General features: G+C 70.6%; 38 protein-coding genes and 1 tRNA gene. 19 read left to right on the top strand and 20 right to left on the bottom strand.

Going from position 1 to position 45,588, the window contains the following annotated elements:
* Positions 1–68: 68 nt before the first annotated feature.
* Positions 69–1,460 carry an NAD(P)/FAD-dependent oxidoreductase gene (locus HV826_RS28000; protein WP_176420025.1) on the bottom strand — a complete coding sequence of 464 codons (1,392 nt, stop codon included), beginning with the start codon at positions 1,458–1,460 and terminating at the stop codon, positions 69–71.
* Positions 1,461–1,960: 500 nt separating this feature from the next.
* Between HV826_RS28000 and HV826_RS27995 the strand changes: the two genes are divergently transcribed.
* From HV826_RS27995 to HV826_RS27965, 7 genes are all read left to right on the top strand, one after another.
* On the top strand, positions 1,961–2,323 hold the full coding sequence (locus tag HV826_RS27995; protein ID WP_176420024.1) for a ribosome-binding factor A: 363 nt from the start codon (positions 1,961–1,963) through the stop codon (positions 2,321–2,323).
* Complete coding sequence (locus HV826_RS27990; protein WP_176420023.1) at positions 2,320–3,477, top strand: RtcB family protein; 1,158 nt, start codon at positions 2,320–2,322, stop codon at positions 3,475–3,477. The genes HV826_RS27995 and HV826_RS27990 overlap by 4 nt, the downstream gene beginning before the upstream one ends.
* A gap of 206 nt (positions 3,478–3,683) precedes the next feature.
* A tRNA-Gln gene (locus tag HV826_RS27985) sits at positions 3,684–3,757 on the top strand.
* Positions 3,758–3,818: 61 nt separating this feature from the next.
* The gene (locus HV826_RS27980) at positions 3,819–4,346 is read left to right on the top strand and encodes a non-proteolytic archaemetzincin-like protein (RefSeq protein ID WP_176420022.1); all 528 of its coding nucleotides are present in this window, start codon (positions 3,819–3,821) and stop codon (positions 4,344–4,346) included.
* Positions 4,347–4,436: 90 nt separating this feature from the next.
* Positions 4,437–5,402, top strand: a complete 966-nt coding sequence (locus tag HV826_RS27975; RefSeq protein ID WP_176420021.1) for a PD40 domain-containing protein — start codon at positions 4,437–4,439, stop codon at positions 5,400–5,402.
* Positions 5,403–5,511: 109 nt separating this feature from the next.
* Positions 5,512–6,036, top strand: coding sequence for a DUF6484 domain-containing protein (locus tag HV826_RS27970; protein ID WP_176420020.1), 525 nt, complete (start codon positions 5,512–5,514; stop codon positions 6,034–6,036).
* An 84-nt stretch (positions 6,037–6,120) separates the two neighbouring features.
* Positions 6,121–6,591, top strand: a complete 471-nt coding sequence (locus HV826_RS27965) for an ankyrin repeat domain-containing protein (RefSeq protein ID WP_176420019.1) — start codon at positions 6,121–6,123, stop codon at positions 6,589–6,591.
* Between the two features lie 93 nt (positions 6,592–6,684).
* On the opposite strand, the gene HV826_RS27960 is transcribed toward HV826_RS27965, so the two are convergent.
* Complete coding sequence (locus HV826_RS27960) at positions 6,685–8,892, bottom strand: (Fe-S)-binding protein (RefSeq protein WP_176420018.1); 2,208 nt, start codon at positions 8,890–8,892, stop codon at positions 6,685–6,687.
* A gap of 517 nt (positions 8,893–9,409) precedes the next feature.
* On the opposite strand from HV826_RS27960, the gene HV826_RS27955 reads away from it, so the two are divergent.
* The 4 genes from HV826_RS27955 (at position 9,410) to HV826_RS27940 (ending at position 14,246) form a co-directional block, all read left to right on the top strand.
* Positions 9,410–9,571 carry a hypothetical protein gene (locus tag HV826_RS27955; protein WP_176420017.1) on the top strand — a complete coding sequence of 54 codons (162 nt, stop codon included), beginning with the start codon at positions 9,410–9,412 and terminating at the stop codon, positions 9,569–9,571.
* Between the two features lie 265 nt (positions 9,572–9,836).
* A complete protein-coding gene (locus tag HV826_RS27950) occupies positions 9,837–11,090 on the top strand; it encodes a VWA domain-containing protein (protein WP_176420016.1) in 1,254 nt (417 codons plus the stop codon).
* A 200-nt stretch (positions 11,091–11,290) separates the two neighbouring features.
* The gene (locus tag HV826_RS27945) at positions 11,291–13,618 is read left to right on the top strand and encodes a protein-disulfide reductase DsbD (protein ID WP_176420015.1); all 2,328 of its coding nucleotides are present in this window, start codon (positions 11,291–11,293) and stop codon (positions 13,616–13,618) included.
* Between the two features lie 46 nt (positions 13,619–13,664).
* Positions 13,665–14,246 carry a thioredoxin family protein gene (locus tag HV826_RS27940; RefSeq protein WP_176420014.1) on the top strand — a complete coding sequence of 194 codons (582 nt, stop codon included), beginning with the start codon at positions 13,665–13,667 and terminating at the stop codon, positions 14,244–14,246.
* Positions 14,247–14,311: 65 nt separating this feature from the next.
* Here the strand turns inward: HV826_RS27940 and HV826_RS27935 are convergent, their stop codons facing one another.
* Entirely contained in the window at positions 14,312–15,751 is a 1,440-nt protein-coding gene (locus tag HV826_RS27935) for an MFS transporter (RefSeq protein ID WP_176420013.1), read from the bottom strand.
* Between the two features lie 166 nt (positions 15,752–15,917).
* Here HV826_RS27935 and HV826_RS27930 point away from each other — a divergent pair, with 166 nt between their 5' ends.
* Entirely contained in the window at positions 15,918–16,211 is a 294-nt protein-coding gene (locus HV826_RS27930) for a UBP-type zinc finger domain-containing protein (protein ID WP_176420012.1), read from the top strand.
* Positions 16,212–16,282: 71 nt separating this feature from the next.
* A complete protein-coding gene (locus HV826_RS27925) occupies positions 16,283–16,585 on the top strand; it encodes a hypothetical protein (RefSeq protein ID WP_255208116.1) in 303 nt (100 codons plus the stop codon).
* Positions 16,586–16,628: 43 nt separating this feature from the next.
* Here the strand turns inward: HV826_RS27925 and HV826_RS27920 are convergent, their stop codons facing one another.
* Complete coding sequence (locus tag HV826_RS27920; RefSeq protein WP_176420011.1) at positions 16,629–17,633, bottom strand: HNH endonuclease; 1,005 nt, start codon at positions 17,631–17,633, stop codon at positions 16,629–16,631.
* Between the two features lie 345 nt (positions 17,634–17,978).
* Here HV826_RS27920 and HV826_RS27915 point away from each other — a divergent pair, with 345 nt between their 5' ends.
* Positions 17,979–18,515, top strand: a complete 537-nt coding sequence (locus tag HV826_RS27915) for a pyridoxamine 5'-phosphate oxidase family protein (RefSeq protein ID WP_176420010.1) — start codon at positions 17,979–17,981, stop codon at positions 18,513–18,515.
* A gap of 18 nt (positions 18,516–18,533) precedes the next feature.
* Here HV826_RS27915 and HV826_RS27910 read toward each other — a convergent pair whose 3' ends face one another.
* Genes HV826_RS27910 through HV826_RS27900 form a run of 3 tightly spaced genes read right to left on the bottom strand, consistent with a single transcriptional unit; the run spans position 18,534 to position 21,867 of the window.
* On the bottom strand, positions 18,534–19,382 hold the full coding sequence (locus HV826_RS27910; protein WP_217918809.1) for an ROK family protein: 849 nt from the start codon (positions 19,380–19,382) through the stop codon (positions 18,534–18,536).
* Positions 19,383–19,390: 8 nt separating this feature from the next.
* Entirely contained in the window at positions 19,391–20,584 is a 1,194-nt protein-coding gene (locus tag HV826_RS27905) for a glycosyltransferase (protein ID WP_176420008.1), read from the bottom strand.
* A complete protein-coding gene (locus HV826_RS27900) occupies positions 20,569–21,867 on the bottom strand; it encodes an asparagine synthase C-terminal domain-containing protein (RefSeq protein ID WP_217917492.1) in 1,299 nt (432 codons plus the stop codon). The genes HV826_RS27905 and HV826_RS27900 overlap by 16 nt, the downstream gene beginning before the upstream one ends.
* A gap of 74 nt (positions 21,868–21,941) precedes the next feature.
* Here HV826_RS27900 and HV826_RS27895 point away from each other — a divergent pair, with 74 nt between their 5' ends.
* Positions 21,942–22,730 carry a radical SAM protein gene (locus HV826_RS27895; RefSeq protein WP_176420006.1) on the top strand — a complete coding sequence of 263 codons (789 nt, stop codon included), beginning with the start codon at positions 21,942–21,944 and terminating at the stop codon, positions 22,728–22,730.
* 8 nt (positions 22,731–22,738) lie between these two features.
* Here HV826_RS27895 and HV826_RS27890 read toward each other — a convergent pair whose 3' ends face one another.
* The 8 genes from HV826_RS27890 to HV826_RS27855 form a co-directional block, all read right to left on the bottom strand.
* Positions 22,739–23,749 carry an aldo/keto reductase gene (locus HV826_RS27890; RefSeq protein WP_176420005.1) on the bottom strand — a complete coding sequence of 337 codons (1,011 nt, stop codon included), beginning with the start codon at positions 23,747–23,749 and terminating at the stop codon, positions 22,739–22,741.
* Positions 23,750–23,781: 32 nt separating this feature from the next.
* On the bottom strand, positions 23,782–25,812 hold the full coding sequence (locus HV826_RS27885; protein ID WP_368671006.1) for an ATP-binding protein: 2,031 nt from the start codon (positions 25,810–25,812) through the stop codon (positions 23,782–23,784).
* Positions 25,813–26,040: 228 nt separating this feature from the next.
* Positions 26,041–27,360, bottom strand: coding sequence for an AMP-binding protein (locus tag HV826_RS27880; protein ID WP_176420003.1), 1,320 nt, complete (start codon positions 27,358–27,360; stop codon positions 26,041–26,043).
* Positions 27,348–27,911, bottom strand: coding sequence for a hypothetical protein (locus HV826_RS27875; protein WP_176420002.1), 564 nt, complete (start codon positions 27,909–27,911; stop codon positions 27,348–27,350). The genes HV826_RS27880 and HV826_RS27875 overlap by 13 nt, the downstream gene beginning before the upstream one ends.
* Before the next feature lie 5 nt (positions 27,912–27,916).
* On the bottom strand, positions 27,917–29,581 hold the full coding sequence (locus tag HV826_RS27870; protein ID WP_176420001.1) for a VWA domain-containing protein: 1,665 nt from the start codon (positions 29,579–29,581) through the stop codon (positions 27,917–27,919).
* The gene (locus HV826_RS27865; protein WP_176420000.1) at positions 29,578–30,405 is read right to left on the bottom strand and encodes a hypothetical protein; all 828 of its coding nucleotides are present in this window, start codon (positions 30,403–30,405) and stop codon (positions 29,578–29,580) included. The genes HV826_RS27870 and HV826_RS27865 overlap by 4 nt, the downstream gene beginning before the upstream one ends.
* On the bottom strand, positions 30,402–31,937 hold the full coding sequence (locus tag HV826_RS27860; RefSeq protein ID WP_176419999.1) for an AAA family ATPase: 1,536 nt from the start codon (positions 31,935–31,937) through the stop codon (positions 30,402–30,404). The genes HV826_RS27865 and HV826_RS27860 overlap by 4 nt, the downstream gene beginning before the upstream one ends.
* A gap of 73 nt (positions 31,938–32,010) precedes the next feature.
* Entirely contained in the window at positions 32,011–32,379 is a 369-nt protein-coding gene (locus HV826_RS27855) for a hypothetical protein (RefSeq protein ID WP_176419998.1), read from the bottom strand.
* 289 nt (positions 32,380–32,668) lie between these two features.
* Between HV826_RS27855 and HV826_RS27850 the strand changes: the two genes are divergently transcribed.
* Both HV826_RS27850 and HV826_RS27845 read left to right on the top strand, forming a co-directional pair.
* A complete protein-coding gene (locus tag HV826_RS27850) occupies positions 32,669–33,418 on the top strand; it encodes a hypothetical protein (RefSeq protein ID WP_255217445.1) in 750 nt (249 codons plus the stop codon).
* 34 nt (positions 33,419–33,452) lie between these two features.
* On the top strand, positions 33,453–34,151 hold the full coding sequence (locus HV826_RS27845) for a hypothetical protein (protein ID WP_176419997.1): 699 nt from the start codon (positions 33,453–33,455) through the stop codon (positions 34,149–34,151).
* A gap of 11 nt (positions 34,152–34,162) precedes the next feature.
* Here HV826_RS27845 and HV826_RS38140 read toward each other — a convergent pair whose 3' ends face one another.
* Both HV826_RS38140 and HV826_RS27835 read right to left on the bottom strand, forming a co-directional pair.
* The gene (locus HV826_RS38140; protein WP_176419996.1) at positions 34,163–36,991 is read right to left on the bottom strand and encodes a sigma-54 dependent transcriptional regulator; all 2,829 of its coding nucleotides are present in this window, start codon (positions 36,989–36,991) and stop codon (positions 34,163–34,165) included.
* Positions 36,992–37,137: 146 nt separating this feature from the next.
* Entirely contained in the window at positions 37,138–38,214 is a 1,077-nt protein-coding gene (locus HV826_RS27835) for a dipeptide epimerase (RefSeq protein ID WP_176419995.1), read from the bottom strand.
* 123 nt (positions 38,215–38,337) lie between these two features.
* Between HV826_RS27835 and HV826_RS27830 the strand changes: the two genes are divergently transcribed.
* Entirely contained in the window at positions 38,338–40,302 is a 1,965-nt protein-coding gene (locus tag HV826_RS27830; protein ID WP_255217444.1) for an ATP-binding protein, read from the top strand.
* A 34-nt stretch (positions 40,303–40,336) separates the two neighbouring features.
* Here the strand turns inward: HV826_RS27830 and HV826_RS27825 are convergent, their stop codons facing one another.
* From HV826_RS27825 to HV826_RS27815, 3 genes are all read right to left on the bottom strand, one after another.
* Positions 40,337–41,023, bottom strand: a complete 687-nt coding sequence (locus HV826_RS27825; protein ID WP_176419993.1) for a suppressor of fused domain protein — start codon at positions 41,021–41,023, stop codon at positions 40,337–40,339.
* Between the two features lie 84 nt (positions 41,024–41,107).
* The gene (locus tag HV826_RS27820) at positions 41,108–42,307 is read right to left on the bottom strand and encodes a GNAT family N-acetyltransferase (RefSeq protein ID WP_176419992.1); all 1,200 of its coding nucleotides are present in this window, start codon (positions 42,305–42,307) and stop codon (positions 41,108–41,110) included.
* 55 nt (positions 42,308–42,362) lie between these two features.
* On the bottom strand, positions 42,363–43,157 hold the full coding sequence (locus HV826_RS27815; protein ID WP_176419991.1) for an acyl-CoA desaturase: 795 nt from the start codon (positions 43,155–43,157) through the stop codon (positions 42,363–42,365).
* A 227-nt stretch (positions 43,158–43,384) separates the two neighbouring features.
* Here HV826_RS27815 and bioA point away from each other — a divergent pair, with 227 nt between their 5' ends.
* Entirely contained in the window at positions 43,385–44,716 is a 1,332-nt protein-coding gene (bioA, locus tag HV826_RS27810) for an adenosylmethionine--8-amino-7-oxononanoate transaminase (protein ID WP_176419990.1), read from the top strand.
* Positions 44,717–45,588: the final 872 nt, after the last annotated feature.

Genomic DNA, 45,588 nt, shown 5'->3' with positions numbered 1-45,588 from the left:
GAGGGGTGGGGTGGGCAGCGGCACCATTCCACGCCCGCCCCCGCACACGCAACGGAGGGACCCGCGCGCTACAGGCCGTACGCCTCCAGCAGCTTCAACCACACCTCGCTCATGGTGGGGAACGACGGCACCGCGTGCCACAACGTATCGAGCGGCACCTCCCCCGCCACGGCGATGGTGGCCGCGTGGAGCATCTCCCCCACCTCAGGCCCGGTGAACGTGGCGCCCACCAGCACGCGGCGCTGCTCGTCCACCACCCACTTCACGGTGCCGGTGAGGCCCTTGCCCACCAGCGACGTGCCGGACACGTCCTGGAGCTGCTTCTCCACCGTGCGCACCGGCAGCCCGGCCTCGCGCGCCTTGGCCTCGGTGAGGCCCACGCTGGCCACCTGCGGGTGGGTGAAGACGACCTGCGGGGTGGCCTTCGCGTCCGCCCAGGCCCTCGCCTGCTTGCCCGCGATGACGTCGCCCACCATGCGGGCCTGGTACTTGCCCATGTGGGTGAGGAGGTTGCGGCCATTGGTGTCGCCGCACGCGTAGAGCCAGCCGCCGTCCACGCCCTTCGCGCGGAGCTGGTCGTCCACCTCCACCGGCTTGCCGCCCTCGAGCCCCACCGTCTCCAGCCCGATTCCCTCCGTGCGCGGCACGCGGCCCATGGCCACCAGGAGTTCGTCCGCGACGACCTGCTCGCCATTGGACAGCGTCACCGTCACCTCGCCCTTGCCGCCGGGCCGCTGGACGCTCTTCGCGGTCATCCCCAGCAGCACGCGCGCGCCGGAGTCCCGCAGCGCCTGGGCCACCTGCGCTCCGGCGAAGGGCTCCGCGCGGGACAGCAAGCCCTTTCCGCGCTGCACCAGCGTCACCTCGGAGCCTAGGGAGCGCCACGCCTGGGCCAGCTCCACCGCGACGGCGCCGCCGCCCAGCACCACCAGCCGCTTGGGCACCTGCCTGGCCGCGGTGCCCTGGCGGTTGTCCCAGGGCTGGGCGTCATTCAGCCCCGGGAGGTCCGGGATGCGCGGCCGGCTCCCGGTGGCCAGCACCACGGCCTTTCGCGCCTCCAGCTCCCGCGCGGCGCCGTCCTTGCGCTCCACGCGCACCTTGCGCGGGCCGGTGAGCCTGCCGGTGCCCCGCACCACCTTCAGCTTCGCGTCCTCGGCCCACTTCACCTGGGAGTCATCGTGGTAGTGGCTGACCATCGAATCCCGGTGGTCCAGCACCGCGCGCGCGTCGATGCCCGCCTGGAGCTTCTCGCGGACGCCGGCGGCATGCTCCGCCAGCCACCGGACCTCCCCCGGGCGCAGCAAGGCCTTGCTGGGGATGCAGGCCCAGTACGAGCACTCGCCGCCGAGCAGCTCGTGCTCCACCAGCGCCACCGACAGCCCCGCCGCCGCGGCGCGCGCACCGGCGACCTCCCCCGCGGGGCCCGCCCCAATCACCACCACGTCGAACGCTTCCGCCATGTGCCTTCACCTCGTGCCCACTGCGTAGCGCGACGGCGGGCCAGGCCCACGGCCGCGTTGAGACGCACGTCCGCTGCTGGAAAGTGAGGGTGGTCACCCGTCGACACCGGACACAGGGCCTGGGCCCGAGGGGTGGCTGGCTGTCAGGTCTGCCCGCGTCCTGCCGTCCCGGGCTGTCGCTTGACGTGGGCGGGAGGGCGGTCACACCTTGCCTGCGCAGCATCACGGTCCGCGCGGGAGTCACGCACGCGGTGGGAGGTGTGCCATGGGACGTGTCTTGAATGGAGTCTCGGGTCGCTCCGCGCTGAACGTGCTGAACCGGGTGGGCCGCCTCCCTCGCTGAGCGGGACGGAGCGCGCTTCCAGAGCCTTGGATTCGGCGGGTGCGCGGGGCCTTTGCCTCCGTGCAATGGGCCGGCGTGTGTCTCGTGCGTCGCTGACGGCTTGAAGCCGGGCGCGCACGAGGGCACGCGCGGCCTTCTGGGAACCGTTCGTCCGCTCATGTCCTCTTCCAGGAATCGCCGTACCTCGTCCTCGCGCCATCTGCGCGTGCAGTCCCACCTGTCCCAAGAAGTCTCCCGCACCTTCCGGGGTGAGCTGTCCGACCCGAGGCTCGAAGGCGTCGCGCTGACGTCCTTCGAGCTGTCGCCAGACGGCCGCCTCGTTCGCATCGGTTACACCGTCACGCCCGAAGCCGCGGCTGGCGGCCTTCGTCCCCTGCAGGCGGCGCTCGAAGGCGCCAGCGGCTACTTGCGCTCACAGCTCGCGGAGCACCTGGACCTCAAGCGCGTGCCGCAGCTTCGCTTCATCTACATCGGCGTCTCGGAGCACACGCCCGGGGCGGCGGAGGAGGGCGCGCCATGATGCCCCGTCTCCTTCCGCCCGCGCCGGGCTGCAGGCCCATCCTCGTCTGGGCACGCGCGCTGCCTCCCGGCGCGGAGAAGCAGCTGCGGCACCTCGCATCCCAGCCCTATGTCGTGGAGCACGTGGCCGCCATGCCGGACCTCCACGTCGCTTCCGGCATCGCCGTGGGCACCGTCTTCGCCACCGAGCACCACGTCGTGCCCGGGGCGCTGGGCGGAGACCTGGGTTGCGGCGTGAGCGCCTGGCGTTTCCCACGCACCTCGGGCCTCCCCGGACGGGACGTGCTGGAGCGCGTGCTGTCCTGGTTGGCCGAGCGCATCCCCGTGGGTGACGCCGTCCACCGGGGCCGAGGGCAGCCCTTGCCCTTGGCGCTGGCGTCACCACCCCTGTCCACCCAGAAGCTTCGCCATGCCTGGGTGCGGCTGGCGCCCAGACACCTGGGGACGCTCGGAGGCGGCAACCACTTCCTCGAACTGGACCGGGACGCGGACGGGGACCTCTGGCTGCTGCTGCACACCGGCTCGCGGGGCGTCGGCGCGGCCATCGCGGACCACCACGGGCGGGTGGCGCGGGCGCTCGGGGACGGCGGCCTTCCGGGCCTGAGCATCCACACCGCCGAGGGCGCCGCCTGCCTCGCCGACACGCAGTGGGCCTGCCGCTTCGCGCTCGCCAACCGGGAGGCCATCGCCGCGCGCGCGTTGGGCGTCCTGGAGGAGGCCCTGGGCGTGGCCGTCGACACCCCGTCGGTCGTGGACGTGCACCACAACCACGTCGCTCAAGAGGCGCACGGGGGCCGCGTGCTGCTGGTCCACCGCAAGGGCGCGGTAGGGCTCCATGCGGGCCGGCGCGGGCTCATCCCCGGCTCCATGGGCACGGCGTCCTACGTCGTGGAGGGGCTGGGCGAGCCGCGCGCCTTCCGCTCCTGCTCACACGGCGCGGGCCGCGTCCTCACCCGCTCGGAGGCCCGGGCGCGCATCCGTCCGGCGGCGCTGGAGCACGTGCTGCGGCGCGTGGTGTACGACAAGGGGCGCACCGCCACGCTGGTGGAGGAGGCCCCCGCCGCCTACCGCGACATCACCGAGGTGCTGGAGGACGAGGCCGACCTCGTCCGGCCGCTCCTGCGCCTCACGCCGCTCGCCGTCCTCAAGGGCTGACCGAGGAGTGGCCGCCCCTGGCGAGAGTCCGGGGCGGCTTTACTCCAGGTGTAAAGAGAGAGCGACAATGCGCCCGGCTCCGGCCGCCCTCGGGGCCCGGGCGAGGGGTCCAGTGGCTGACATTGCAGGGAACCGCTTCAGGGGAGTTCCCCGCACCCGTCGGGATGCCGTACACTCGGACACCAGAAGTACACGAGAGAACCTGCTGGGGCGTCGTCTAATGGCAGGACATCAGACTTTGACTCTGAGTATCAAGGTTCGAATCCTTGCGCCCCAGCCACTCCGCTCCGGGGGGACGCGGTAGCCATGCGTCCGCCACGTGCATGAAGGACGGTGGGCCGATGCCGCAGAAGACACTCCTTCTGGTCTCCGTGGGTAGCCCGCCTGTCTCACTGTTGAGGGACTTGCAGGACCCGCTGGCGGCGCAAATGGGTGTCACGGCGGTGGTGTCGAAGACGATGTTGACGACGCCCGCCTACGCCTTCAACAAGGACCGCGGTCAGTACCACTGCAACGCCATCATGCGGCGGCTGACGCCCATGCTGGAGCCCGGCCAGTTCGCCGTGTTGGGCATCTCCGACGTGGACCTCTTCGTCCCGGACTCGCCCTTCGTCTTCGGGGAAGCGGACCGTGAATCGAAGACGGCGGTGATGAGCCTCCACCGCCTGGCCCAGGGCGCCGCCAGCGACACGCTGCGGCGCCGCGCGCAGGTGGAGGTGGTGCACCAGGCGGGGCACCTGCTCGGGTTGTCCTACTGCGAGGACCCGCGGTGCGTGATGTTCTTCGCGCAGACGCCGCAGGACTGCGACCGCAAGCAGCTGACGCTCTGCAACCTCTGCCGCAACGAGCTCCAGAAGCTCAACCGCTGACCTTGACGGTGCGTTGAATCACCCGCGGCGCGTTGACGTCAGTCCCGGTGCGCTCTGTAGTACGGGGCTCTCTATCGGCCGGGAAGCGGAGTGACGACGATGACGGGCAAGCGGAGATTCCTCGGAGCGGTATTGGCGGTGGGGATGCTGGGGGGCTGCGAGCCCCTGGATGACGGCGGTGGCGGCGGCATCGGGGACGTCCTCTTCACCCGTGGCTTCGCCTTCGTGCGCGAGGACGACCGCAACGTCTTCGTGGTGGACGACAGCGGCGACGCCAACAGCCCGCAGCGGCTGACCAGCGTGGGCGGCGCCTACTGGCCTTCGGTGTCGCGTGACGGCCGCGGCGTGGTGTTCGTCCAGCGCAGCGGAGGCTCCACCTCGCTCCTGACGGTGCCCACCTCGGGCGGCACGCCGTCCACGCTGTTCCGGGCGAATGACTCGGCGTGCGCGCGCGGCTGCTCCAACTTCCGCACGCCCACCTTCAGCCCGGACGGGCGCAGCGTCGTCTTCGTCTTCTCGCCCGGCAACAGCTCCCAGACGGCGCTGGCGCGCATCAACACGGACGGCAGCGGCTTCCAGGAGCTCACGCCCAACAACGTCATCGCCTACGGCGCGCCGTCCTTCGTGCCCAACGGGAGCGCGGTGCTGGCGGGCGCGGGCAGCGGGCTGAACCAGCTCGACCAGCTCGCGCACGTGCCGCTCAACGGGAGCACCATCACCTATTCGTCCCTGAGCGCGGGCGTGCAGTTCGTGGAGAACCGCGTGGCGGTGTCTCCGAACGGCTCCCAGGTGGCGCTGGATGGGCGCCTGTCCTCCGGTGGCACGCGCATCTTCGTGGGACAGCTGTCGGGCTCGAACGTGGGGGCGCTCCAGCGCGTCACCAGCGGCGGCGCGGGCTCGGAGGAGTCGTGGCCGAGCTGGACGGGCGCCAGCCAACTGGGCTTCCTCATCAGCGCCGGCGGGAGCGACCCGGGCATCTACCGCGCGAACCTGAGCTCGGGCGCGGTGTCGCTGGCGGTGCCCAGCGCCACGGAGCCGTCCTACGGGCCGATTTGACCCGGAGCGGCTGACCTCGGGCCCGGTGGCGTGGCGTCAGGGCCGCCCGCCGGGCCTGATTCGCGCCGTGGGGGGCGCCTGCGGTAGCCTGACGCATGGAGATGCCGGCATGAGCGTGTCACCCGACAGCAAGTCCCTTGCCTCTGGCGCGCCGTCCCAGGAGCCCATCCTGGGGAGCCGGGCCGGCAACCTGGTGGGCGTTGATGCCAGCGGCGCGGTGCTCGTGGACTTCCCGGGGAGCACCTCGGGGCCGGTGGCCGCGCGGCTCGCCGTCGTCGTGGAGCCGAAGGCGCTCCAGGCCGCCGTCGCCCAGCGGCAGAAGGTGGTGCTCCTCTTCGAGAACGGAGACCCGCGGCTGCCCTTCGTCATGGGGCTCATCCAGGAGCCCAGCGCGACGCCGCTGCTGGATGCGTTGCTGGAGTCGCCACCCCCGGAGGCCACGCCGCGGCCCATGGAGGCCCATGTCGACGGCAAGCGCGTCGTCATCGAGGGCCAGGACGAAGTCGTCCTCAAGTGCGGCGAGGCCAGCATCACCTTGCGCCGCAACGGCAAGGTCATCGTGAAGGGCACCCAACTGGAGTCGCGCGCCTCCGGCACCCACCGCATCAAGGGCGGCACGGTCGAAATCAACTGACCCTCCAGGCGTAAGGCGACGTGCGTCTGGGGCAACTGGCGCCCCAGCGCGCGAGGCGCGATGCTGCCGCGCGGAGGTCTGACAATGTCCCTCTTCAATGCCGTGCTGGCGGGCGACCGTGACGCCGTGGAGTCCCACCTGTCCGCCGGAGCGGACCCCAACCCCTTCGACGAGGAGGGCCGCACACCGCTGATGGCCGCGGCCCGGGTGGGACGGGCGGACCTGGTGCACCTCCTCCTGGAGGCGGGGGCCGACCCCGAGCTGACGGACCGCATCGGCGAGTCCGCGCTCATCATGGCCGCCGCGCACGGGCACACCGAGGTCTGCCAGTGGCTGATGCCCCACGCGCGCGCGGATGACCAGGACCTGGCCCGCACGCTGCTCTCCGGCCTGGGCATCACCGACTTGCGCCTGGACGCGCCGCCTCCGCCGGACAACGGCTTCCGCCGCAAGCTCGCCTCGGCCGGGGCCTACGTCTCCGGCAAGCTGGGCGACGACGGCGCCACCCAGCGGCTGGCGCGCGTCCTGCGCTCGGAGAAGCAGCGCAAGCCCTGAAACGGCGAAGGCCCGGGGCTTCACGGTGGAAGCCTCCGGGCCCTCGGGTGAAGCGAAGCGGGCGGGCCCTTCAGCGGGCCCGCCGCTTTGGCGCTACTCCGGCTTGGCGCTCACCGTGGCGCTGGGGGCCACGGTGCCCACCGCGCCGCTCTTCGTCTCCAGCGCGTCGGCCACCAGCTCGGTGATGTCCTTGATTTTGATGTTCCCCTCGCGGCCGGTGTCGTTCACTGCGTCGGAGAGCATCGTGGAGCAGAACGGGCACGCCACCGCGACGATGCCGCTGCCGCCTTGCTCCTTGTAGTCGCCCACCTGGCCCGGCTTCTTCTTGTCCGCGGCGTTGGGGTAGGGCGTGCTCGGGTCCTCGGCGTGCTTCAGCGTCAGCGCGGCCTCGTTCAACCGGTTGTGGTTGATGCGCGTGCCAATGTGCTCCTCCATCCACATCCGGCCGCCGCCGGCGCCGCAGCAGAAGCCCTCGCGCTTGCTGCGCTGCATCTCCACCACCTCGAGCCCGGGGATGGCGTTGAGCACCTCGCGGGGGGCGTCGTAGACGCCGTTGTGGCGGCCCAGGTAGCAGGGGTCGTGGTAGGTGAGCTTGCTGTTCATCACCGCGGAGAGCCGGATGCGCTTCTCCTTCAGCAGCTCGTTGATGAGCTGCGTGTGGTTGATGACGCGGTACTCGCCGCCGAACTCCGGGTACTCATTCTTGATGGTGTTGAAGCAGTGCGGGCACTGGGTGATGACGGCCTTCACGCCCATCGAGTTCCACGACTCGATGTTCGTCTTCGCCATCGTCTGGAACAGGTACTCGTTGCCCATGCGGCGCGCGGAGTCGCCGTTGCACATCTCCTGCTTCGACAGCGTGGCGAAGCTCACGCCCGCCTCGCGCAGAATCTTCACCAGCGCGCGGCTGACCTTCTTCTGCTTGTCGTCGTAGCTGCCCGCGCAGCCCACGAAGAAGAGGTACTCGTAGGGGCCGCCGTCGTCACCCCACGTGGGCAGCGCCAGGTCCTCCGCCCACTCGTCGCGCCGGTCCTGGCCCAGGCCCCAGGGGTTGCCCTGGCGCTCGATGCCCTCGAACACGCGCTGGATTTCGGGGGGGAACTCCGCCTTCACCTGCACCTGGTAGCGGCGCATGTCGATGAGGCGCGGCACGTTCTCGATGAACACCGGGCAGGCCTGCTCGCACCAGCCGCAGCTCGTGCACGCCCACACCGTCTCCGCGGACAGCGCGCTGCCGACGATTTCGGGCAGCGGCTCCTTCACCTTGTTGGGGCCGTAGCCTTCCTCCACCCACTGCTCGTTGTCCCAGATCCAATGCTTCAGGTCCTGGTTGACGCCCTTGTGGGTCAGCGGCTTGCCGGTGATGTACGTCGGACAGTGCGTCTGGCAGCGGCCACACTCCGTACAGGAGTAGAGGTCCATGCCCTGCTTCCACGTCAGGTCCTTCACCGTGGCCGCGCCGAACTCTTCCTTCTCCAGGTCCGGCGTGGGCAGCTTGCCGGTGGAGTGCGTGCGCTGGAAGAAGACGGTGGGCAGGCCGGTGATGATGTGGAAGTGCTTGCCGATGGGCAGGAAGTTCAGGAACGCCAGGATGATGACCAGGTGCGTCCAGAAGCCGGCCACGCCCAGCACGTGCGCGGCGGTGGCGCCCAGCGGCATCATCGCCAGGCCCGTCAGGCTGGTGAACGGCTCCCACCACACCAGCGCGGCGGCGGACTGTGGCACCTGCGTGGCGCCCAGCTGCGTCTGCGCGGCGTGCGCGGCCACCATGTGGCTGCCGCCGAACAGGAACTCGGAAATCATCAGCCCGCCGATGAAGCACAGGATGAGGTACGCCTCCCACGACGGCGTCAGGCGGTCCGGCTTCACCTTCCAGCGGACCCAGACGTAGTAGGCCACGCCCAGCAGGGCCAGCGCGGCGACCACGTCCTTGGCCAGCAGGTAGACCTTGTAGAGGAAGAGCAGCGCGGACTGCTCCGCCCAGAACGGGTGGCCCAGGTCCGTCAGCACGTCCAGCGCCGTGGTCGAAAACCCCATGGCGAAGAGCATGACGGTGCGCAGGGCCAGCACCATGAAGGCCGCGTAGATGAACACGTGGAACAGGCCCGGCGTGAACTCCTCCGGATCCACCAGTCGCTTCTGGCCAAGGCCGAAGCGCACCAGCTGCGCCACGCGGAAGGGGATGTTGTCGAGCCGGTTCTCCTTCTTCATCGCGAGCAGGACGCCCACGCGACCGGACATGGTCATCACGAAGATGGGAACGGCGAGGGCTAGCAACAGGCCGGTGATGATGGGACTCATGGGACTCTGAGGACCTCTGGGGCGCGGCGGATGGGCCCGGGCTGCCGCGTCGCGGCAATTCTTGAGTGCACTTCAACCCTAACAGGGGTGATTCGCGAATCAAGCGCGCTGCTGTCCCAGGTGTCCTTCACTGGAGAACGCGGCCTGGGTCCGCCGGGGAGTGAGCGGCCATCGTACGGATTTACCAGGGACGGGCGGCGGCCAGGGCCTCCTTGAAAATACCTGGGTGTCAACCGTTGTGGGATTCCCTCGCTCGGACCCAGGGCTTACCTTGTGCGATTGCCACGGGCACTGTCAGACGCTTGACTGTTCGTAACCGGCTGTAAATACGAACACGCCTTGCTGGAGGGCAGGCAGGTAGGCAGACGGTCTACACGGGCTCCAGAACTTTGAGACCCCAAGGGCTTTACAACGCGGAGCGACATCCCCAACATGGTTGGTAAATCGGTCAACGCTTGTTGGAGCGGGTTTCGCATGGGGTGAGCCCGGGTCGACCGAAGCGGCAGAGGAGCCGACAATGGTTCACGACGACACCACGTACATGGACGATGAAGGTTTGCCTTATGTGGATCCGCGGCAGGACGGTGACGCGGAGTCTTCGGGGGCCGACGAGGGCGCGCCCGGCCGCCGCTGGGGCTACTCCGAGGAGTCGTGGGGCGGCTGGACTGCGGCCGAGTAATACGCGGCCCCCGCGGCCGGTGGACGCGCGGGGGCACCAGCGGTAACCGGGGCAATGGATGCCCGCGTGGCGGCTCCCTCAGGGTGAGCCCCCGGGCCCCCTTGCTCCAAAGCACGACTCCCGACATTCTCGGACCCCGCAGCCTGCTCGTGAGCGTCCCCTGCTCCCGTGCGTTGTGGCCCATGAGACTTCCGGCATCGGGGGCAGTCCGCTCCCGCAGATTGATTCGCGGCACAATGCCTCGTGCGACCACGGGGGAGTACGTATGAAGCAGACGGCCTGGGCAGTGGAGCGTGACGCCGAGCAGGGCCGCGAGGTGCTCCTCCTCGTCACCCTGGAAGCCGACGCCGATGCCCCCCGCGCGCCCGTGGCCATCAACCTGGCCTTGGACCGCAGCGCCTCCATGCGGGGCGTGCCGCTGCTCGCCGCCGTGCAGGCCGCCCAGGCGCTCGTCGAGCGCGCCAGCCCGCGTGACTACCTGGGCCTGCTCACCTTCGACGCCGAGCCCGAGCAGGTCCTCCCCATGCGCGCCATGGACGCCAACGCCCGGGCGCAGCTCCTCAAGGTGCTCGCGCGCCTGGAGTCCGGCGAGGGGACCGCCCTGCACGAGGCCGTGGAGCGCGCCTCGGAGTCCGCCCGCCGCGTGCTCGTGCCCGGCGCCCGGCCCCAGGTGCTGATGCTCACCGACGGCGAGCCCTCCGTGGGCCCGTCGCAGCTCGCCGAGTTCAAGACCCAGGGCGCCCGCATCGCCGAGTCCGGCGTCATGCTCCACGCGCTGGGGCTGGGCCGCCACTACCTGCCCGACGTCCTGGAGGCCCTCACCAGCCCCTCCGGCACCGGCTTCGTGCACGTGGATGACCCCGAAGGATTGCCCATGGCCGTGGGCCAACTGGGCGCCGAGCTCTTCGGTGAAGTCGTCTCCGACGCGCGCGTGCACGTGCTGCCCACGGGCTTCGCCGACGTCCGCTGCCGCCACCGCTACCCCTCGCGCGTGGAGGGCGACGCCATGAGCGCCACCCTGGGCGCCATCTCCCAGGCCTTCCCGCGCCGGGTCCTCTTCTCGGGCATGTTGGGGGAGGCGGAGTGGAACCTGGGCGTGTCCACGTCCTACTCCGAGCGCGGCGATACGCGGCGCATCAGCGTGCCCGTGACACGCGTGCTGCCCGACAGCGACGCGGGCCGCTTCGTGCGCGCCGTGTCCGCCGAGCTGGACCTGGTCGCCGGTGAAGCCGCCGCGTGGAAGGCCCTGGGCCGCCGTCACCAGGACGCCGCGGAGCGGGCGCTGGAGGCCGCCGACGTGGCCCTCTACAAGCTCGCGCGGCTTGGCTCCGCGGAGGTGCCCGCGCAGCGCCACGTGGAGCGGCTGGCGGACCTGCGCCGGGTGATGGAGCGCCGGGCCAACAAGCTCCCCGCGCTGGTGCTGCGCCGCGCGCACTCCGAGGTCTCCCGCATCACCATGAGCCGCGTGGGCCCCACGGCGCCCGAGCCCGCGCTGCTGCCCTGGAAGACCGAGGACTGACGTCCGCCGCTCGGCTGCTCCCTGTGGGTTGATGACGTTGCCTCTGTGACGCTGTAACCCCCTCCGCCCGAGCGGTCCGCCTGGGAGTGGGCGTGGCGCGTCATGCGAGGGGAATGCCCGCCTGCCCAGATGGTTCACTGTGCTCGGAGGCATGTGACTGCCGCTGGCGGGCCAGCCTCCTCTAGGTTAACGGGAATCGCATGACGCATCGGCAGTCCAAGAGGCTCGGCAGTGTTGGCGGAATCGGACTGCTGCTGGTGGCGGCCGTCGCGTGGGCGGACCTGCCCGCGTCGGCGGTGGCCTCCAGCGCGCCGGACGAAGGTGACCCTCGCATCGAGGGCGCCCTCCTGGTGGACGCCACCCAGGTGAAGCCGGGAGACACCTTCCGCGTGGGCGTGCGCTTCCGGTTGGACCCGGGCTGGCACGTCTACTGGAAGAACCCGGGCGACTCCGGCCTGGAGACGGAAGTCGCGTGGGACACGCCCGGCGTCACCGTGGGGCCGTTGCAGTGGCCCTTCCCTCAGACGTTCCGCACGCCCGACGGCTTCATCACCACCCATGGCTATGACGGTGAGGCCATCCTCGTCGCCGACGCCAAGGCCGTGGATGGGGCCGCCACGGGCATGGTGACGGTGTCCGCCGCCGTGGAAGCGCTGGTGTGCGAGGTGCATTGCATCCCCGCGGAGCTGATGCTGACGCGCTCCATTCCCCTGGGGCCCCAGACGGTGCGCGACGCCGAGACGGCGGCCGTCCTCGACGCCGAGCTGGCCAAGGTGCCCCGCCCCGCCAAGGACAGCGGCCACGCGGCGACGCTGGCGTTGGATGCGCCCCAGCTCACCGCGGGCCAGGATTTCACGGGCACCCTCACCCTGACGGCCTCGGGCGGCGCGGCGGTGCCCGCGGTGGAGGGTGACTTCTTCGTCGCCGACCGCATCCCCGGCGTCGCGCGCGTGGGGTTGGCCTCGGACGGTCCGGGCCGCTTCAAGCTCAAGGGCAAGGCGGAGCCGGACGTGCAGGCGACGGCGCTGGGCCTGACGGGCGTGCTGCGCCTGGGCACGGCGGCCACGGGCTACCAGTACCTCGAGGTGACGGCGCCGCTGGCCCCCATGGTGGCGGCCGGTGGCGCGGCGGGGACGCCGGCCGCGGTGAAGCCGCCGTCGGTGAAGGACAGCATCGCGGCGGTGAAGCCGGTGGGCGCCGCCATCGCCACGCCGCCCGCGGCCGGGTCGTCCATGAGCCTGGGGCTGGCGCTGGTGTTCGCCTTCTTCGGCGGCGCGCTGCTCAACCTGATGCCGTGTGTGTTCCCCGTGCTGGCGCTCAAGGCCTACGGCTTCACGCGCATGGTGCAGCAGGAGCAGGGCCGCGTCGGCGCGCATGCGGCGGCCTACGCGGCGGGCATCATCGGCACGATGCTGCTGCTGGCCGGCGGCGTGCTGGCCGTGCGCGCGGGCGGGGCGAGCGTGGGCTGGGGCTTCCAGTTCCAGGAGCCGCTCTTCGTCGCGGGGGTGTGCGCGGTGCTGGTGGCCTTCGCGCTCAACCTCTTCGGTGTCTTCAACGTGGGCCTGGACGGCACGGCGCTGGCGGGCAAGGTGGACCAGAGCCACGGCCTGATGCACAGCGCCGGCGAGGGCGTGCTGGCGGTGGTGCTTGCCACGCCGTGCTCGGCGCCGCTGCTGGGCACCGCGGTGGGCTTCGCCTTCGCGGCGGGCCCCCTGACGGTGCTGGCCGTCTTCACCGCGCTGGGCCTGGGGCTCGCGCTGCCCTTCTGCGTGCTGGTGCTGGTGCCTGGACTGGCGAAGAGGCTGCCCAAGCCGGGCGCGTGGATGGAGCGCTTCAAGCAGGTGCTGGGCTTCGCGCTGCTGGCCACCACCGTCTGGCTGGTGTGGGTGATGGGCGGGCTGGCCGGCGTGGACGGCATGGCGCGGCTTTTGGCGTTCCTGGTCGCGGTGGGGCTCGTGACCTGGCTGTACGGCCAGGGACAGGCGCAGGACGGCGTGCGCAAGCTGGCCACCGTGGCGGTGGCCGCGGGCGTGCTGGTGGCGTCCGGGCTGCTGACGTTGCGCTTCGAGGACCAGGACGCGGCGGCGGCGCCGCCGCGGCTCGGGTCCGCGGTGGTGCAGGCGCAGCCGTGGAGCTCGGACGCGGTGAACGCGGCGCTGGCGGCGGGGCAGCCGGTGTTCATCGACTTCACGGCGGACTGGTGCCTCACCTGCAAGTTCAACGAGCGCACCGTGCTGGCCACCGACGAGGTGCGCGACGCCTTCACGAAGCACCAGGTGGCCTTCTTCATCGCGGACTGGACGCGCCGGGACGCGAGCATCACCACCAAGCTGGCCGAGCACGGCCGGGCCGGTGTGCCCATGTATCTGGTGCTGAGCCCGGGCGTCCCCGACAAGCCGGAGGTGCTGCCGGAGTTGCTCACGCCGGGCGTGGTGGCGGACGCCGTGAAGCGCGCGGCGGAGTGCGCACCTTCGAAGCTGGGCAGCGGCGCGAACGTCCTCTGCGCCGCGGGTTTCCCAAGTCACTGAAGTCGTGCTGTCTTCCCCGCAGTCCCCCAAACGCTGGAGCAACGCCATGAAGCAGGTCTTCACCGCACTCGCGCTGGGCACGTTGTTCACGGGGGCGCCTGCCCTCGCCGACGCGGAAGTCGGCAAGCCCGCGCCGACCTTCACGCTGAAGGACGAGTCCGGCAAGGAGCACACGCTGGCGCAGTACAAGGGCAAGGTCGTGGTCCTGGAGTGGACCAACCCCGAGTGCCCCTTCGTTCAGCGGCACTACAAGAACGACACGATGGCCACCACGCTGAAGGGCTTCGACGCGAAGAAGGTGGTGTGGCTGGCGGTGGACTCCACCTCGCACAACACGCCGGAGAAGTCCGCGGCGTGGAAGAAGGATGAGGGCTTCCCCTACCCGGTCCTCCAGGACGCGAGCGGCACGGTGGGCAGGTCCTACGGCGCGAAGACGACGCCGCACATGTACGTCATCGATGAGAAGGGCGTTGTCCGCTACGCGGGCGCCATCGACGATGACCCGCGCGGCAAGAACGCCAAGCCGGCCAACCACGTGAAGACGGCGGTGGACGCGGTGGTGGGTGGCCAGCAGGTCCCAGCCAGCACCACCACGCCCTACGGCTGCTCGGTGAAGTACAAGAGCTAGCGCCCGCTCGGCTGGGGGCCTTCTGCTTGAGCGGCGGGCGGCGGCGCCATGGCCCGATGCGGGCGCTAAGGCCCCGCCGTCCCGCGCTCCTGTCGCGTGGAGGCCGTGCGCCCGGCCTCGCGCGGAATCGTGAGCAGCGAGCACAGCGCTCCCACGGCGCACAGGCCCGCGGACACCCAGAGCGCGCGCCGTGTGCCCACCAGGAAGTCCACGTTGGCGTCGCCGGCGAGCCCGCCCAGCAGCGGCAGCAGCGCCACCGCCAGCAAGCCGGCGATGCGGGCCACGGCGTTGTTCACGCCGGAGGCGATACCCGCGTGGCGGTCCTCGACGGCACCGAGCACCACCGCCGTGAGCGGACCGACGGTGAGCGCCAGTCCCAGCCCCAGCACCACGATGCCGGGGAGCACCGTGCTCGCGTAGTCGCCTCCGCGCTGGATGCGCGTCAGGAGCGCCAGCCCCACGCCCGCGAGCAGCGGCCCCGCCGTCATCAACGGACGCGCGCCGATGTGCCCCGCGAGCCGCCCCACCGAAGGCGAGAAGAGAAGCAGCATCAGCGTGATGGGGAGCAGCGCCGCGCCCGCGCCGAGCGCCGAATAGCCGAGCTGCTGCTGGAGGGCGAGCACCACCAGGAAGGTGGCGCCTCCGAGCGCGAAGTACACGACGAGCGTGGTGAGGTTCGCGCCGGAGAACGTGCGCGATTGGAAGAGAGTGAGTGGGAGCATCGGCTCCCGCTGCCGCGCCTCCAGGACGAAGAACGCGGCCAGCAGGACGGCGCCTCCGGCCGCGGCGACGATGGCCGCCAGGGGCCATCCATGGGCGGGGCCTTCGATGAGCGCGTAGATGAGGCCACCCAACCCGAGCGCCGCCGTCACCGAGCCCGCGACATCCAGCCCGCGCGCCCCTGTCTTCGGCGCGATGTCTGGCACGTACCGCAGCGCCGCCCAGGCGGTGAGCGCGGCCAGGGGCACGTTGAGGAAGAAGACGAAGCGCCATGAGCCCGCGTCCACGAGCCACCCACCCAGCAGCGGCCCCACGGCCGTGGTGACGCCGGACAGCCCGGCCCAGGCGGACACGGCGCGCTGCCGGTCCTGAGGCGGGAACGACGTGCGCAGCAAGGCGAGGCTCGCGGGCACCAGCAGCGCGGCGCCCACGCCCTGCGCCGCGCGGAAGGCGGCCAGCGTCCAGGTGTTGGGCGCCAGCCCGCACAACACCGATGTGGCGGTGAAGACGAGCATGCCCAGCAGGAAGACGCGGCGCTGCCCCTTCGCGTCGCCGAGCGCGCCCCCTGTGAGCACCAGGGCGCCGAGCGTGAGCAGATACGCGTCCACGGCCCATTGGAGGCCGGACAGGCCCGTGTGGAGTTCGCGGCCGATGGCGGGCAGGGCGACATTGACGGCGGTGGAGTCGAGGAACGCCATGCCGCTGCCCAGCACGCTGGCGAGCAGCACGCCCCGGCCGCGAGGACTGTCATAGGCGACGGGGGTGTCGGGGGCGGTGGTGGCCATGTGGCTCTACCGTGCACCCGGGGCTCCGCGCACGCCATCCGCCACGGCGGGGTGGGGACGTGCCGCCGGTGGCTCGCCATCCTGGCTGGTGCGCACTGAAGGACCCCGCACCCAGTGCCTACGCTGTGGAGGGCACTGGGTCGCCCCAGTCACAGGGAGGTGTCACATGGAGCCGATTTGCGAGCACATCCAGCAGGCCGGAGACCCGCCTCCGCGCTCGCGAGGCTGCGAGGAATGTCTGGCCATGGGAGCGAGCTGGGTGCACCTGCGTCGCTGCCTGAGCTGTGGCCATGTGGGATGTTGTGATTCTTCGCCCAACCGGCACGCGACGAAGCACTTCCAGCAGGCGGCGCATCCCGTCGTCCAGTCCTTCGAGCCGGGTGAGGAGTGGGCCTGGTGCTACGAGGACGAACTCTTCACCGAGCACCGTCCGGCGCCATCGCAAGACGCGCGGCCCTGATGTGGGTCGTCATCCGCTATCATCCTCCGGGCCCGTTTCAGCTCGTGGGAAGAAAGGCGCGGCACCGCACCATGGACGCGTGGACTCTCGAAGGCTCGCGCATCACCGACCCGGAGACGTTGAGCCGCCTGCGGGAGATGCTGGCGAACGAAAGCCCGCTCATCATCGAGCACCGCTTCTACCGGGAGACGCGCGCCCCGCACCGCTTCATCTGTGACGACGCCGACGTGCTGGACGAGTATCTCCAGGAGTCACGTCCTGGAGACTCGTTCTGGGTGTGGTCCTACAAGAGCCTCTGCCGGGGCGACAACCTGCTGCTCCAGGGGAAGATGCCGGACGCGCAGGGGCGGACGCCGGGCGGTGGCGTAGCCTGAGTCAGGCGGCCACGGGCGCGTCCGTGCCGTGCCCGTCCTGGGTTCAGCCTGCCTCGCGGAAGCGCTCGTAGCGCGCTTTCAGGTACTCACGGCGCGGCCGGTGGACGGGCGCCTCCGGCAGGATGCTCAGCGCCTTTCCGGCGAAGCCCTTGAGCCCGTACTCCAACGTGGGCCCGTCGCGCTCGGCGAGCAGCCGTGGCGCGATTTCGATGATGCCGTCGGGGCGGATGCCCAGCAGGTCCGCGTCGAAGGCCCCGTGGTGGAGTTTGCAGAGCGAGAGGCCGTTGGAGACCTCCGGCCTGCCGCGCTCGTCCCGGTCTGGGAGGATGTGCGCCGCGTCCAGCAACTCCGGCCGGGGGAACCGGCATACCGCGCACCGCCGCGAATAGGCGCGCAGCACGTGCTGACGGAAGGCGGCTTGATGCAGCCGCTTCTTCATCTGGACCGTGGCGTAGCGGCGCTCCAGGCTCAAGAGCTTCGGGTCCGCCGTGTGGAGCCCCGGTGTCAGCACCTCCGCGTCTGGCGCGGCGGAGACGACGGTGAAGCTCAGCTCGGCTGGGTTGGCCTCGGAGATGTAGACAGGCCAGATGGGCCGATAGGCGCCCGGCTCGATGCCGTAGAAGTAGATGAGCGGGACATCCCATTCCATGCCCCGCACGAGGCGCCGGTTGTCGCGAGATGCCACGTCCGTTCCCTGGAACCGGTACTGGAAGCCCTCGTTCGAGCGGAGGTCGTCGTAGCGCGCCTCTCGGCCCTGGCGAGGCACGGTTGTCTTGATGGACAGCGCCGTCTCGCGCATGTGGCGAGGCCAGAAGATGCCGCGTGCGCGGTTGGCGAAGTTCAGCGTCTCGCCCTGGTACGTGAAGCCTCGGTCGATGACGTCCCAGGACAGCACCTCGCCGTGCTGGCGCACCAGGTGTTGCAGCGCGTTCATGGCGGCGACCCGGATGGGCCAGTCGATGTCCTGGTTCGTCAACCCCGCCAGGCTACCAGGTCCAGGCCGGAGGCGAGGCCGTTGGGGCCGCTCCGCCGCTTCGACAGTCGCCACGTTGGTGTCCTCGTCAAGGTTTCAAACCGCGGTGTCCGGGCTGCCCTCGGGGGGGGGCCGGACCCCACGGACCCCGGCCGGGAGCTCGCTGTTCGGAAATGTCGGGGGTTTTGGCGTCACAAAAGTCCCGACATTTCCGAACAGCGAGGTGCAAGGCCGCTCCGGAGGGGCAGGGCGGAAGACCTGATTCGCTCGTCTTCCGCCTGGATGTAGGGACTGCCTGCGCCGCGGCGACCAGTTCACCAGGGGAGCGGTCAGCGCGACTCCAGCCCTGCTGCTTCCCCACGGCCCGCGCGTCCCTACGTTCTCCAGGAACTTCACGATGGCGAACGAAAGGTCATCCCCATGGAAGAGACAGGCGAGCGCACGATGAATCAGCCGCGGGGGGCCATCCAGGGAGACCGCCGGGAGTTCGAGGAGCTGCTGAAGGGCCATGACACCGCCCTCCTCACCACCCGTGGCGCGGACGGACACTTCCACACGCGGCCCATGGCGGTGGCGAAGAAGCACAAGTCCGGTACCGTGCTCTGGTTCGCCACCTGGACGGACACGCAGAAGGTGCAGGACCTGGAGTCAGACCCGCACTGCTCGCTGGCCTTCCACGCGACGGAGGACAGCGCCACGTATCTCTCCGTATCGGGCGTGGTGGAAATCGTCCGCGACAGGAGGGCCATCCATGACCTGTGGGAGCCCGGCTGGAAGCCCTGGTTTCCCCAGGGCCCGGATGAGGGCGACATCGCCCTGCTGCGCTTCACGCCTGAGCACGCCGAGTACGTCCACCCGGCAGGCGGAAAGCTCAAGGTGCTCTTCAGCACCGCGAAGGCGCTGGTGACGAAGCAGCGCCCCGACATCGCGCCCAAGAAGGAGCTGGACCTGCACTGAGCCTGGGCGAGCGCCCGCTTACCGCCGCTCCAGCAACGCGCCACCCGGCCCGAAGCCCAGCGTGAGGCACAACACGCGTGAGTGGTTCGCCAGCCGCGAATCCCTCCGCGCGGCCTCCGTGGCCAGCTCCGCGTCATTGAGCACCAGCGCCGTCCCGCCGCGGCCCTCGTTCCCCATGGCCGCCTGGAGGATGTCCGCCACCAGCGACGCGTGGCCCTCCCAGCCATAGGTGCAGCCCCCAGGGATGAGCGAAGCGTCCAGCGGACACGGCAGGGCGAGGCACAAGGCATCGGGAGCCTGCGCGGAGAACACGCGCAGGGCGCTGGCGATGAACGCCACCGCCGCCTGCACATGACGCCTGTCCGGAGGCCGCGCCATGCCGATGAAGTACCGGGGCAGCAGCGCCGTATCGCGCTCGAAGATGCGCGGTGCCGCGGTGTGACTCACGCACTTGATGCCCGTCTGGCCCACGTCGAGCGCCACCGGCTGCGCGGGCGCGAGCGGCGCCAGCAGGCGCAGGCCCGCCTGGGCCGGAGCGAAGAGGGGACGCTCCGCCACGTACACAGGGCAGGGGAGCGCGGTGGCGACGTGCGAGAGCATGGCGCCAAAGCCCTCCAGGCACACCAGGCCGCCACTGAGCCACACGGCCTCCACCGCGTGCCGCTTCACCAGCGTGGACAACGCCCCCGCGAGCGCCGGGCCCAGCCGGCCCGCGAGCGCTGACTCAGGAACCCCCGCGCGACGGTCCGCGTCCACGCGAGGCGCCCCGAGCAGCTCCCACAGCTCGCGCCCCATCACGGGCAGGTTCCACACCTCCAGCGGTGACACGCCCGGCAGCACCAGTCGCCACACGTCCCAGTCACGCATGCAATCACTCACGCCACGAGTCGGAGGATGCGTTCAGCGGCGTCCTTCGCGCCGTCGCGCGCCTGATAGGACGCTGCGATGCCGGCCACCCGCTGTCGCAGCAGCGTGCCCGGCTCCAGCAGCTGTCGCAGCGCCTCGCGGCAGTCTTCCACGGAGAGCGAGCGCGGCGCCCGCACGAGCCCCGCGCCCGACTTCGCCAGGAAGTGCGCCTGGATGGGCTGGTCGTTGCAGACGGGCAGGAGCAGCATCGGAACGCCCTCGGTCAGCGCCTCCATGACGGAGTTGGCGCCGCCGTGAGACACGAGCACGGAGACTCGCGATAACAGTTGTCGCTGCGGTGTGTATGACACAGCGACCACGTCCCCAGGAAGGTCGTGAACAAAATCTGTATCAGCCAGCTCACCCGCGCTGAGCACCACGGTGACGCCCAGGGGCGCGGCGGCCTCGGCAATCGTCTGAAACAAACCCGGCTGCCACGAAATCTGGCTGCCGAAGGACACGTACACCACGGGCCTGGTCCCCAGCCGCTCCCACGGGAAGTCCACCTCGTCACCGCGCGCCTCGGGAGGCCGTGACGGTCCGACCAGGTGGGTGGCGGGAGGCAGCCCCGCATCGGAGCCCAGGAAGGCCTCGGTGGCGAAGACGACGTTGAGGTCCGGTGACAGGCACTCACAGTTGCGGAAGCGGGCCTCGAAGCCGTGGCGGGCGAACAGGGCCTGCCGCTCGTCGGCCAGCGCGCGCACGTTGCGGCGTAGGCCGTAGTCGATGGGCGGCTCCAGCAGCGACAGCGCGGAGGACACGCCCGCCCAGGGGATTCGCAACGCATGGGCGGCCAGCACGGCGGCGTACTGCATGCCGTCCAGGGCCATGACGTCCGGACGAAAGCGCTCGACGGCCTCTCGCACCGGCGCCAGCAGCGAGGGCACGGCGTCAATCAACAGGCCGCGAATCCACTGCCCCAGCGCCGCTTCATCGAGCACCAACCGCGCGAGCGCCTCGCCTCCTGTCTCGATGGCGGGCACGGGCGCCTCGACGTGGGGCAGCGCCAGCACCTCCACGCCCAGCCGTTCAAGCTGTGGCGCGGGCTCGGGGATGCACAGCCAGCCCACGTGGTGGCCCATGCGGCGCAGCCACTGCGCGACGCCGGCCATGGGGTTGAGGTGGCCCTTCTCGGGGGAGGTGGCAATCAGGATTCGGGACATGGGGGATGGCCGCTGGCGTGGGCGTGGGCGTGGGCGTGGAGCATGGCGAGGGAGCACAACCGCATCAACAGCCGGTCCAGGACGCTCGCCTCGGGAGCGTCGGCGGCCAGACGTGCGGAGCGCTCCAGCAGGGCCCGGGTCGCGCCCGGGTCGACGACCTCCAACGGCGCCAGCCGGGCCGGTGTGAGCCATTCCCGGTACAGCTCCAGCCAGCGCGCGCGGACGGGGCTGGAGAGCGCGGTGTGCGCATAGCGCGGCGTCTTCCGGGCCCACCGGACCTCGTCCGGCACCAGCGTGCGCACCGCCTGCCGGAAGAGCCACTTGCCGGCCCCATGCCGCGCCAGCACGTCCAAGGGGAGCCCCAGCGCCGCGTCCGTGAAGTCCGCGTCCAGGTAGGGCGTGCACACGTTCACGCTGTGTGCGCGCGCGCTCCGGAGCTCGGGAGGCAGCACCAGCTCCCACAGCACCCAGGCCGCGTAGCGGACCTCCTCGGGGTGATCCTCGTCATGGGAGGCCAGCCCCGCGTCCCAGGGGCGGCGGAGGGCCCGCTGATCCACCCCCAAGTTGTCCACAGGCCCTGCGCGCAGCACCTCATGCGCGAGGCGCCGGTCCTCCATCACACGGGCCGCCGCACCCGCGAGCGCCGCCGGGTTGCCCATGAGCACCTCATCCGCGCCCGCGCCGCTCAGCAACGTGGAGGCGCCCTGCCGTCGGGCCTCCGCGTAGAAGGCATGACTGGCCACGGCGCGGGCGTTGAGGATGGCCGTCTCCTGGCTCAGGACGGCGGGCTCGAACAGCTCCGGGAGCACGGCGTCTGGGATGGACACGTCCACCAGCTCGACTCCAGCCGTACTCGCCACCATCCGGGCATTCCGCCGCTCCGTGGCATCCGCGAAGTGGACATCCATGGTCCAGGCGCGCACGCGTCCGGGGGCTTGCCGCGCGGCCAGGGCGCACAACGCGGCGCTGTCCACGCCGCCGCTCAGGCTCACGTCCACCGCGCCCGCCGCCAGGTGCTTGCCTACGCAGCCCGCCAGCGCGGCCACGAGCCGCTCCGCCAGCCGGTCCTCATCCTCGCGCGTCTCCGGAGTCCCCACGCTCCGCCGCACGCGCGGCAAGGCGCTCGGAACCCGGCGCACGCCCTGGAACACGCTGCTGTCGGCAGGCAGCGCATGGCGCAGGAAGGCGGCGACGGCCTCCGGTGACAGGCCCGGGGGATGGAGCCGCCACACGGACGGCGCCTGGCGCGCCGATGACTGGTAGCGGGGCAGGGTGGCGAGCATTCCGCCGGAAGCGTGAGACACGCGGGCACTGTGACAAGCGCCAGGGGCCGCGGGCAACCTCGTATAGTCCCGCCGTGCGCTACGAACTCCAAGACGGACGCATCCTCACCTGGTCCCTGGAGACGCATGTCGCCACGCACTGCAACCTGCGCTGCGTGCAGTGCTGCCCGCTGTCGCCGCACCTGTCTGCCTGGACCGTGGACCCCGCTGCCCTGGGCAAGGACTTGCGCCAGCTGGCCCGGGCCCTCCGGCCCAACGTCTTCAAGCTCACCGGCGGCGAGCCCTTCCTCCACCCCGACCTGCCAGCGGTGCTGGACGCCGTGCGCGCCTCGGGCATCTCCCCGCAGGTGTCCGTCACCACCAACGGCTTCCTCGCCCAGAGCGCCCCTGACGCCGTCTACGAGCGCTTGGACCGGATGACCCTGTCCGTCTACACCTCCGCGCCGCTGCCGGAGCGCTCCATCGCCCGCATCACCGAGCGCTGCGAGCAGCACGGCGTCTTCCTCACGGTGAAGCGCATCGACGCCTTCCAGCAGCTCACGCCGGAGGCGCCGCACGACTCCGAGGACGCCGTGCGCGGCATCCACGCGCGCTGCTGGCTGAAGGTCCGCTGTCACCTGGTCCACGCGGGCCGCTTCTACGCCTGCACGCGCCCGCCGCATGTGGCGACGGTGCTCGGTGGCACGTACCCGGAGATGCCCGCGCTGGGCGAGGTCGACGGCGTGCCGCTGAACACGCCGGACCTGGTGGGCCAACTGCTCGGCTTCCTCGAACGGGAGACGCCGCTGGCCACCTGCCGTTACTGCCTGGGCGGCGACGGCGCGTGGCAGCCGCACGCCCAGCTCCCTCGCGTCCGAAGCTGAGGGTCACCTCACCGGGCGCGCGGCTGGGACGCCTTGGGGAGCGAGGACTGCATGGACGGCGGATAGCGCCCACCCGCGGCGACGCCCGGAGGCGCGACGGCGTTGATGGCGGCCACGTCCTGGTCCGTGAGCGTCACCTCCAGCGCGCCCAGGTTCTCATCCAGGTACTTGCGGCGCTTGGTGCCGGGGATGGGCACCAGGTCCTTCCCCTGGGCAAGCACCCACGCGAGCGCGAGCTGCGCTGGCGTGCAGCCCTTCTCCCGTGCCAGCCGCTCGATGTGGCCGACCAGCTCCAGGTTGCGCGTGAAGTTCTCCCCCTGGAAGCGAGGCGAGAAGCGGCGGTAGTCGTCCTGCGCCAGGTCCTCGAAGCGCTTGATTTGCCCCGTGAGGAAGCCGCGTCCCAGCGGGCTGTACGGGACGAAGCCCACGCCCAGCTCGCGGCACGCCTGGAGCACGCCGTCCTCCGGCTCACGGCTCCACAGCGAGTACTCGCTCTGGAGCGCGCTGATGGGATGCACCTTCGCCGCACGGCGCAGCGTGTCCGCGTCCACCTCCGACAGGCCGAGGAAGCGCACCTTGCCCTCGCGCACCAGCTCCGCCATGGCGCCCACCGTGTCCTCGATGGGCGTCTGCGCGTCCAGCCGGTGCAGGTAGTACAGGTCGATGACGTCCACGCCCAGCCGGCGCAGGCTGGCCTCGCACGCCTGCTTCACGTACTCCGGCCGCCCGTTGATGCCGCGCTTCTGCGGGTCCGCCGGGTCGCGGACGATGCCGAACTTCGTCGCCAGCACGACGTTCGCCCGGTGCGGCTTGAGCACCCGGCCCACCAGTTCTTCATTGGCGCCCGACCCGTACATGTCCGCGGTGTCGAAGAACGTGATGCCCCGCTCCAGCGCGTGGAGCAGCGTGGCCTCCGACTCCGCGTCATCCCTGCCCGCGTAGAAATCGGACATCCCCATGCAGCCCAGGCCCAGCGCCGAAACGGTGGGGCCCTGCCTTCCCAGCTTCCGAGTCTCCATGTCCCTCACTCCTTCCTCGTGGTGACGCCCCTCTAACTGGTGCCTCCCGGCCTCGCATGACCTTCGAGTCCGGAATCGCCCAAGGGGGCCCGGAGGGCCTGCTCCGCGCCCAGGTTGCCGGGCAGCTCCACGGTGAAGGTGGAGCCCCTCCCCAGCGTGCTCTCCACGTGGACCCGGCCGCCCATGGCCTCCACCAGCGTGCGGGTGATGTACAGACCCAGGCCCAGGCCGCCGTAGTTGCGCTCCGACACGGCGCGCTCGAAGCGGCCGAAGAGGCGAGGCAGGTGCTGGGGCGCGATGCCGATGCCCTCGTCCCGCACCGTCAGCCGCGCTCCGTCGTCATGCGGCGCCAGGCGCACGTGGATGGGCTTGCCGTCGCCGTACTTCACGGCGTTGTCCACCAGGTTGGTGATGACCTGCTCCAGGCGCAGCCGGTCCCACCGGCCCACGATGTAGAAGTCCCCCGCCTCCAGCAGCAAGGAGGAGCCGGTTCGCGCCGCTTGGGGCTCATACCGCGTGACGACGTCCCGGACGAGCGACCCCAGCTCCAGCTCCTCCATCTCCAGCGAGAGCCGCCCAGCGGAGATGCGCGACACGTCGAGCAGGTCGCCCACCAGCTCCGCCAGCTTCTGCACCTGCCGTGCGCCCACCACCACGTAGCGCTCCACCAGGTCGCGCGGAACCGGGCCCGGGTTGCGGGCCAGCTCGCGCGCGAGCGCCTGGAGCTTCAGGCTCAGCGGGGTGAGCGGCGTCTTCAGCTCGTGGCTGGCAATGGACATGAACTCGTCGCGCAGGCGGATGGCCTCCCGAGCCTCCGCATAGAGCCGGGCATTCTCCAGGGAGAGCGCGGCCCGGTGTGCCAACTCCCTGGCGAACGCCAGGTCCGACGTCGAGTAATGCCGGCCGGAGTAGGAGTGGATGAAGCTGAGCACCCCCAACACCTGTCCGCGCGCAATCACGGGCACGGAGATGAGGGAGACGGGCCCCATCGCCTCCATCACCCGGGCATGCTCCGCGTTGTGCGTGAGCGCGTGAATGCGCTCCCGGGTCAACCGCTCGATGTGAACGGTCTCCGCCTTCAGCAAGGCGCCCGTGGGGGGATGCCCTGGGTTGCCGCTGGGGCGCATTCCGAAGCGGAGGACATCCTCCGCCAGCGCGTCGTCCTCGGGCCGGAAGTGCGCCGCCTCCAGGCGCCGGAACGTCCCGCCTGGCTCCGCCATGTCGACGAGGCACCAGTCCGCGAAGGTGGGCACCACCAGCTTCGCCATGTTCCGCAGCGTCGTCTCGTCGTCGAGCGACGACGTCAACACCGCGCCCGACTCCGCGAGGAGCCAGTCACGCGCCTCGGCCTGCTGAAGTTCGTGCGTCAGGGCCTCGGCGCGCTGTCGGGCCCGGACCAGGTCCGTCACGTCGAACCCGAAGCCGACGACGCCGTCGACCTCCCCCTGCTCGTTCCGGGTGGGCTGATACACGATGTTGAGATACGTCTCCTGTCTCTCCCCAGTGGGGAGCTCGCGAGGGAACGCCACCGCATTGCCCGCGTAAGGGACGCCGGTGCGGTAGACCTCGTCCAGCAGGGCGATGAAGCCGCGTTCCTCCGCCCAGGGAACCGCTTCGCGAGCCTCCCTGCCCTCCAGTGGGTCCGTCCCCATCAGCGTGTCGTTCATCGTGTTGGAGAAGGAATAGACGTGCCGGGGGCCACGCATGAGGATGATGCCCGCGGGCGCGTCCTGGAAGAGCGTGTGGAGCCGTGCCCGTCCGGCCTCCGCCTCGCTTCGGGCCGCCCGCTCCCGCTCCAGCAGCCGCGCCCGCTCCGCGTTGGCCTTGCGCAGCATGACATTCAGCTTCGTCATCAGCAGCGAGAGCACCGCGAAGGCCGCCAACGAGACAGCCCTTCCCGCGCCAGGCGACTGGTCGAGCAGTGGCTTCAGGAAGTAGAAATCCGCCACCACCGTCGACAGGAGCGTCGTCGCCATGGCGGGGCCCCAGCCGCCCCACCAGCCGGCCACCATCACCGCGCCGAAGAAGAACAGGAAGGGGGTGGCGGGGAGGAACGGTGCCACGCTCGCCTGGATGAGCCACGCCGCGCCGAAGGCGAGCAGCGCGACGCCATAACGTCCGGCGCTTGAAGCCCAGCGTAAGCGTAGGTGATGTCGTTCCAGACGAGCGTGCATGGTCAGGGGCCGGCTCCGGACGGCTGCCTACCGCTGGCAAGGAACCGCGCACTTCTCAGGTAAGCACCGGAGCCCAATGCATGACATCTTGCTCGCCGCTCTGCCATGCAAGGCTGCTCAGCGCAGCCGGCGGAACGGCTGTGGCTTGGTGCCCATGGCCAGCGCGGATTCCTCTACGTGACACACGTCCAGGCTCGGCTGCGTCCAACCCAGGTTCCGCAAGGCGCCGGCAAGCCGCTCGCGCAGTGGCACGACGTCCGAAGGGCTCGCGCCCGCCAACTCCAACCGGAAGTGCGCGACGCCCGCCTGTGTCAGTCGGAAGCCACGCAGCGCATGGTGCTTGAACACCCAGGCCAGCGCCCAGGCGTCCACCTCCCGGCCCGAAGGCGTGACGAAGTGGCAGGCCCCGCGTCCGCCGAAGTGCTCCAGCGTCCACCCGTGAAAGCCACAGGCGCAGGCGTCACGCCGCACGCTGCCCGCGTCGCCCGGGAGGTAGCGCAAGAGCGGCAGCACGCTGGGACGCAGCCGTGTCACCACCACCTCGTCCAGCCCAGGCTCCAGCCAGACATCCGGGGCCAGGACGTGGAAGCGGCCCGGCGCCTCGGGCCGCGAGCACTCCCAGGCCAGCGGGCCCGTCTCCGTTGTTGCATAGTAGTTGAGGACAGGCGTGGGCACCGCGTTCGCCAGCTCCGCGCGCAGGCCGGCGGGCAGGTGCTGCGCGGAGGTGAGCACCAATTGGGGCGTGGGCACGTCGCGCTGTGCCGCCAGCCACCGCAGGCCCTCCGGGTCGGAGAAGAGCACGGCGGGACGCACGCGGCGCAGGCGCTGGAGCGCGTCCTCGCGCAGGACGGAGATTCGGTGCAGCGCGCCGTCGTGGAGGATGGGCAGGCGCACCGAATACTCCAGCCCGCCCGGCAGCGCGTCCAGCAGCACCACCCTCGGATGCGGAGGCAGCGCCGCTCCCACGCGCGTCACGAGGAAGCGCAGCACGGCCCACATGTGCAGGCAGTCGCGCCGGTCCCTCACCACGTTCACCGGCGCGCCGGTGGACCCGGAGCTCTTCACCACCACGCAATCATCGGCGTCCGACGGCAGCGTGGGCACCGCGTCCCAGTTCGCGGCGAGGGCCTCACGGTCCAGGAAGGGCAGGTGGCGCAGGTCGTCCAGCGTCTGGAGGTCACCCGGGTGGAGGCCCGCCGCGTGGAGCCTCCGGGCGTGGTACGGCGAGTCCCGCAGCGCGTCGCGCAGGCCGGACAGCCGAGCGTCCAGGTCCGCGCGCGCCGCGTCCTCGTCGGCCAGGGAGGCGAAGCGGGCCAGGCCCTCGGCGATGGATTCGGCCCAGGGGATGTGGGGGCGCTGCGAGGAGGTGTCCCGGCGGATGTTCGCGCGAGGCGCGACGCGCAGGTGCGCCGACAAGACTTCCGTCACTCCCGCCACCCACGCGCCTCCGTGGCGCGCTGCTCCGCCTCGCGGAGGGCCTGCTGGCGTTTGTCCGCCTCCTTCTTCCGGGCCTCCTCCGCGCGCCGCATCTCCGCTTCCGCCTTGCGGTAGTCCAGTTGCTCGATTCGCGCGACGGAGCCCTTCGGCGACTCGCCCGTGCACTGCCCGCCCACGACGCGCACCCACTTGCGAAGGAACTCCTCGCGGCGGAAGGTGTTGGAGCGAATCATCTCCGCCGTCAGCGGGGCCACGTCCTGGAAGAAGCGCTGCAAAAGCGTCGTCGCGTCGTCGTTCTGCTGCAGCGCCTGCACCGTCTCCTGCCGCAGCGCCGAGGACACCAGCACGTGCGCGAGCATCACCACCTGCTCCCGCCACAGCGGGGAGCGGGCCCGGTCCTCCAGGGCGCCCCAGTCCGCGCGGGACGGGGGGCGGACCTTCGCGAGCCGGAAGGTGTCGCAGATGATGGCCAGCGCCAGGTCATGCGAATACGGCGACACGATGGGGGCTGCTTCGAGCTGCGTCTGAATCTCGCGGATGTCGAAAGCCATGGGACTCAATTCTCCAGCAATGCCTGGGCGAGGTCGGCGGCGGCCTTCGCGAAGTCGGAGGGCCAGCGCACCACCACCAGCCGGAAGCGGCGCTCGCGCAGCAGCGGCGCCAGCGCCTGCCGTGCGCGGAGCTCGTCGGGAACCGCGAGGATGGCCACCACGAGGCGCGAGCGCCGGATGGATTCCAGCACCGGCGCCAGGGGCTTCTCCGCGGTGACGTTCATCAGGAAGTCGCTGTCGGAGATGATGATGCGCAGCGCGTCGGGCCGCTCGCGGGACAGCGCGTCCATCACGTCGAAGGGGAACCGCGTACCTCCGCCGATGTAGCTCAGCAGGAAGTCGCGCGCCGTCTCCTCGTCGTACATCCACGGCGACACCTGTGGGTTGCCGTGCGAGTACACGATGCCGCGCACCGTGGCCTTCTTCCGCAGCGCGGAGGCGGACAGCACCTGGGCCGCCAGCGTCATCGCGTTGAGGCTCAGCTCCGGGTTGGGCATGGAGCCGCTGGTGTCCAGGTAGATTTCCACGGACGGCGCGCCCAGCTCGGACGGGGGCGGCAGGTCCGCCTCCAATTCGCGGCGCAGCGGAGACACCGCGGCCAGGTGGCCCTGGGACAGCACCGTCAACGTCCAGTCGATGCTGGATGGGTCGTCGCCATACTCCCACGCCTGGGGCGTGGTGCGCAGGTAGGGCTCCGGCTGGGACGGCGCGGTGGGGAGCTTCAAGATGTGCCGGTCCACCAGCCGCCGGTAGTGCTTCGCCACCAGGGCCCGCCGCAGCGTCCCGCCCTGCTTGCCGGGCAGGTGCTCGGTGACGCGGTGGATGGTGTCCAGCGCGTCCTTCTCCTTCGCGCGGGTGCTCAAGGGCTCCAGCCAGCCTCGCCCCTCCGCCTCCTCCAGCGCGTCGTCCCAGCGGCTGCTGCCGTGGATGGCGGCGTCCAGGTCGTCCACGTCCGGCACGGAGACGTCCCCGCCCAGCGGCAGGCTGAACTCCAGGTCCGCAGGCTGCTCGATGTACCGGATGAAGGTGGCGCAGAAGTAGAGGAACTGGAGCTTGCCGGTGGGCAGCGCGTAGAAGGTCTGCGCGAACATGCGCGCCTCGGCGCGAACGCCGGGGTAGCGCTGCTCCATCGCCTCGAGCTGCGCGGCGGGCACCAGCTCCCCAGGGGGCAGGCCCCACAGCTCCTCGTAGATGGCCAGGTAGAAGAAGAACAGCGGCGACACCTCGCCGCCCTGCACGCGCTGGAAGCCGCGGTACACCGCGCACAGCGCCGCCGCGTGCGTGCGGCCCACCACCTCGTTCACCTGCAAGTCGTAGAAGAGGTTGGTGAGGGACTGCTTCAGGCCGGGGACCAGCCGCTGCTCCTGCACGCGCAGCTCCGCGTCCCAGCCCAGCGTGTGCGGGAAGCGCGCGTGGTGACCGATTTCATGCGCCAGCACCGCAGTGAGGCTGCCAGTGGCCTCCATGGCCTCCAGGAGCTTGAAGTTGACGAAGACCTGGCGCTTCACCAGGTCGATGTACGCGAGCGGCTCCTGGGCGTGGCTTTCGTCGGGATGGAAGGCCACGTGCGGCTCGGGCGGGCTGAGCTGCACGCGCACGTCCCACAGCGCCAGCGCGTCGCGCCAGCCCGTGGCCACGTCTTCGCGGGTGATGCGCGGCGGCGGGCTCATTCCGGGACGAACACCAGCACGTGCTGGGAGGTGTGCAGCGTGGCCGCCACTCGCCAGTCATTGCCCAGGGTCGCGAACCACGCGTCCGCGCGCGGGTCCTCCCGCAGCGCTTCGTCCAGATGGGGACTCTCCACGCGGGTCTGCTCCGGCACCTCGCGGCAGCCCATGGCGCCCAGGCTGACGGGCGCCTTGGCCAGCCAGATGCCCTGCGTGGCCGCGTCGCGGCCCGCCACGGCCTGACGGTGCCGGTCATGCACGCACACCACGGTGGGGGACAGGAAGTGCATCGCGCCGGGGAGGAATCGGCTGTCCTCTTTCGACAGGTCCACCCAGTGCGCCTGGGCCCGCTCGGCCAGCGGCGCGTCGGGCGGCTCCAGGGCCACGGCGGACGTCTCCCGCAGCCGCGCCTCGATGTCCTGGAGCGACGTCAGCCCCTGGCCCACGCGCCAGAAGATGCGCTGCACCCACGGCGGCGCGGACTCCAGGTTCTCCCCCAGGTTCCACAGCTGGGCGAACACCTGCGAGCGCGCCTGGGTGGGCACGGCGGCCAGCAAGCGGGGAATCAGGTCCGACCACGCCAGGGTGAAGAAGTTCTGCCTGCCGGCGCTCGCGGGATACAGGTAGCCCAGGCCAATGGCCTCCGCGCCTAGCTGGAGGTAGGCGCGCAGCAGCTCCTCGCCCTCCGCGGCTGGCGTCCCCGCCTCGAGCAGGGATTGTCCCAGCCGCTGCGCGGCGCCGCCGGTGAGCTCGTGCCACAGGCTGGAGTCCCAGCGCACGAACCGGGCGCGGGCATTGGCTTCCAACTCGTCGGTGAAGGTGCTCATGGGCGGCCGCCCGGGTTCTCCTTCAGCCACGTCGCGTAGTTCCGGTAGCGGCTGTAGAGGGACTTGAGGTGGATGACGTCCTCGTAGACGGGGCCGGACAGCTCGTGCCGGGTGAGCAGCTCCTTCATCAGCACCGTCACCCGGTTCATTCGCTTCTCGGTGGTGCGCAGGTCCACGCCGGACAGGCCCTTGTCCAGCTCCTGGCGCAGCGCCGTCACCTTGCGCCGGAGGGGTTCGTGCGTGTCGTAGTGGCCCATGGCCATGTCGAACATGTTCCGCAGCCAGGCCACGCGGTCCTGGAGGAGCATGCGGTGGCCCTTCACCTCGAAGAAGGCGCTGCGCGGGTTGGGCACCAGCTTCTCGTGCAGCACCCAGGGGGCAATCTGCCGGAAGTCCTCCAGCTCCACGGCGGCGTGGCCGCGGAAGAAGGCCATGGCCTTCGCGAAGTGGAGGATGGTCTGGTACGCGCGCACGCTGACACCGTTCTCCGTCTGCGTGCAGAGGTGGACCTTCTTGTCCAACGGGCACTGCTCGTTGCACACCGCGGCCACCGTCTGCCCGGCCAGCTTGAGCGTGTCCTTGTGCTTGAACTCGAAGCGCGGCGAGGCCATGCGGCAGAAGTCGAGCTGCCCCAGGAAGAAGGCGATGCGCTCCAGCACGTCCTTGGGCACCTCCACTTCCAGGATGGCGGCGTAGGCGCGCTCCAGCTCGCCGGGCGTGAAGACGACTTCCTGGGGCAGCAGCTCCTCGGGGGACTTGTCGGCCTCCAGCCGCTGGAGGAGCTGGTCCATGAACCCCGAGTTGAACGGCACCGCGCGCACCACCACGTCGATGCGGTCCTTCAGCGCCTCGATGACCTGGAAGGTGCCGCCGCCCTGGTCGTCGTTGGCGGTGAGGAACCAGGACGAGCGGCCCGCATAGACGTACTGGTCCATCATCTCCGCGTAGCCCTCCGCCATGAGGGACAGGAGCGCGGACTGCGTCTTGGTGGGGATGCGGTTGTACTCGTCGATGATTTTGACGCGCTGGCCAATCCACTTGCGCCAGCTCACCTTCACCGCGGACAAGTCCTCCGCCTTGAGCATGTCGGAGGGCAGCGGCGCGCCCAGCAGGTCCGCGATGGAGAGCTGCGGATGGCCGCGCTGGATGCCGCGGTGGACCTCGTCGCGGCCCATGCCGGACAGCAGGGCCATGAGGAGGGCGGACGTCGTCTTCCCGCGTCCCGGCCCGCCCACGAGCAGCGCGCGCCGGCAGGTGAAGAGGGTGAGCAGGGGGATGAGGACGAACGAGCTGTAGCTGGTGTCCTCGGGGAGGTGGAGCTCGTCACCCGCGGGCGTCTTGAGCGACGCGGCCGCGCCGAACTCCAGGTCGTAGTAGGGACAGATGACGGCGTTGTTGGTGATCCACCAATACGCCTGCCGCATCTTGTCGTGGAGGCTGCCGCCGTCGCGCTCGGAGAGGTGGACATTGAGCTGCTTGTCCGCCGTCGCGCGCCCGGTGAGCAGACGCGTCACCCAGTCCTGGTTGGCCATGCGCGCCGGAGCCTATCACCCGGAGTGGACGGGCGCAGGCCGGTGTCCCACCGCGGCCCGCCCGTCGGGTCGCTCAGGGCCCGCGCAGCCGCGACATGAGCAGGAAGCCCACGGCGAGCACGAGCAGCACGCCCACCACGGCCCACAGGGCGACGGAGCACCCAGGGGAGGACTTCGAGACGATGGGCAGCTTCTGCGTCCGGAGGTCCTCGGTAATCTGCGCGAGCAGCCCGGCGTCGTAGGACACGGGCTCACCCTTGCGAATCTTCCGGCCCAGCTCCTCCAGCTCGCCCCCCGGCAGGTAGCGCTCCGTGAGCAGCAGGCTGCGCGCCTGGAGCTCCCGTTCGGTGCCATGGGCGGCGGGGTCCAGTCCGCAAGCCGCGCAGGGGGTGAAGGCGCCCACCTTCGAGTTGCCACACCGCACACAGACAGCCAGGGTCATGCGCCTACCCTAGCGCGAATGCCCCGCGAGGAGCGGCCCGCCAATCCTCACGGGCCGCTCGGCGGGCGTCACATCAGGGGGCCAGGTTGCTCAGGTGCTCCACGCTCCCCTCCGCGAAGCCCGCGGTGCGCGGCCGGTGACCACTTTGTGGTCACTCCATGCGTCAGGTGACCGGTTCCGGCCGCGCGGTGGCGTGACGCTCCGGGGGGCGGCACGCGGCACAGCCGCTGCAATGGCCTTTGCGCGTCCCATCCGGGACACCCGCAGCGCACCCCTCAGGAGACGCCCCATGGATGAACAGTCGCTCGCCTCTCGCCAGCGCTTTCCGCGTTGGATGCTGGCTGGTTGGATGGCCACCGCCGCCTTCGTTGGCTTCCGCCATGTGCCCGCGGCCAACGCGTCACATTCGCATACGGGCTGGAACCAGATTCACATCGCCACCATTCATGGCAATGACGGCCCCGCGGGTGGCGGCAGCGGGCCGGGCTCGCAGGACGAAGAGTACTGCGTGATGTCGGAGACCACCGCGCTCCCGGCCGCGACGATTGCGCCCTTCATCGAGCAGACGTTGGCGAAGCTGGACTTCAGCCTCGTCTGGGATGGCGCGGCGGACTGGCGCGTGGACCTGTGGCGCACGCAGAAGTTCTGCAACCAGTACGCGACGGCGGACCGCAACCGCATCGAGCTGGAGTTCCGCGTCCGCGAGTCCTGGGCCGCGCTGTGCGGCGGCGAGCAGTACGCCTGTGTCACGGCCGTGAATCCGGTGACGGACTCCAGCGGGCGGCACCAGCACTACATGTACATGAACGCGCACCTGAAGCGGGAGCAGATGGCCGCCATGGGAGAGCGCGCGCGCAAGTTCATCAACCACGAGACGGGGCACCTCGTGGGCCTGAGAGACCCCAGCTACCACGGGGACTGCATGCACAGCGTGATGCACAACAACCTGTACCTGAGCTACGGGTGCACCGACCCGGTGTGGCACCCGACGACGTCCGACTTCGTGTCCGTGCGCAACATCGCGAACCGCGCCAACTGAACGCCGTCATCCCTTCGACATGAGGAACTTTTCCATGAAGCGCTTCCCTCTGCGTGAGTTGGCCCATGTGGTCGCGATGTCCGGTGTCGTCCTGGCCGCGGTGCGGTGTGGCAACCCCGAGGACACCCACGCGCCCGACGATGCCTCCCAGTTCAACGTGCACAGCGCCCTGCTGACGAGCAACCGCGACGCCCTGCGCCTGTGCGTGCGGGAGTCCGCGTCCCTGCGTGGCAGCGCCGCCCGCATCACCGAGCGGCTCGGTGCCAGCCTGCGGACCGTGTCCGGCCATCCCGACTGGGAGGCGGCGCGCTTTGGCGGCAAGGCGCCTACCATCGAGCAGGGGTGTCCCGGACCGGCGCTCGCGTTGGAGCGGCTGGAGCCCAAGGAGTCCATCATCGGTCCGGGTGTCGCGTTGAAGCCTGGCCGCTACCGCACCTTCATCCACGTGCTGGATGAGAAGACGGCGGACGTGGTGCTGGGGGAGCGGCAGGTGGACCGGGCGCCAGCGGAGTTCCTGCGCGTCGACGACCATGTGCTCGCGGAGGTCTCCACGGCGCTCGTCGTGCGTGAGTCCTACCTGGACCACCCGGAGTTCGCCGCGCGCTGGCTCACGGGCGCGGTGGGTCTCCAGGCCATGGAGGCCGGCCTGCCCGGCGTCCTGGGAGACGTGTTCGACAAGCCCGTCACGGAGGTCTCGTCGCTGGCGAAGCCCTCGTTCGAACCCACGCACTGAGACGTGGGGGCTCAGGCCCTGCGAGCGCGCGGCGCACGAGTGGGCCGGGCGGGAGGCGTCTCCAGCTCCCGCCCGGACATCCGGCGCAGCTCGGCGTTGCCCAGGACGACCTGCGTCAACCGGGAGCGGGAGATGCGCAGCGCCGAGGCGGTGGCGACGACGTTGCCGCCATTCTCCACGAGGCTCTGGGCAATGCACTGCCGCTGCACCTCCGCGAGGAAGTCGCGGAGGGAACCCCCATGTTGCCGGAAGAGCATGGGGATGTCCGTCATCGCCGCGGGCGCGGGCCGGGGCTCGGCGCACTCCAGCGCCCGCTGCAAGAGCGGCGCGAGCACCGCGCCACCAATGGCTGGCGCATCCGACAGGACGTCCGCCGCGCGCACCACGTTATGCAGCTCGCGGACGTTTCCGGGCCACGGGTGGGCGCGCATCAACCGCGTGGCCTCGGGAGTGAACGACTTCGGCGAGCCCCCGCGCTCCTGTGCCGCCTGTTCCAGGAAGTACGTGGCCAGCAGGTGCACGTCTTCGTCGCGCTCGCGGAGGGGCGGCAGCTCCACCTGGATGCCATTGAGCCGGAAGAAGAGGTCCTGCCGGAAGTCGCCCGCGCGGACCGCCTTCGCCAGGTTCCGGTTGGAGGCGGCGACGACGCGCACATCCACCTGGACCGTCTCCGCGCCGCCCACGCGTTGGAACGAGCGCTCCTGCAAGGCCCGCAGCAACGCGGCCTGTCCCCGAGGGCTGATGTCGGCCACCTCGTCCAGGAACAGGGTGCCGCCGTGGGCCTGCTCGAAGCGCCCTCGCTGGCGGGCCAGGGCCCCGGTGAACGCGCCGCGCTCGTGGCCAAACAGGTCCGACAGCAGCAGCTCATCGTTGATGGCCGCGCAGTTGACGGCGACGAAGGGGTCCGAGGCACGCCGGGACAGGTCATGGATGGCGCGCGCCGCCAGCTCCTTGCCCACGCCCGTCTCACCGAACAGCAGCACGCTGGCGTCGGAGGAAGCCACCTTGCGCAGCTGCGCCACGGCCGAGCGGAACACCGCGGAGCGGCCGCGCAGGTACGGCGGCGCGAAGCCGTCTTCCGTGGGGGACTCACCCAGCAGGGTCCGCAATTGAGGTCTGTCATAGGCGCGGCGGAAGCGCTGCTGGGCCTCGGGTGGGAGCGCGTCGATGAGCCGCCGCCACTCCGCGAGCGCCGCCTGCCGAGCGCTCAACCGCTGCGCCTCGGTGCCGCCCGCCTCCGCCAGTTGCAGCGTGAGGACGCGGACCCGCAGCGTGAAGTCCTGGGCGCTCAGGCGGTCGGGGCGGGCGCTCGCGCGGCGCAGGGCCCGGCGCGCACGAGCCATGTCGCCATTGGCGAAGGCAACCCGGGCATCGAGCAGATGGAGCCGGGCCGGCTGGGTGGCGCTGTTGCGCAGGTAGAGCCGCTGGGCCAGGGCGTCCAGGACGGAAGAGGCCTCCGTGGCCCGTCCCAGCGCGAGCAGGGCCTCCACGCGCAGCCATCCGGTGGGGATGGCATAGAGGTGGGGCTGCGCCGTCTCCTCGTCGCCGCTCAGTCCGTCCAGCGTGGTGAGGGCCGCCTCCCACTCTCCGCGAGCGCAGTGGAGCTGGGCGCGGCTCAAGCCCACGGCCAGCCGGGCCTGGGGTGAATCGGGTGCGCGCGCCACGAGCGCGGCCAGCTTGCGCTCCGCCTCGGCGGTATCGCCCAGGAAGCAGTCGGTGGCGATGGCCTGTGGATAGGCGGAGAGCTGCTGGAAGGGGATGTCCAGTCCCGGCAGGGCGAGCGTGAGCGCGGACTGGGCCTCCAGGTGGCGGCCCTCCCGGGAGTAGGCGAGTCCCAGGCCCAGCAGGGCCACGGCCTCGAAGGGGACCTCGCCGCACAGCAGGGACAGCGCGGCGAGCCCCAACTGGATGGCGGCGGTGTTCTGCTCCGCGCGCCGGGCCAGCGTGGCGAAGGCGACCTTGGCCAGTCCCACCAGGTCGTCCAGTCCGGCGGCGCGAGCCTGGCCCTCCACGGTGGTGAACAGGCGCCGAGCCAGCGTGTCGTCGCCGGCATCCATCGCCACGCGTCCCTCGAGCACCGTCATCATCAGGCGTGAGAAGGTGTTCTCCGGACCGTCGAGCGCCGGATGCGCCTCGCGCGCGAAAGCGATGCCCGCCTCCCGTTGTCCCGCGTCGAGAAGGAACTGCAGATGCGTAGGCGCCAGGAAGCCATGGTCCTCTGAGATTCGGCCCGCGAGTCCGTCGGTGCCCAAGGCCCAGGCGACCAGCGCGTGCCCGGACGCCACCCGCCCCCCTCGCACGAGGACGTGCGCGGCCGTGGCAAGCAAGGCACTGGCCCACCGCGCCTGCTCACCCCAGGGGGCGAAGCTCCAGGGCGCGGGCATCGCGCTGTGCGAGGGCGTGGGCTCCAGCGCCCACAGGATGCCCGCCGCCATGTCCGCGGCGCGTCCCGTCGCCTGCTGGAGCAGCTCACGTCCCAGCCCCAGCGGATCCGCCGCCAGCATCAACAGCAGGGCTTCGTCGGAGGCCTCGGCCAGCGGCGCCAGGCGGGCGCACGTCTCGCGGACCTCGGGTACTTCCAGCAGGTTCACCGCCATGTCGAGCGTCGCGGCCCTGGTGGGCGCCAGCCGGTGTCCCGGGAGCACCGTGCACAGCCCCGCCTCACAGGCGAGCCGGGCGCCCTCATGGAGCGACGTGCCCAGGGCCTCGGCGAGCGTGTTCACCGGCAGTGGCCGAGGCGCCGCGCAGGCAGCCAGCACCGTCAGTCGACGCAGGCGCGCGGGCTCGCGACGCGCGGGGTGCAGCAGGGAGGCGATGGTGTCATCAGGAGAGACAGGCACAATCGGAAAGCCTGAGGCCGCTCCGACAAGCCATCAAGGGCCCCCACGGAGACCGCCTGCAGGAGCGCAGCGCCGCTGGAATGCTTCAGCAAAGCGGTTTCAACAGGGGCGCCTGCCTGCTCGCAGGCCGTGCGACGGGGTGTGGCTCAGGCCCGCGTGACGCCATGCCCGGGGGCATCCGTTGGCAGCTCCAGCCGTGCGCCCGCGTACCGGGCCCCGCCCTGGAAGGGGTGGCTCGCGATGAACAGCGGCGTATCCAGGTCGGCATAGGTGAAGCCCCCCAGCCCAGCGGCCAGGTGCGCCGAGGCGGACATGGCCAGCACGCTCTCCACCATGCCGCCCACCATGAGCTCCAGGCCCGCGGCGCGAGCGAGGCTCCACATCGTCAGGGCCTCGACGACGCCACACTTCATCGTCTTGATGTTGATGGCATGCGCGGCGCCTTCCCGGATGAGCCGCAGCACGTCCTTCGCCGAGCGCGCCGACTCATCCGCGCACACCGGCACGCGCGAGCGGCGCGTGAGCTCCGCCATGCCGGCCACCTCATGCGCGGGCACGGGTTGCTCGAAGAGGGCCAGGGGAACGTCCGCGCGCTCCAGCGCCTTGAGGAAGGCGAGCGCCTCGGCCACGTCATAGCCGCCGTTGGCATCCGCGAAGAGCCGGGCCTGGGGCGCCACTTCATGGATGGCCACCAGCCGTGCCGCGTCTTCATCGGGCGGCAGCGCCCCCACCTTCACCTTCAGCGTGGTGATGCCCCGCGCCAGGATGGCCCGCGCGGACTTGCGCGCATGGGCCACGTCTCCCGCGGTGATGGTCATGTCGATGTCCAGCGTGGCCTGCGCGCCGCCCAGCATCACGTACAGCGGAACGCGGTAGTGCCGAGCCAGCGCATCGAGCAGCGCCGTCTCCACGGCGCACCGGGCGGAGGGCGCCAGCGCGAGTGAATCCCCCAGCGCCTCGGACGCGGGCCGCCAGGCGCGAGCGTCTTGTCCCATCAGTCCCGCGCGCACCTGCTCCAGGGCGGCCAGCGTACTGGCTTGAGTTTCTCCACTGACGGCGGGGAAGGGGGCGGCCTCGCCCAGGCCCTCGGTGCCGTCCGCCAGGGTGAGCCGCACCAGGACGTTCTCCGCGGCGTGCTGCGCGCCGGTGGCGATGGCGAAGGGCTCGGTGAGCGGGAGGTGCAGCGGCTCGAAGCGGACGGCGGTGATGAGGGTGGGCGTCATGGGCGACCGAGGAGCCTAACGGGAACTGATACATGTCCGCCGCGTGTACTTGTGACGGCCCCGCATTCGTGTCGACATGGAGCCATTCTGAACGACCGATTCCAGGCGGCTCCGGCGCCCGACATGGATGTGCTGCTCGTGGCGCTCGAGGAAGCGGAGCGCCACCAGCCCGAAGGCTGCATGGTGTTGCACGCCGTGCGGGACGCGGCGGGAGCGCTGGTCGACTTTCAGTGGGCCTGGGCCAATCCCGCGGGCGCGCGAGCACTGGGGCACGCCGCACCGGAGTCGCTGCGCGGCAAGCGGCTGCGCGAGCTGATGCCGGGCTCGGGATTGGCCGCCCGGGTGGACCTGCTCCGGGAGGTGGTGGAGGCGGGGCGGCCGGCCGCTGACAGCTTCCAGGAAGGGGACGCGTGGCTGCAGGGAACGGCGGTGCCGCTCCGGGACGGTGTGCTGCTGCGCCTGCGTGACATCACCAGCGCCCTGCGGCTGGAGGAGGGCGTCCGGGAAACCCTGGACTGGGTGCGGAGCATGCTGGAGGCCACACCCGACGCGTTCTTCACGGTGGATGCGGACTGGCGGGTCACCTATGTGAACCACGAGGCCGCGGCGCTCAGCGGGCGCTCACAGGAGCAGCTCTTCCGGCAGATTCTGTGGCAGGCGTGCCCGGAGTTGCTGGGCACGCGGATGGAGCGGGAGCTGCGCCGCGTCGCGAGCGGTGCGGGCCCCACCATCTTCGAATGGCGCGCCACGCCTGGACGCTGGCATGAGGTGCACGCCTGGGGCGCCAACGGCAACGTGTCCATCTTCGGGCGGGACGTCACCGCCAGGAAGCAGGCGGAGGCGGAGCGGGACGTGCTCCTGTCGCGTGAGCACTCGGGCCGCCTGGAAGCGGAGGCCCTGGTCCACGAGCGCACCCGCGAGCTCATGGCCGCGCGTGAGCGACTGGTGCAGTCGGAGAAGCTGGCCATGGCGGGACAGCTCGCGGCGGGCGTGGGGCACGAAATCAACAACCCGCTCTCCTACGTCGTGGGCAACCTGCAGTTCGCGCTGGAGCAGCTCGAGCCCCTCGCGGCGCGAGGCGAAGTGAGTGCCGCCTGGGCCCGCGCGCTGGGCGAGGCGATGGAGGCCCTGCGCGAGGCGAAGGAAGGCGCCGAGCGCATCCGCACCACCGTTCGCGATTTGCAGACCTTCGCCCGAGCGGAGGAGCCGCGCCTGTCACCCGTGGACGTGCACGCGGCGCTGGAGTTCGGCCTCTCCATGGCGATGCCGCACCTGCGCCACCGGGCCCGGGTGGAGAAGCGCCTGGGGCCGGTGCCCACGGTGATGGCGCACGAGACGCGGCTGGGACAGGTGTTCCTCCAACTGCTCGTCAACGCCGCGCAGGCCATCCCGGAAGGAGACGTGGCGCGCTACCAGGTGACGCTCTCCACCTGGAGGGACGGCGCGACGGTGGTGGTGGAGGTGGCGGACAACGGCCACGGCATGGCGCCCGAGGTCCTGGAGCGCGCCTTCGAGCCCTTCTTCACCACCCGTCCCTTGGGGGAGGGCGCTGGACTCGGCCTGTCCACCAGCCTGGGCCTGGTGCGAGGCATGGGCGGCGAGCTGTCGGCCTCGAGCGCGCCGGGGCTGGGCAGTGTCTTCCAGGTGCGGCTACCCACCACCGACGCGGACGCGCCATCCGTGCGGGTGGCGGAGGGCAAGGACCTTCCCGAGCGGAAGCGGGTGCTGGTGGTGGATGACGAGCCGCTGCTCGCCTCGGTGCTGGGCCGCATCCTCGGCGCGCGTCACGAGGTGGTGGTCGTCCACAGCGGGCGCGAGGCGCTGGACACGCTGGCGCGCGACGCGGACTTCGACCGCATCTTCTGTGACTTGATGATGGGGGACCTGACGGGGATGGACGTGTACGACGCGCTGTCCTCGCGTCAGCCGGAGCTGCTCGCGCGCTTCGTCTTCATGACGGGCGGGGGCTTCTCCGAGCGTGCACGGACCTTCCTCCAGTCGGTGCCGGTGCCGCGCATCGAAAAGCCCTTCGAGCTGAGCGTCCTGCACGCGCTGGTGGAGAACGCCCCGCCGCGCGCCGGTACCTGAAGGGGGGCCGGCGCGCGAAGCGGAAGCGGTGCGACTACAGCTTGACCTCTTCCCGGTCGGGCTGGGTGATGTAGCCGGAGCCGGCGGCCACCAGCTTGGCCATCAGCTTGTCCAGGCCGTTGGAGCGGGCAAAGGCCATCTCGTTGCGGGTGGCGCCCACCAGGGTGAGCAGCTGCACCTTGCCGCTGGGGAGCACGAAGTGGTCGGGCCGGGCCGGGTCCCTGACGAACACGAAGCCACCCAGCTTGGACTCGCCACCATCCAGCGCGCCCTCCACCGGGTAGCGGTGGCCCATGGCGAAGGCGCGCAGGGACACGAGGTTGTAGGCCATCATGTCCAGCAGCCGGAACACCGGCCACTTCGCCTCTTCGGGCGTGTGGATGACCATCTCGTAGCCCAGCCCGCTGGGCCCGTCGTCGGGGATGTCCTCACCGGGTGCCGCGGTGAAGGGGTTGGACAGTCCGCTGGTGACATAGGTCCAGTAGGGGTAGCTCTCGCTGGGCGGGGCGACGCGCACGCCCATGGGACCCCAGTTGGGGTCCGCCTCCTGAACCTGGGCCAGCTCACTCTCCATCCACGCCTGGATGGCATCCGTCTGGTCGAGCGTGAAGACGCCTTCGTCAATGGCGCCGAACATCTTCGGATACTCGACTTCGTCGCGGTCCGCCCAGCAGTCTTCGTACCACTGGATGAAGTCTTCGTCCGTCTCCGGGGCTTTCATGGCGATGACACTCTAGAGGCTCACCCCGGTTTCACAACTTCAAGTCGCGGAGAGGTCTCTTCAGGCTGACAATCCGGGGGGCGTTCAGGGGCCGGTAGCCCCTTCGGTGCCCGGGGGGACGGGCAGGGGCCAGGGCTTCAGCCCACAGATGCGCTCGGCCTCCTCCACGGCGGGCGCCAGCCGAGCGTGCTCCCGGCGCAGGAAGCCTCGCACCGCGCCGTCCAGCGTCTTGTCGAAGATGAGGTGGGCGCTGTGCACGGCGGTGGGCTCGAAGCCGCGGGACACCTTGTGTTCACCCCCGGCGCCGGGCTCGAACACCTTGCGGCCGGTCCGGATGCAGTCCTCCACGGAGTGGTACAGGCAGACGTGGAAGTGGAGGAAGGGGTGCTCCTCGAAGGCGCCCCAGTAGCGGCCATAGAGCCGCTCCGGGCTGGCCAGGTTGAAGGCGCCGGCGACGACCTGCTGACCGCGCACCGCCTCCACCAGCTCCACCGAGCCGGGCATCGTACGGAAGACGCGCGCGAAGAAGTCAGGGGTGAGCTGAATCTGTCCCCAGGCGTGGCGCTCGCAGGTGGAGGTGTAGAAGCCGTAGGCGCGCTGGGCGTGCACCTGGGAGAGGGCTTCTCCGCGCACCGTGCGCAGGGAGATTCCCTGGGTGGCCGCGGCCCCACGCTCGCGCTTGAGCTGGTTGCGGCGCTTGGAGTCGAAGCGCGCCAGGTAGTCGTCGTAGCTGCCGTAGCCCGGGTTCTTCCAATGGAACTGGAGGGTGATGCGCCGGGCGAGTCCCTCGGCCTCCAGGAAGTCCGCCTCGTCTCCCGTCGGATACAGGACGTGGACGGAGGAGCAGCCCGCCTCCTGGGCGCTCTGGGCGGCGGCGGAGAGCAGGGCCCGGCGCAGGGCGGGGACGTCCTCGCCCGGGGCGATGAGGAAGCGAGGGACGGTAGCGGGGGACAGCGGCCCGCCCACGACGAGCTTCGGGTAGTACTCGACCCCGAGCCGGGCGGCGGCATCCGCCCAGCCGAAGTCGTAGATGTACTCGCCCATGCTGTGGAACTTGAGATACGCGGGCGCGGCGGCCACCAGCTTGGGGCCGCGCCACAGCGTGAGGTGATGCGGCGCCCAGCCCGTCTCCTCGGTGGCGCTCCCGCTCTCCTCCATTGCCGCCAGCCAGGCGTGCCGGACGAAGGGTGGGGCGTCGGGGCCGACGAGCGCGTCCCAGCCTTTGGCCGGGGCGTCAGTCACTGCTTCGAGGATGCGCAGACGGAGCGGGGTATCGGCGGGCACGGGGGCACTTTTAACGCGCCCCGCGCATGCCCGCAGTGGGTTGCTGGCCTGTCCGTCAGGCGGCCCGGGCGGCCCCCCCGGCCCGAGCGGCCTCTCGGGCCTCCGGCCAGACGGCACGCTGTGGGGTGGTGATGCGGATGACGCGCAGCAGGGCCAGCACGCGCATCACCTGCCACGTGGGGTCCAGCTCGAACTTCCGGGCCGCGAAGTTGGGGCTGCTGCCGTACTTGTGGTGGTTGTTCTGGAAGAGCTCCCCCATGCAGAGGAAGTCCATGGGCAGCGAGTTGCGCGACTTGTCGGTGCTGGCGAAGTTCCGGTAGCCGTACTTGTGGCCGCACCAGTTGACGATGGCGCCATGCACGGGGCCCATGAGGAAGTGCAGGGGCAGCAGCAGGAACTGCCAGGGGGAGGTGGCGAACGCCACGTAGAAGGCGGAGTAGAAGGCCACCCAGCCCAGCGAGGCGAGCCACGAGGTGCGCAGCGTGGTGTCCACGAGCGGCCACTCCGGGTAGCCGCCCAGGAAGCGGGCCTCGGGCTGGCCTCGGCCGGCCGCGTAGTCGTCGTAGCGCGCCTTGGTGTGCCACATCATCCGCGCCACATCCTTGAAGAAGTGGGGCGAGTGCGGGTCCTGCTCGGTGTCGGAGAAGGCGTGGTGCTCGCGGTGGAGGATGGCGTACGCCTTGGGCGACAGGTACGACGAGCCCTGCACCAGGTAGGTGAGCAGGTGCACCACCCGCTCCGTCTTCGGCCCCATGGTGTACATGCGGTGGGCCGCGTACCGGTGCTGGAAGAAGCTCTGGAAGAACACGCAGAGCAGCCAGTGCGAGACGAAGAAGATGAGGACGGCCATTCGAGTTCCCCGGTCAGTGACTGAACCGAGGTAACACCGGGCATGTCATCGCAGCGTCACGCAGGGCCGAAGAGCGGCGCCTCGGCCCCGAGGGGTGATGCGCCCGGTCGCTCCTCTTCAGGGGGCCATCAGTAGAACGCGCCGTGGCATGACATGACGCGCGGCGGTGTGGCCCGCTCTTCCGGTACGGAAGGGGGGGCACTGAGTTCCACGAGAGGAGCACACGCGTGAAGCGGGCGGACATCGTCGGATTGGACAAGGCGCACGTCTGGCATCCCTACACGGCGATGGAGGCCTACATCGCGGAGACGAATCCACTGGTGGTGGTGCGCTCGGAAGGGGCATACCTCCATGACGCGGACGGCACTCGCTACCTGGACGCGAACGGCTCCTGGTGGGTGTCCACGCTGGGCCACCGTCACCCGCGCCTGATGCGCGCGCTCGCCGAGCAGGCCGCCGCGCTCCCACACGTCTCCCTGGCGGGCATCACGCACGAACCGGCGGCCCTGCTGGCGTCGGAGCTGGCGGCCATCGCCCCCGGTTCCGACCGCCCCGGCCTCCCTGCGTCCGAGCGCCTGTCCCGCGTCTTCTATTCAGACAACGGCAGCACGGCGGTGGAGGTGGCCATCAAGATGGCGGCCCAATACTGGGCGCAGAATGGTCAGCCGCGCCGCACCCGCTTCATCACCCTGTCGGGGGCGTTCCACGGCGAGACGATGGGCGCCACCAGCGTGGGGGGCGTTCCCCTGTTCCGGGAGGTCTTCGGCCCCCTGCTCTTCGACGTGGTGCACGTCCCCTCTCCGGCGGAGGAGGGGGGCTGGGCGCGCGCCTTCGAGCAGGTCCAGTCCACCTTGCGTGCGCATCCAGGGGAGATTGCGGGCGTCATCCTGGAGCCGGTGCTGCAGGGCGCTGCGGGCATGGTGATGTACTCGCCGGACTTCGTCCGGGCGGTGCGCGAGGCCACGCGTGAGGTGGACACCTTCCTCATCGCCGATGAGGTCTTCACGGGGCTGGGCCGCACGGGCGCGCGCTTCGCGGTGGACCTGGCGGGCGTGGTGCCGGACATGCTGTGTCTGGCGAAGGCCCTCTCGGGAGGGCTCCTGCCTTTTGGAGCGACGCTGGCCTCGGAGCGCGTCTTCTCCGGCTTCCTCGGTGCGCCGAACCGGGCGCTGTATTACGGGCACTCATACTGTGGGAACCCGCTGGGCGCCGCCATCGCCCGGGAAGTGCTGGCCGTCTACCGGGACGAGGATGTGATGGGGCAGGTGGCGCGAAAGGCTCCCCGCGTAAAGGCCGCCTTCGAGCGGATGGCCGCCACGATTCCGGGCCTGGTGCGCCCCCGCGCCGTGGGAATGGTGGGAGCGGTGGACCTGGGTGGGGGTGGCTATCTCGCCCGGGGAGGGTGGCGAGTGTACGAGGCCGCGCGCCGCCGAGGGCTCTACCTGCGGCCCATGGGTGACACCGTGTACATCGCGCCGGCGCTGACTATCTCTGACGAGGCGCTCGAGGAGCTGCTGTCCGGAGTGGAGGCGGCACTCCATGAAGTGGCTGGCGGCTGAGCCTGGTGGATCCGCTGCGCACGAATGTGCGGGCGCGAGCGAAGAGGTGTTTGACAGGGCGCGCGTCACGGCGATAGAAGCCGCGCCCCGCCCGACGCAGCTCCGGGTGGGAGCTGACAGCAGAATAAAAGGGTCGATGAGGATTGTTGACCCTGGACGCGGCGGTGGTAGAAGCCGCGCCTCTCCGGCCGGGTGGCTGATCCACGCACCTCGACGGAGCAGCAGCAGGAAATAGAAGGGTCAGCCTGAAAAGTTGATCCCAGGGGTGGTGGTGGTAGAAGCCCCGAAGCTCACGAAGAAGCCCGCGCGCTGGCGCGGATCCGCTTTGAGTGGGTCGGTAGGAAAATACGGAATACGGCGGTCAACGCAGCAGGTTGACAGGAGACGCGGTGGTGGTAGAAGCCGCGCCCCCGACGAAGAAGCCCGGAAGGAAAGGGCGGACGAGTCGAGGGAGTCAACGAAGGCAGCGGTTGACAGGGAGGGCGGCGAAGCGGTAGAAGCCGCGCCCCTCCGGAAGAAAGCAGCGGAAGCCACTGGGCGGCGCTGAAGACTCCGGAAGCCAGCAGGACGGCGAAAACAGTAGCTTGACAGTAGACGCCGGACTGAAATAGAAACTGACGCCCCGCCGGACGAAAAGACGGCGAGACAGCAGCGAAGAAACAGTAGCAGGAAGTCGCTGGCGGTACAAGCGACTCGGTCTTTGAAAACCAAATAGCAAGCCCAAGAAGAAGCTAGATTGCGGAAACCGCAGTCAATTTCTTAAGACGGTGCCAGCCAGGTCGCGCTGAGAAGCGCAGCCGGCAGCACTGGAAACGAATCAGCGAGTTTCAGGTTCCTTAGCCGGGCCTGAGACTGACGCCGGTTCAAATCTT

The organism is Myxococcus sp. AM010 (assembly GCF_013372585.1).
Classification (GTDB): Bacteria; Myxococcota; Myxococcia; order Myxococcales; family Myxococcaceae; genus Myxococcus; species Myxococcus vastator.
The sequence above is the reverse complement of the archived record's forward strand: the minus strand, read 5'-3'. Positions and strand labels throughout refer to the sequence as shown.

Bases quoted from the DNA above. Each gene is read 5' to 3' on its own strand.
- HV826_RS27890 (WP_176420005.1), bottom strand. From the start codon at position 23,749: ATGGAGACTCGGAAGCTGGGAAGGCAGGGCCCCACCGTTTCGGCGCTG.
- HV826_RS27965 (WP_176420019.1), top strand. From the start codon at position 6,121: ATGTCCCTCTTCAATGCCGTGCTGGCGGGCGACCGTGACGCCGTGGAG.
- HV826_RS27865 (WP_176420000.1), bottom strand. From the start codon at position 30,405: ATGAGCACCTTCACCGACGAGTTGGAAGCCAATGCCCGCGCCCGGTTC.
- HV826_RS27900 (WP_217917492.1), bottom strand. From the start codon at position 21,867: ATGCTCGCCACCCTGCCCCGCTACCAGTCATCGGCGCGCCAGGCGCCG.
- HV826_RS28000 (WP_176420025.1), bottom strand. From the start codon at position 1,460: ATGGCGGAAGCGTTCGACGTGGTGGTGATTGGGGCGGGCCCCGCGGGG.
- HV826_RS27910 (WP_217918809.1), bottom strand. From the start codon at position 19,382: ATGCGTGACTGGGACGTGTGGCGACTGGTGCTGCCGGGCGTGTCACCG.
- HV826_RS27945 (WP_176420015.1), top strand. From the start codon at position 11,291: ATGACGCATCGGCAGTCCAAGAGGCTCGGCAGTGTTGGCGGAATCGGA.
- HV826_RS27940 (WP_176420014.1), top strand. From the start codon at position 13,665: ATGAAGCAGGTCTTCACCGCACTCGCGCTGGGCACGTTGTTCACGGGG.
- HV826_RS27970 (WP_176420020.1), top strand. From the start codon at position 5,512: ATGAGCGTGTCACCCGACAGCAAGTCCCTTGCCTCTGGCGCGCCGTCC.
- HV826_RS27915 (WP_176420010.1), top strand. From the start codon at position 17,979: ATGGAAGAGACAGGCGAGCGCACGATGAATCAGCCGCGGGGGGCCATC.
- HV826_RS27875 (WP_176420002.1), bottom strand. From the start codon at position 27,911: ATGGCTTTCGACATCCGCGAGATTCAGACGCAGCTCGAAGCAGCCCCC.
- HV826_RS27835 (WP_176419995.1), bottom strand. From the start codon at position 38,214: ATGACGCCCACCCTCATCACCGCCGTCCGCTTCGAGCCGCTGCACCTC.
- HV826_RS27850 (WP_255217445.1), top strand. From the start codon at position 32,669: ATGGATGAACAGTCGCTCGCCTCTCGCCAGCGCTTTCCGCGTTGGATG.
- HV826_RS27830 (WP_255217444.1), top strand. From the start codon at position 38,338: ATGGATGTGCTGCTCGTGGCGCTCGAGGAAGCGGAGCGCCACCAGCCC.
- HV826_RS27815 (WP_176419991.1), bottom strand. From the start codon at position 43,157: ATGGCCGTCCTCATCTTCTTCGTCTCGCACTGGCTGCTCTGCGTGTTC.
- HV826_RS27825 (WP_176419993.1), bottom strand. From the start codon at position 41,023: ATGAAAGCCCCGGAGACGGACGAAGACTTCATCCAGTGGTACGAAGAC.
- HV826_RS27960 (WP_176420018.1), bottom strand. From the start codon at position 8,892: ATGAGTCCCATCATCACCGGCCTGTTGCTAGCCCTCGCCGTTCCCATC.
- HV826_RS27905 (WP_176420008.1), bottom strand. From the start codon at position 20,584: ATGTCCCGAATCCTGATTGCCACCTCCCCCGAGAAGGGCCACCTCAAC.
- HV826_RS27930 (WP_176420012.1), top strand. From the start codon at position 15,918: ATGGAGCCGATTTGCGAGCACATCCAGCAGGCCGGAGACCCGCCTCCG.
- HV826_RS27935 (WP_176420013.1), bottom strand. From the start codon at position 15,751: ATGGCCACCACCGCCCCCGACACCCCCGTCGCCTATGACAGTCCTCGC.
- HV826_RS27950 (WP_176420016.1), top strand. From the start codon at position 9,837: ATGAAGCAGACGGCCTGGGCAGTGGAGCGTGACGCCGAGCAGGGCCGC.
- HV826_RS27995 (WP_176420024.1), top strand. From the start codon at position 1,961: ATGTCCTCTTCCAGGAATCGCCGTACCTCGTCCTCGCGCCATCTGCGC.
- HV826_RS27925 (WP_255208116.1), top strand. From the start codon at position 16,283: ATGGACGCGTGGACTCTCGAAGGCTCGCGCATCACCGACCCGGAGACG.
- HV826_RS27860 (WP_176419999.1), bottom strand. From the start codon at position 31,937: ATGGCCAACCAGGACTGGGTGACGCGTCTGCTCACCGGGCGCGCGACG.
- HV826_RS27980 (WP_176420022.1), top strand. From the start codon at position 3,819: ATGCCGCAGAAGACACTCCTTCTGGTCTCCGTGGGTAGCCCGCCTGTC.
- HV826_RS27855 (WP_176419998.1), bottom strand. From the start codon at position 32,379: ATGACCCTGGCTGTCTGTGTGCGGTGTGGCAACTCGAAGGTGGGCGCC.
- HV826_RS27990 (WP_176420023.1), top strand. From the start codon at position 2,320: ATGATGCCCCGTCTCCTTCCGCCCGCGCCGGGCTGCAGGCCCATCCTC.
- HV826_RS27870 (WP_176420001.1), bottom strand. From the start codon at position 29,581: ATGAGCCCGCCGCCGCGCATCACCCGCGAAGACGTGGCCACGGGCTGG.
- HV826_RS27845 (WP_176419997.1), top strand. From the start codon at position 33,453: ATGAAGCGCTTCCCTCTGCGTGAGTTGGCCCATGTGGTCGCGATGTCC.
- HV826_RS27955 (WP_176420017.1), top strand. From the start codon at position 9,410: ATGGTTCACGACGACACCACGTACATGGACGATGAAGGTTTGCCTTAT.